Origin of the sequence: Streptomyces sp. NPDC086777 (assembly GCF_040702065.1) — a bacterium.
Lineage (GTDB): Bacteria > Actinomycetota > Actinomycetes > Streptomycetales > Streptomycetaceae > Streptomyces.
In genome coordinates, this window is the sequence record NZ_JBFBJI010000057.1 from 1 (window position 1) to 46,751 (window position 46,751).

At 70.0% G+C, this 46,751-nt stretch carries 41 protein-coding genes, 1 tRNA gene and 4 pseudogenes; 16 read left to right on the forward strand and 30 right to left on the reverse strand.

The genetic code is table 11. The features are described from left to right. Positions 1 to 56: 56 nt before the first annotated feature. A complete protein-coding gene (locus AB0472_RS42515; protein WP_366364781.1) occupies positions 57 to 803 on the reverse strand; it encodes a HEAT repeat domain-containing protein in 747 nt (248 codons plus the stop codon). A 465-nt stretch (positions 804 to 1,268) separates the two neighbouring features. Between AB0472_RS42515 and AB0472_RS42520 the strand changes: the two genes are divergently transcribed. From AB0472_RS42520 to AB0472_RS42530, 3 genes and pseudogenes are all read left to right on the forward strand, one after another. Beyond that, positions 1,269 to 1,994 (forward strand): dienelactone hydrolase family protein, encoded by a 726-nt coding sequence (locus AB0472_RS42520; RefSeq protein ID WP_366364745.1) that lies wholly within the window; start codon positions 1,269 to 1,271, stop codon positions 1,992 to 1,994. Between the two features lie 445 nt (positions 1,995 to 2,439). Then, positions 2,440 to 2,982, forward strand: a complete 543-nt coding sequence (gene mug, locus AB0472_RS42525; protein WP_366364782.1) for a G/U mismatch-specific DNA glycosylase — start codon at positions 2,440 to 2,442, stop codon at positions 2,980 to 2,982. A 1,104-nt stretch (positions 2,983 to 4,086) separates the two neighbouring features. Beyond that, positions 4,087 to 4,214, forward strand: a pseudogene (locus tag AB0472_RS42530) (IS481 family transposase); the annotation flags it as partial. Here AB0472_RS42530 and AB0472_RS42535 read toward each other — a convergent pair. From AB0472_RS42535 to AB0472_RS42545, 3 genes are all read right to left on the reverse strand, one after another. Then, positions 4,211 to 5,026, reverse strand: coding sequence for an SAM-dependent methyltransferase (locus AB0472_RS42535; RefSeq protein ID WP_366364746.1), 816 nt, complete (start codon positions 5,024 to 5,026; stop codon positions 4,211 to 4,213). The pseudogene AB0472_RS42530 and the gene AB0472_RS42535 sit on opposite strands and share 4 nt — an antisense overlap. Positions 5,027 to 5,877: 851 nt before the next feature. Continuing rightward, on the reverse strand, positions 5,878 to 6,033 hold the full coding sequence (locus AB0472_RS42540) for a hypothetical protein (RefSeq protein WP_366364747.1): 156 nt from the start codon (positions 6,031 to 6,033) through the stop codon (positions 5,878 to 5,880). Next, positions 6,002 to 6,535, reverse strand: a complete 534-nt coding sequence (locus AB0472_RS42545) for a GNAT family N-acetyltransferase (RefSeq protein ID WP_366364783.1) — start codon at positions 6,533 to 6,535, stop codon at positions 6,002 to 6,004. The genes AB0472_RS42540 and AB0472_RS42545 overlap by 32 nt, the downstream gene beginning before the upstream one ends. A gap of 261 nt (positions 6,536 to 6,796) precedes the next feature. On the opposite strand from AB0472_RS42545, the gene AB0472_RS42550 reads away from it, so the two are divergent. The 4 genes from AB0472_RS42550 to AB0472_RS42565 all read left to right on the forward strand — a co-directional run bounded on the left by AB0472_RS42550 (position 6,797) and on the right by AB0472_RS42565 (position 10,293). Then, on the forward strand, positions 6,797 to 7,513 hold the full coding sequence (locus AB0472_RS42550; protein WP_366364748.1) for a hypothetical protein: 717 nt from the start codon (positions 6,797 to 6,799) through the stop codon (positions 7,511 to 7,513). Positions 7,514 to 7,686: 173 nt separating this feature from the next. Further along, a complete protein-coding gene (locus AB0472_RS42555) occupies positions 7,687 to 9,594 on the forward strand; it encodes a DUF4157 domain-containing protein (protein ID WP_366364749.1) in 1,908 nt (635 codons plus the stop codon). A 373-nt stretch (positions 9,595 to 9,967) separates the two neighbouring features. Then, positions 9,968 to 10,171, forward strand: coding sequence for a cold-shock protein (locus AB0472_RS42560; RefSeq protein ID WP_046583865.1), 204 nt, complete (start codon positions 9,968 to 9,970; stop codon positions 10,169 to 10,171). Positions 10,172 to 10,216: 45 nt separating this feature from the next. Then, positions 10,217 to 10,293: transfer RNA gene (locus AB0472_RS42565), tRNA-Met, on the forward strand. 420 nt (positions 10,294 to 10,713) lie between these two features. Here the strand turns inward: AB0472_RS42565 and AB0472_RS42570 are convergent. Continuing rightward, the gene (locus AB0472_RS42570; RefSeq protein ID WP_366364750.1) at positions 10,714 to 11,124 is read right to left on the reverse strand and encodes a hypothetical protein; all 411 of its coding nucleotides are present in this window, start codon (positions 11,122 to 11,124) and stop codon (positions 10,714 to 10,716) included. 526 nt (positions 11,125 to 11,650) lie between these two features. On the opposite strand from AB0472_RS42570, the gene AB0472_RS42575 reads away from it, so the two are divergent. After that, positions 11,651 to 11,851 (forward strand): hypothetical protein, encoded by a 201-nt coding sequence (locus AB0472_RS42575; RefSeq protein WP_366364751.1) that lies wholly within the window; start codon positions 11,651 to 11,653, stop codon positions 11,849 to 11,851. A 96-nt stretch (positions 11,852 to 11,947) separates the two neighbouring features. Beyond that, on the forward strand, positions 11,948 to 12,415 hold the full coding sequence (locus tag AB0472_RS42580) for a hypothetical protein (RefSeq protein ID WP_366364752.1): 468 nt from the start codon (positions 11,948 to 11,950) through the stop codon (positions 12,413 to 12,415). A 27-nt stretch (positions 12,416 to 12,442) separates the two neighbouring features. On the opposite strand, the gene AB0472_RS42585 is transcribed toward AB0472_RS42580, so the two are convergent. From AB0472_RS42585 to AB0472_RS42600, 4 genes are all read right to left on the reverse strand, one after another. Continuing rightward, positions 12,443 to 12,592, reverse strand: a complete 150-nt coding sequence (locus AB0472_RS42585; RefSeq protein WP_366364753.1) for a hypothetical protein — start codon at positions 12,590 to 12,592, stop codon at positions 12,443 to 12,445. Positions 12,593 to 12,712: 120 nt separating this feature from the next. Next, positions 12,713 to 14,560: a stealth family protein gene (locus AB0472_RS42590; protein WP_366364754.1), complete on the reverse strand. Its 1,848-nt coding sequence runs from the start codon at positions 14,558 to 14,560 to the stop codon at positions 12,713 to 12,715. Between the two features lie 17 nt (positions 14,561 to 14,577). Further along, positions 14,578 to 16,275, reverse strand: coding sequence for a stealth family protein (locus AB0472_RS42595; RefSeq protein WP_366364755.1), 1,698 nt, complete (start codon positions 16,273 to 16,275; stop codon positions 14,578 to 14,580). Positions 16,276 to 16,358: 83 nt separating this feature from the next. Continuing rightward, the gene (locus tag AB0472_RS42600; protein ID WP_366364756.1) at positions 16,359 to 16,619 is read right to left on the reverse strand and encodes a hypothetical protein; all 261 of its coding nucleotides are present in this window, start codon (positions 16,617 to 16,619) and stop codon (positions 16,359 to 16,361) included. A gap of 43 nt (positions 16,620 to 16,662) precedes the next feature. Between AB0472_RS42600 and AB0472_RS42605 the strand changes: the two genes are divergently transcribed. Together AB0472_RS42605 and AB0472_RS42610 are read left to right on the forward strand one after the other, a co-directional pair. Continuing rightward, positions 16,663 to 16,869, forward strand: coding sequence for a hypothetical protein (locus tag AB0472_RS42605; RefSeq protein WP_366364757.1), 207 nt, complete (start codon positions 16,663 to 16,665; stop codon positions 16,867 to 16,869). Beyond that, positions 16,862 to 17,085, forward strand: a pseudogene (locus AB0472_RS42610) (Tn3 family transposase); the annotation flags it as partial. The gene AB0472_RS42605 and the pseudogene AB0472_RS42610, both read left to right, overlap by 8 nt. A gap of 119 nt (positions 17,086 to 17,204) precedes the next feature. Here AB0472_RS42610 and AB0472_RS42615 read toward each other — a convergent pair. The 4 genes and pseudogenes from AB0472_RS42615 to AB0472_RS42630 all read right to left on the reverse strand — a co-directional run. Beyond that, positions 17,205 to 18,494: a hypothetical protein gene (locus AB0472_RS42615; protein WP_366364758.1), complete on the reverse strand. Its 1,290-nt coding sequence runs from the start codon at positions 18,492 to 18,494 to the stop codon at positions 17,205 to 17,207. Further along, entirely contained in the window at positions 18,491 to 18,700 is a 210-nt protein-coding gene (locus tag AB0472_RS42620) for a hypothetical protein (protein ID WP_366364759.1), read from the reverse strand. Before AB0472_RS42620 ends, AB0472_RS42615 begins: the two co-directional genes overlap by 4 nt. A gap of 271 nt (positions 18,701 to 18,971) precedes the next feature. After that, a complete protein-coding gene (locus AB0472_RS42625) occupies positions 18,972 to 19,547 on the reverse strand; it encodes a hypothetical protein (protein WP_366364760.1) in 576 nt (191 codons plus the stop codon). Between the two features lie 449 nt (positions 19,548 to 19,996). Continuing rightward, a pseudogene (locus AB0472_RS42630) lies at positions 19,997 to 20,269 on the reverse strand (hypothetical protein); the annotation flags it as partial. 317 nt (positions 20,270 to 20,586) lie between these two features. Here AB0472_RS42630 and AB0472_RS42635 point away from each other — a divergent pair. Further along, a complete protein-coding gene (locus AB0472_RS42635) occupies positions 20,587 to 20,757 on the forward strand; it encodes a hypothetical protein (protein WP_366364761.1) in 171 nt (56 codons plus the stop codon). Between the two features lie 267 nt (positions 20,758 to 21,024). Here the strand turns inward: AB0472_RS42635 and AB0472_RS42640 are convergent, their stop codons facing one another. Continuing rightward, positions 21,025 to 21,351 (reverse strand): nucleoside triphosphate pyrophosphohydrolase, encoded by a 327-nt coding sequence (locus AB0472_RS42640; protein ID WP_366364762.1) that lies wholly within the window; start codon positions 21,349 to 21,351, stop codon positions 21,025 to 21,027. A gap of 538 nt (positions 21,352 to 21,889) precedes the next feature. Here AB0472_RS42640 and AB0472_RS42645 point away from each other — a divergent pair. After that, complete coding sequence (locus tag AB0472_RS42645; RefSeq protein WP_366364763.1) at positions 21,890 to 22,366, forward strand: hypothetical protein; 477 nt, start codon at positions 21,890 to 21,892, stop codon at positions 22,364 to 22,366. A 39-nt stretch (positions 22,367 to 22,405) separates the two neighbouring features. Here the strand turns inward: AB0472_RS42645 and AB0472_RS42650 are convergent. Beyond that, positions 22,406 to 23,009, reverse strand: a pseudogene (locus AB0472_RS42650) (ATP-binding protein). A gap of 208 nt (positions 23,010 to 23,217) precedes the next feature. Further along, positions 23,218 to 23,919: a FadR/GntR family transcriptional regulator gene (locus AB0472_RS42655; protein ID WP_366364764.1), complete on the reverse strand. Its 702-nt coding sequence runs from the start codon at positions 23,917 to 23,919 to the stop codon at positions 23,218 to 23,220. Between the two features lie 379 nt (positions 23,920 to 24,298). On the opposite strand from AB0472_RS42655, the gene AB0472_RS42660 reads away from it, so the two are divergent. Then, on the forward strand, positions 24,299 to 26,530 hold the full coding sequence (locus AB0472_RS42660) for an alpha-L-fucosidase (protein WP_366364765.1): 2,232 nt from the start codon (positions 24,299 to 24,301) through the stop codon (positions 26,528 to 26,530). A 96-nt stretch (positions 26,531 to 26,626) separates the two neighbouring features. Here the strand turns inward: AB0472_RS42660 and AB0472_RS42665 are convergent, their stop codons facing one another. The 13 genes from AB0472_RS42665 to AB0472_RS42725 form a co-directional block, all read right to left on the reverse strand. Then, entirely contained in the window at positions 26,627 to 27,346 is a 720-nt protein-coding gene (locus tag AB0472_RS42665; RefSeq protein ID WP_366364766.1) for a FadR/GntR family transcriptional regulator, read from the reverse strand. Continuing rightward, the gene (locus AB0472_RS42670) at positions 27,337 to 28,347 is read right to left on the reverse strand and encodes an aldo/keto reductase (RefSeq protein WP_366364767.1); all 1,011 of its coding nucleotides are present in this window, start codon (positions 28,345 to 28,347) and stop codon (positions 27,337 to 27,339) included. The genes AB0472_RS42665 and AB0472_RS42670 overlap by 10 nt, the downstream gene beginning before the upstream one ends. A gap of 23 nt (positions 28,348 to 28,370) precedes the next feature. Continuing rightward, complete coding sequence (locus AB0472_RS42675) at positions 28,371 to 29,408, reverse strand: sugar kinase (protein WP_366364768.1); 1,038 nt, start codon at positions 29,406 to 29,408, stop codon at positions 28,371 to 28,373. Then, positions 29,405 to 30,034: a bifunctional 4-hydroxy-2-oxoglutarate aldolase/2-dehydro-3-deoxy-phosphogluconate aldolase gene (eda, locus tag AB0472_RS42680; protein WP_366364769.1), complete on the reverse strand. Its 630-nt coding sequence runs from the start codon at positions 30,032 to 30,034 to the stop codon at positions 29,405 to 29,407. Before eda ends, AB0472_RS42675 begins: the two co-directional genes overlap by 4 nt. Then, positions 30,031 to 30,792 (reverse strand): 2-dehydro-3-deoxy-D-gluconate 5-dehydrogenase KduD, encoded by a 762-nt coding sequence (gene kduD, locus AB0472_RS42685; RefSeq protein WP_366364770.1) that lies wholly within the window; start codon positions 30,790 to 30,792, stop codon positions 30,031 to 30,033. Before kduD ends, eda begins: the two co-directional genes overlap by 4 nt. After that, complete coding sequence (locus AB0472_RS42690; protein WP_366364771.1) at positions 30,789 to 31,832, reverse strand: alcohol dehydrogenase catalytic domain-containing protein; 1,044 nt, start codon at positions 31,830 to 31,832, stop codon at positions 30,789 to 30,791. Before AB0472_RS42690 ends, kduD begins: the two co-directional genes overlap by 4 nt. Next, on the reverse strand, positions 31,829 to 32,266 hold the full coding sequence (locus AB0472_RS42695) for an RbsD/FucU family protein (protein WP_366364772.1): 438 nt from the start codon (positions 32,264 to 32,266) through the stop codon (positions 31,829 to 31,831). The genes AB0472_RS42690 and AB0472_RS42695 overlap by 4 nt, the downstream gene beginning before the upstream one ends. A 12-nt stretch (positions 32,267 to 32,278) precedes the next feature. Then, complete coding sequence (locus AB0472_RS42700) at positions 32,279 to 33,166, reverse strand: amidohydrolase family protein (protein ID WP_366364773.1); 888 nt, start codon at positions 33,164 to 33,166, stop codon at positions 32,279 to 32,281. Beyond that, the gene (locus AB0472_RS42705; RefSeq protein ID WP_366364774.1) at positions 33,159 to 34,484 is read right to left on the reverse strand and encodes an L-fuconate dehydratase; all 1,326 of its coding nucleotides are present in this window, start codon (positions 34,482 to 34,484) and stop codon (positions 33,159 to 33,161) included. Before AB0472_RS42705 ends, AB0472_RS42700 begins: the two co-directional genes overlap by 8 nt. 100 nt (positions 34,485 to 34,584) lie before the next feature. Beyond that, complete coding sequence (locus AB0472_RS42710; RefSeq protein ID WP_366364784.1) at positions 34,585 to 35,625, reverse strand: ABC transporter permease; 1,041 nt, start codon at positions 35,623 to 35,625, stop codon at positions 34,585 to 34,587. 4 nt (positions 35,626 to 35,629) lie between these two features. Next, positions 35,630 to 37,195 (reverse strand): sugar ABC transporter ATP-binding protein, encoded by a 1,566-nt coding sequence (locus AB0472_RS42715; protein WP_366364775.1) that lies wholly within the window; start codon positions 37,193 to 37,195, stop codon positions 35,630 to 35,632. A gap of 46 nt (positions 37,196 to 37,241) precedes the next feature. Further along, on the reverse strand, positions 37,242 to 38,306 hold the full coding sequence (locus tag AB0472_RS42720; RefSeq protein ID WP_366364776.1) for a sugar ABC transporter substrate-binding protein: 1,065 nt from the start codon (positions 38,304 to 38,306) through the stop codon (positions 37,242 to 37,244). A 1,350-nt stretch (positions 38,307 to 39,656) separates the two neighbouring features. After that, positions 39,657 to 40,256, reverse strand: a complete 600-nt coding sequence (locus AB0472_RS42725) for a cation transporter (RefSeq protein WP_366364777.1) — start codon at positions 40,254 to 40,256, stop codon at positions 39,657 to 39,659. 633 nt (positions 40,257 to 40,889) lie between these two features. Between AB0472_RS42725 and AB0472_RS42730 the strand changes: the two genes are divergently transcribed. Beyond that, complete coding sequence (locus AB0472_RS42730) at positions 40,890 to 41,960, forward strand: LuxR C-terminal-related transcriptional regulator (RefSeq protein ID WP_366364778.1); 1,071 nt, start codon at positions 40,890 to 40,892, stop codon at positions 41,958 to 41,960. A 62-nt stretch (positions 41,961 to 42,022) separates the two neighbouring features. On the opposite strand, the gene AB0472_RS42735 is transcribed toward AB0472_RS42730, so the two are convergent. Then, on the reverse strand, positions 42,023 to 44,614 hold the full coding sequence (locus tag AB0472_RS42735; protein WP_366364779.1) for a carboxypeptidase regulatory-like domain-containing protein: 2,592 nt from the start codon (positions 44,612 to 44,614) through the stop codon (positions 42,023 to 42,025). A gap of 1,039 nt (positions 44,615 to 45,653) precedes the next feature. Between AB0472_RS42735 and AB0472_RS42740 the strand changes: the two genes are divergently transcribed. Then, a complete protein-coding gene (locus tag AB0472_RS42740; protein WP_366364780.1) occupies positions 45,654 to 46,499 on the forward strand; it encodes a DUF3626 domain-containing protein in 846 nt (281 codons plus the stop codon). The last annotated feature ends 252 nt before the right edge of the window (positions 46,500 to 46,751 follow it).

Genomic DNA, 46,751 nt, shown 5'->3' on the forward strand with positions numbered 1-46,751 from the left:
GGGGCGCTGGGGGTAGGAACTGCGCGAGCCACCGAGAACCACGCGCACTCACGCACTCACGGCGTCCCCCCCCCCCGATGGGGGCAAACCCGCCGCCCGGGTTTTTCGCCCCCCCCCCGCGCGGCGCCCCCCCCCGCGCCCCCTGCCGGCCCCGGGCCGAGTGCGACCACGCGTTTCGCCTCGTCGAGGGCCACGTCGAAACCGGTCTCCGGATTATGCCGGAGCAGCTCAGTGGCACGGGCGTGCGCGGCCACCGCCGGGTTGGAACTCTCCGCGGCCCTCTCCAGCGCAGACTTGATCACGTCACCGAGGTCGACCAAGGCCCGGCTCAGACTCAGCTGCACAGTGCGATCGCCACGGCCCAGTTGCACAACCAGCTCGGCGGCCAGGTTCCTCTCCTCGTCCTCAGGCACCAGAACGACGGCAACGCGCCACGCGGTCCGCGCGACCTCGTCATCGGCGTCCCGCAGCATGTCCCGGGTGATCCAGTCCCACGTGCTCTTGTCGCCGATCTTGGAGAGTGTGTGCAGCGCCTGGCTGCGGGCCTGGGCACGTTCGGAGCCGAGCTCCTGGCGGATCCGGGGCAGACTGATCTTCGGCGGGAGGCGGGTCAGCGCCCACGACAGCATGTCTCGCACGAAGAAGTCCGGCTCGACCGCGCACCGCTCGACGAGCATCTCCAGGAACACAGGGTCGGGGTTCGAACCGACCGCCAGAGCCGTCTGAAGCCGGACCGACGCGTCCTCGGCGCCCAGGGCGTTGATCACGCGGGTGTCCAGCTGGGTATTGTCGTTCGTGTTGATCGGGACCACCTCCAGCGCCCAAGCGAAAACCTTGTCACCGTGTCAAGGTCAAGCTCGTGACCGGCGATGCGGCAAATCCGGTGGTCACAGAATCTGTCGCGCCCGCCAACGTGAGGCGGCGATCGGCGGGCCGAGGTACCCGCTCACGCTGCGCAGGGGCCGGTTGACAAGATGCCCGCCGACCCGGATGCCCGCGGACCCGGATGCCCGCCGACCCGGATCCCCGCCTCCCCCCGGAAATCGGTTCGCTGCCATGACACCGGATCAGCTCCAGACACTCAGCCGCCTCGCCGAGAAACGAACGGAACTCCAGCTGTCACCATCCCGCGAAGGTCAGCAGCCGTCGGCCCGCAACATCGCTACGGACTCGGGAGCCGTCGCCGCATTCCGAAGCACACCAGGGCTGTTCCGCCAGCGGCAGAACGCCCGACCGACCGGGCTCGACGGTCACTACAGTCCACTCTCATGGTGACGATTACCACGCGTACGGTCGAGTACCCAGCCGACGGCCTCACGATGATCGGGCACCTCGCGCTCCCCGCCACTGTCGACTGCCGGCCCGCGGTCCTGATCGGGCCCGAGGGGACGGGGCTCAGCGATGTCGAGCGCCGCCGGGCCGATGCGCTCGCCGAGCTGGGATACGTGGCGCTGGCCTTCGACCTCCACGGTGGGCGTTATCTGGGCGACCCCGAGGAGATGCTGGCCCGTTGCATGCCACTTCTCGCCGACCACGACCGGATGCGCGGCATCGGCCACGCGGCGCTCGAGGTGTTGCGGGCCGAACCGCGGGCGGACCCCGACCGGATCGCCGCCGTCGGCTACGGCACCGGGGGCGCAATCGTGCTGGAACTCGGGCGCCAGGGCGTCAGCCTACGCGCGATCGGGACGGTCAACGCCCTGACCACAGGCCGACCGGGCGAGGCGGCGCGCATTCGCTGCCCGGTGTGGGCCGGGGTGGGCTCGGAAGACCCGATCATGCCGCCCACACAACGCGAAGCGTTCACCGCCGAGATGCAGGCCGCGGGCGTCGACTGGCGCCTCGTGGTCTACGGCGGGGCCCTGCACGCCTTCCACCACCCACCGGTCGATCACACCGTGCTCCCCGGCGTCGGCCACCACCCACGGCACGCACAGCGGGCCTGGCGCGACATTGTCGATCTCCTCGCCGAGTGCCTGCCCGTGACGGAGTGACCGGGCCCACCCCACGAAGAGGTCACGGGCCCCTTGAACCGGCTTCACGTCGCACCACGAGGGCACGTTGCTCCTCCTCCCCAACCGACCCGGCACCGGCCGACCGTCCGGCTCGGAGAAGCGGCCTGCCGCCCCCGCTACGACGTGGGCGAAACGGCCAGGCGGCCCGGGACCATTGCCGAAGGTGACCAGGTCAGACCATGAAGGACAAGCCAGGAGTCATGGAACGCCCCGGTCGCGAGGGCAGTTTTATGATGTGCACTCACGCGACAGCGGTGCGCGGTGATCTCGACAGGGAGCACGTGGCCCCTTGGATGGACGACGCGCGGTCGGCCGCCCTGCGGCTGGTAGCCGTGGTGTGAGACGAAGATGCTGTCAGAGTATGGGCGGCATGTTCGCTTCGTAGCACTGTGAGGGAGTCATCATCACCGAGAGTCAGCCGACGCTGGAGGATGTCGTCGCCCCCCACTTGGACGTCGTCTTTGTGGGCATCAACCCGGGTCTCCCGTCGGCGCTTCGGGGCCACAACTTTGCCACCCCTGGCAACAGGATGTGGCCGGCCCTGCACCGCTCCGGTTTCACGGCGCATCTGTTCCGGCCCGAGCAGGAGCGTGACCTGCTGGCGCTGGGACTCGGCATCACGAGCATCGTGCGCAGGCCGACGGCCCGCGCGGCGGAGCTGACACGCAGTGAGTACGTGCGCGGGGGAGAGGACCTGCGCCGCCGGATGGAGGTCCTGCGGCCGAGGTGGCTCGCCTTGCTGGGCGTGACCGGGTACCGCGCGGCCTTCGGAGTCCGCGACGCCACCGTCGGCCCGCAGGCCGCCTCCATCGGCAAGGCCCAGGTGTGGATCCTGCCCAACCCGAGCGGTCTCAACGCCCATTTCCCGCCCGCGGCTCTGGCCGTGGAGTTCGCCAGGCTCCGGGTCGCGGCCGGTCTGCCCGACCGTTCCGGCCTGCTCGGCGACGGCCCCTTCGAGGACTCCTGACCCGCTCGTCGCGCGGCGACCTGACCGTTTCGCCATACGGACGCCGACTGCCGGTCTGGGCGGGGGAGTTGGCGTATGGCGCGGCCACGACGCCGATCGTCAGTGCACCACCCAGCCTGCCCAGGGCTGCAACGAGGCCGCTAGCCGAAGCTCCCGCGGGTCGGTGGCCCCCGGAACCGGGTGGTCCCGCGCCGTGAGCGGGGCCGGATCGGTCCGGCCCCGCCACCCTCATGGTCGCCGGCTCAGCGCCCGGTGGTACCCGGGTAGGGGGTGCCGTGCTCCTCGCCCGGCACCGGAACCACCGGGTCGCAGTGGCCGGACCCGTGCGTTCCCGGAGTGGAGGGCACTCCCGGCCCCAACACCCAGGCATCCACGAGCGGGTTCGACTTCTTCACGCGGGCATGCCGCACACGGACCGCTCCGAAGAGTTCACGAACAACGTCGGCGGGCCGGGCAGCGCCAGGACCGTCGACGTCGTCCCGGAAACCCCCCTTCAACCCACCGGACGTGCGGCCCCACCCGAGGTTGTCGCGACCCGCGAAGAAGTTCGGCGCTCGTCGCGGGGCCGGCGGGTGACCCGGGCCGGAGCTCGCCCCCACACCGCGCAGCTGCCCTGCCGATGCCCACCGCGCTCTCCGCCGCCACGCCCGTCGGCCGCACCCGGTCGCCTCGGGCTTCGGCAGCGATCCGCGCAGCTGACGCGGCCGCCGCTCCCAGGACCGCGCTTCGCGCCCTCGTTGCGGAATACGGTGACCGCCAAAGGGACGCACGCGACGTCGCACCGAAACGCGCCCGGACCGACAACGCTCGGCCACCGGAATAGCCGGACGGATCGAGAACCCCCAGGTCGCCGTGTCAGCTGAGCAGGGGCTGGAGGCCCTGGGTGGCCAGGGCCGGAAGCGGCGGATCACCGAACGGAACGCTCAAGACCCATCGGCCTGGTCAAACAGCCGCCCTCAGGCCGGCCGACCGCGCGGGCCGGCGGGCGAGCTGGCCGCGGCGGATGAGTCCGGGCGCCGGAGCGGACCCTCGACACGCCGGCCGCCGAGTCCGGATGGACAGGCATCGAGGCCGGTCGCAGCCAGGTCTGCCGGATCCTGCCGATCAGAAGCCGAGCGCCGGGAAACGTTCCCGCAGTGGCTGCACACCTACAGCCACCACCGTGGACACACCGAACTGAAAGGCCAACCACCCCCGGCCGCGTCCCCAACCTCACGGGTCAGTACACCTAGTGCTTGATGCCTACGCCCGCCAGCAGACTGATCTGGGCGTCCGTGGGCTCCGTACCGTCGGCCGGTCCGGCAGGCCGCCAGCGGTGGCAGCACACGATGCCGGGCTCGATGAGGTCGAGTCCGTCGAAGAAACGGCGTACGTCGCCGTGGGAACGGAATTGCACGGGTGCCCCGGACTTGGTGTAGACCTCCGCGACCTTGTTCCAGGTATCGGGATCGAAGTCAGGCGTGCAGTGGTTCATTGCGAGGGCGCTGCCGGCCGGAAGCGGGTCGAGAAGCCGGTGGATGATGGCGTACGGGTCGTGCGGGTCGGTGATGAAGTGCATGAGCGCGTTGAGGGAGAGCGCGATGGGCTGGTCGAAGTCCAGGACGTCCGCGTCCTGTACGGCGCTCATCAGCGCGTCGGGGTCTCTGACGTCGGCCTCGACATAGGCCGTACGCCCCTGCTTCGTGCTGCGCATGAGGCGTTCGGCGTACTTCAGGACGAGGGGGTCGTTGTCGGCGTACACGACGCGGGCGTCGGTCGCGACGGACTGGGCGACCTGGTGCAGGTTCGGTTCGGTCGGGATGCCCGTGCCGATGTCGAGCCACTGGCGGATGCCGTGCTCCTGCGCCAGGACACGGGTGGCGCGGTGCATGAACGCCCGGTTCTCGCGGGCCGTCACGTAGATGCCGGGGTGGGCGTCGGCGGCGACCAGGGCCGCTTCCTTGTCTATCTCGAAGTGGTCCTTCCCGCCCAGGAAGTAGTCGTACATCCGGGCCGAGTGCGCCTTGCTCGTGTCGAGTTCTCGGCCGGCCTGGCTGGTGGTCATGTTCTCCCCTTCGTGCGTGTATGTCTGTCAGCCCGCAGGCCAGGAATGGGACCCCGGTGCAGTCCCTGCCGTTCACCGCCCGTCATTTTGCGGCCACGGCGCAACGGTCGCCGACGAGCAGGCCCGTCACGGTGGACGGCCCGCAGTCCGGTCCGCCGCACAAGCACTTCGTATCCCGTGTCCCAGGCCGGACGACGCGAGCCGCACGCACTGCAGCCGACGCCCGCGCATCTCACGAACGGCCGCTGGTGCGTTGCTGCTGGAACGGGGATCAGTCACGCCCAACCTCCTGGGGAGCCGCCAACGACCCTACCTGCGGAACGACTTGGCGTCGTCATCAAGGTGATAACCGCGTTGCTGAAATTATCAGGGCGAAAGCGCGGCCTGTCACCGTCGCGGACGGGGGCGAGACCGGCCGCGCCGAGGGGAACGCCGATGGTCGCCTTCCGCCCAGCACCCCGCTCGTTCGGGTCCTGTCGTTCTGACCCGCCGCACCGCAGGACCGAGCACGCCTCAGCGGTGTCTGACGGTGGGGCGGAGGCCCAGATGCCGGGGTGCCGCGGTTGCCGCTTTCGCGGCCGCCTGGAGGACACAGTCGGCCGGCTCCGTACAAGCGCGCCGCTCCCGCTCGTCTCCGACCATCCGACGCCGTCCTCTCCCCGGTACGGCCTGCCGCGCTCCTCCTGGCAGGCGCAGTACCAGAACGCTACGGCAGGCAGACGGGCCGCGGTACGTCGTGGCACGGCAGCAATCCCTACGGGTGAACCGGGTTTGACGACAGCCTGGAGCCAGCCCGGAGGCCGCCGACGCGGGCGCCAACGGCTACCGGGGGTGGGAGAGCCGGGACGGCCTCAGGCGACGGGCGGCGGCCCCCGGATGACGAGGGACGGATCGCCGCCGAGGAGCCGGGCGCGGTTGCCCTCGTTGGACTCGTGCGGGACGCCGAGGGGGACGGCGGTCGACGGCTCGGCCGATTCACGCCTGGAACTCGGTGAGATCGATGGCATGAACGCGCAGCGGATAGCCGTACACCGGGTGCGCCGTCTCTCGCTCCGGCACCATGCCGAGCTTGTGGATGATGTTCTCGGAGGCGTCGTCCCCCACCCGGTTGATGCTGACGATGCGGTCGAGGCCGCGGTCCTGGAGCGCGAACTCCAGCGTGGCATGGGCGGCTTCGGATGCGTATCCCTGCCCCCAGAACTGTGAGCCGAGCCGCCAGCTGATCGCCACGGCGGGCAGTACCTCCGGCAGGAAATCGGGCACGGACAGACCCGTGAAGCCGGCGAGCTCACCCGAAGCCAGCAACTCCACGGCAAAAAGCCCGAACCCCTCCTCGTCCCACTCCTCCTCCCACTGCTCGATGGCTTGTGCCGTGCGGTCCAGGTCGTGCACTGAGCCGTCGTCGATCCAGCGCATGACCCGTGGGTCCGCGTTGATGTCCGCCATGGGCGCGAGGTCGTCGTCGTGCCAGCGGCGGAGGAGGAGGCGGGGAGTGATGATCTCGGTCATGGCGCTCATCCTGCCGAAGGCGACGTCCTCATCTGTAATCGGGCCGGCCTGTGCTGCCGGGCCCGTGGTGCGCGCCTTCGGCGTCGCTTCCGCGATGCGCTGTGCGCGCCCTGGACCAGCCACCAGGGCCATGGTGGTGCATCGAGGCAATGCGGTGGTCAAGATGACGGGATTGTCGACGCTGGTGGCGTAGCGGGTGGACTGGCGATACCTGCCGAAGGGCTCGGCACGGCTCTCGTCGGCGTCGCGTACCGTTCTGGCGTGTCCATGTCTCCGGCGCCGCAGTCGCCGTATCAGACGTCCCTCCACCCTTGGGGCGCCCCGTCCCCGGCCGCGCCGGAGAAGAGCGGGGTCGGCCTCATGGCCTTGATCATCGGTGGGGTCTTCCTCCTGATCGTCGCACTCCTGGCGACCCTGGTACTGGTCGGAAAGAAGGTCGAGAGCGGCTATCCGAAGGCCGAGTACGCCCTGACCGTGCCCGGGGCACTGGTCGACGGCCGCTACCGGCTGGCCAGGGACGACTCTCCCACCCTGGGCCGGGCGCTGGAGCGGAGCTGGCGGCACAGCTGGGACGCCGAGTCCGTCCACGGCGTCGTCGCGGTCTACCACGCCGACCCTGGCGACGGCGACCGGGGAGATCTCACCGTGACCGCCATGTACGGTCGGATCAGGAACACCGCCGAGGTGCGCGCCCGCGTGCTGGCGGACAACAACGCCCGTACCACCCGGGTGAAGTTACTGGTACGGCCGAAGGAGGTCACCACGCCCGGCTCCCGCATCAGGGTCGACTGCGAGGTTCTGACACGCACCTGGGCCGACCGGTCGACGCTCACCTACCCGGTCTGCGTCTGGGCGGACGGCAACACCTGGGCCCGGGTGGCGGACATGACCTTCGCCACCACGATGAACATCGACCTGAGGACCGCCGCCGAGACCGCTCTGCGGATCCGCTCCGAGATGGTGAAGCCGATCAGGTGACCTTTTCCGCCGCGCGGGCGTCCCCTCCTCCCGTGCGGCGCCCGTCCGCAGGCCCGTTTCGGGGCTCGTCGGCGGCGGAGCGGGTCATACCGCGCCGAGCGACTTTAGGCTGACCGCCCATGAGGAGACGCGCCACGGCGGAGCGACTCCGTGGGCAAAAAAAGGGGGGAACGATGACGGGATTCGCGTTACCGGCTGGTTTACGGGCGGAACTGGAAGCCGCGTTCGGGACCGGGCTGGCATGTGTGCGGGTGCATGTGCACGCAACGGCTCCCCAAGGCGGGCCGGTGGCCTGGGCCGTCGGGGACGACATTCACCTGACACCCGGTGCCTGGCAGCCCGGCTCCTCCTGGAGCCGACAGGTGCTGGGGCACGAGGTGGCACACGTGGTACAGCAACGAGCAGGCCGGGTCGCGCCCGGAAGCGACCGCGCGGCACTGGAGGCAGAGGCCCACACGGCGGGATGGCGTTTCGCCGGCGGACTGCCCGTACGACTGCCCGACGGTCCCGACGGTCCCGACGGCCCCGACGGTCCCGACGGTCCACGGGCACTGCCGACGCCCGCAGTCCAGGCGTGGAACCAGGTGACGCCGGGCCAGCGGGCTGCCGCGGGCGTGGTCGTGGGCGCCTCCGTATGGTCGTCCCCGACGGCCGCGCAGGACGCCTTCATCGGCCAGAACAACGTCTCCTACGCCGCGGTCCCCGCCCCCGCCGACCCACCGGCGTCGTTCCTCAACCCGGCCGGACAGCTCCATCTGGTCTCGGCCGACCCGGCAGGCGTCACCTTGCGGGTGTCGGCGAACGGCCGACTGGCCATCGAGGACTGCCGGCTCACAGCCCGACAGCCGAAAGTCTTCTACGCCACCCAGGCACTCATCGACGACAGCAACGCCTGGCGACGTGCGCTGGGGGATGCCGTCGAACTGGTGCCGGACTCAGCGGTCGAGAACCAGACCATCACCGTGAACGGACAAGTCCTGCGCAGGGTGACCGCCCGCCTCAACAGCTGGGGCGGGCGCGGAATCGCCGCGATAGGTTCCCAGAACTGCAACGACATCGTCAATGGCGCCCTGGGCTCCGGCGAGATCCAGATCGCCGCGCCCGACGGCATCGGCGCGCTGCCCCCACAGCTGCCGGAATTCGAGATCGCCCGCTTCCTCGTCCACCCGGCCCCACCGGGGGTCACCGGAGCCCCGCACAGCATCCAACAGGCCGACTCCGCGCGGGTCATCGCCACGGCATACGGCACCGCGCTGCGCACCGACACCTGGCGGGTGATCGGGGGCCTACCGGCGAACCGCCACTTCGGAGTGAACCAGTACGTACAGCCGGACGTCGGCGAGGCGTTCATGACCATCTCTCTGCAGGACGTACCGGCCGGAGATGATCTGGCGCACGCAGTGCTCAGCACCGACCACAGCCGGCCCGGAGCCCCCGTCCTGGACCTGACCTCCTTCTGGAGCGCCCACTACGCCGGCGTGGTGATACGGGACGGCAACGACGTGATCACGCTGGAGAACTACGCCCGCAACAGGGAGGGTGCGCCCAGCGACGGCGCCCGCGCCCGGATCGGTCACTACTTCCAGATGTACGACACCGATGCCGCGGCTCCACTCGGCCACACCTTCCACGGCGCCTGGACCTCGGCCGCGGTCCGCCCCGTCGTCCCCGCCCTCGCGGGCGACGCGGAAAAGGCGGCGGGCACCACGCACAGGCCGGTGCCCAACGGCGTCAAGTCCTTCACCAACCCGCTGACCGTACGCACGAACCTGACCGGCATGGGCTACTACGTCCAACTGCCGGGCCTCCTCGCGAACCTGACCAACGACCAGCTGCGCACCGCGTACACGGCGGCGGGCGGCGGAGCGGTCAGCCCGCTCACCCAGCTCAGGACACTGGGCCGGGGCAGCCTCTACGCCCACCGGCTGCAAGCGCTGAACAAGCGGGTACCGGTGGGTGACATCGACCCCTGGATGAAGCTGCTCAGCATGATGAACGATCCGAACTCCGGCACGGACCGCCGACTGCGCGGCTTCGTCAGCCACACCCTGGCCGCGTTCACGGCTCTGCCCACCAAGTAGCCGGGGTGCCGTGACCGGAGTACGTCCTGTCGCCCCGGACCTGGTCCGGCCCGCGGCGCCGGACGCGTAGGCGAGGGGAGGCGGGCCACCGTGCACGGCGGCTGTCGGCACGGCCGTGCACGTCCAGGCCCATCGCACTGCGCCGCCATTTCGCCCATCACGCGCCGCCGCGCCCCGGCATCACGCACCCCCCCGCTCGGCCTCCCGGGCGGAGCCCCCTTCACTGCCGGACCGGCGCGCGTCCACCTCGGGGGCGGATGATCGAATAATCCGGTCCTGAGCGGGGTAGGACGGACGCCAGGCGTCTTTCGTCAGCGGAAGACCCTGCTACTCATCCAGCCGGTACCCCGGCAAGACCGAAGGACGACGCAGTATGGCCAGCGGCACCGTGAAGTGGTTCAACTCCGAGAAGGGCTTCGGTTTCATCGCCCAGGACGGCGGTGGCCCCGACGTCTTCGCCCACTACTCGAACATTTCGGGCAACGGGTACCGCGAGCTGATCGAGGGAGAGCCGGTCACGTTCGACGTAACCCAGGGCCAGAAGGGCCCGCAGGCCGAGAACATCGTCCGCGGCTGACCTACCCGATGGCCTGCGGAGCTCCGTGTGAGGTGGCACCACCGACGCGGGGTGGAGCAGCTCGGTAGCTCGCCGGGCTCATAACCCAGAGGTGGCAGGTCCACATCCTGTCCCCGTTGCCAAAGCCAGGGGCCCGGCACCAGCCGGGCCCCTGCGCGTTCCTCAACCGCTGTCCCGTACCCCGCCCGGGGCGGTCCCGCTTCGGGCGAGCCGTGCCGTGCTCTGCCCAGGCGGCCGACGCGAGAGCGACGTGGAACGGGGTCCCAGGAGAGTCGTCGTGGCTGTGTCGGACGGAGTTGAGGCGCCAACCGGCGAGCATCACGCTCCGCCTGCGGACGAGGTGTCTGGCCCGTCGCGCGTCCGGGACGGTTCGGAACAACACGATCGACATCACCGAGGTCGGCAACGCGCGGCCGATTGCGCGCGGGATCGTCAACCGGCTCGCGATGGCCGGGGACCTGTAAAGATGGAGCGCCGGCCTTCGAACCGGGTGTCGTCGGAAGTTGTCGGGCCCGGAGTGCAGGTCTACTTCCGCGCCCCGCTCATCCGCGAAAGCGGCGGAGGTTTTTCCCAGCACCTGTGCGCGACTTCAGAAAGTCGTTCTCCGTGACCAACTCCGCTACCTGCACCAGCAGTTGACCAGCCATAGACGTCAGCTTGCTGTTCTCGGCGGCCAGCCCGTCAACCGTTGACTTCAGTGCGCTGTTCTCTGCGGCCAGTTCATCCTTCTCGACCGCCAGTGCTTTGTACTTCCAGGCGAAGCCCCCCAATGCGCCGACGGCCAGAACGCCGACGGTGACCCCAGCCGCTGCCCTGGCTTTGGTGAACCTGCCTCCTGTTGACCCGGCAGCGTCCTTGCCGATGCAGACGTGGCCCGTCCGGCGCGAGTGCTCTTGTGCCTCATCGAGATCGTCACTTTCGTACGAGCACGAAACGCATCGGTAATTGATCATCGGTCGTTTCCCTCCCCCAGAGGGATGACCTTGCCACAGGTCACGTCCCTTCGGACACCACTTGGTCGTCTTCGCGGAGACCGCCCACAGTCCGTGTGCAGCCCCTGTCGGTCGGACTTCGCAAGGAAGCCGTCCGTGGGAGACGACCGCCCGGGACGAGGACGGCAGGCCGGGACCACCTTCCTGCGCGGCGGTGCGTCGGCGCAGGTGCCCGTCGGCGCCACGGTGGTGGTTCCGCACCATGATCTGGTTCAGGGCCTGGCGTCTCACCGAAGAGGTCACTCCTTGGAGTGACACCGGCCCCGGATGCCGTCGTCCGGGGGAGTGACGGCGGTGCGGAAATCGCCCGCCAACGAGTGACGATCTTGTGCGGCCGTCCTGGCTCAACGGCTTCCGCGCGGCCCCCGGGCCGCAAGGGAAATCAACCCCAGGAGGAAACAATGGGTCACCGGCCCTCGCCGACAAGCGCAGACGACCGTCTGGCCACGCCGGTAGACCTCGCTCCACCAGGCTCCAAGGACGGATCATGAAGGCCATCATCTACCGCGACAACGGCACTCCCGACGTTCTGCAGTTCGTCGACCGTGACCTGCCGACGCCCGGCCCCGGTGAGGTTCGCGTCCGGGGCGCCGTGTCCGGGGTCAACCCGACCGGCTGGCAGGCGCGCTCCGGCGCCGGCCATGGCCACGATCCCGCGGAGCGACGAAGATCAGGCAGCAGTCGATGACGGCCGCGTCGCGTCTCGCTGCCAGTGCTTCGGCGGCCGCCGGACCCGGGGCCTTCTGTGATCAAATGAACGTTCGGCTACGGGGAGGATGACGGCGTGAGCGACGAGTGCCTTGCGTGCGATCTCATGGAGGGCAGGACCCCGCTACCGGGCGGGAACCTGTTGCGGACGCAGCTCTGGGTTGTCGAGCACTGCGTCGGCCCCCTGGGCCTTGGTGCCGTCGTGGTCAAGCCGGTCCGACATGTGGTGCACGTGGCCGACCTGACGGCCCAAGAGTCCATGGAGCTCGGACCTCTGCTGCAGAAGGTGAGCGCTGCAGTCACTGACGTGACGGCACCTGAGCAGGTGTATGTATGCCTGTGGTCCCATGCCGGCGGCGTTCCCGGACACATCCATTTCGTCGTGCAACCCGCCGGTGCGGAAGACATGGCACGCTTCGACGCCTTCGGTCCCGCGCTGCAGGTGGCCATGGGGGAGGCGCGGTGCTTCCCGCCGGCGGTGGAGGTGGAGCGGGTCTGTCACCGGCTGAGGGAAGCCCTGAGCTCCAGTTCAGCCGGCGGTTGATCGTCTGGGCACGGTTGCGACGCGCGGTCACGGATCCGGCGTGCGCGTGGATGGTTGTTTCGCCAACAGTTCGCCGGTGACCAGGAAGGTCACGCGGCGGGCGATGGACATGGCATGATCCGCGAACTCGTCCTCCATGACGCGGCCCTCGTCATCGCCCACCCGCTCGGCTACCACGACAAGAGCACCCCCCGCTCGGGCGCTGTCGGTCGTCCTCGCGCGCGAGGGCACGAGGAACACACCTGCGTGCGCACGGCGCCCCGGTGCCGCCTCGCTGCACGGTCCGGCCCGGGCCGTCTACGCCTCGCGGCGCTCTGCTTCCTCCCGTGTGGGCTGGGACGGGACTCTCGTCGTGAGCGGTGCGATGGGGCGGGTGCTGGTGCGGGGGGCTCCTTCGTAGCGGCTCGGAAAGGGGTACTTGCGGTCCAGGAACCTGCGGATGGCGGCCTCGGCAGCCGATCTGGCATCCGGGGGCGTGTCCACGTCGTTGAGGCAGAAGAAGTCGATGTCCTCGCCGGCCGCGAGGCGGGCCAGACGGCGGTGCATGTCCGGTGTGCCCAGCTGGACGTAGCGGAAGCGGTAGCCGGCGGGGACGGCACGGGCCGTTGCCATCGCCCAGTGGTGATGGAGCGTGGATGCCGGAGCGACGTCGGAGGTGGCGCGGAAACGGGAAAAGGACGTCCGTTCGAGTTCCTCGATTCCCAGGCTCTCCATCTCGCGCATCACGGAGAGCAGTTGGGGGTGCGGGGTGTGCAGCGACTTGTGCGTGATGTGTCTGCCGTGGAAACGCCTGATCACCTCGCGGGCGTTCTTGCCGGCGGAGTTCGGGGCGGGTTCGAGCGGGTGCGGGGCACCTACGCCGAGTTTCAGGGGAGACAGGGGGATGCGGGCGATGCCGTTGCCGTGGAAGAAGTGCTCGGGCTGTACCGGGCGGTTGATGAAGACGTCGTCGTTGAAGTAGAGGTAGTGCTCCGACAGGCCCGGGATGTGGTGCAGGCGGCTCTCTATCGCGTGCGAGTTGAAGACCGGGAGCGCGTCCGGCGGGAGGATCTCCCGGTGGTCGATCACCGTCAGGCCTTCCGCCCCCGGGTCCAGCCAGCACGGGATCTGGGAGTCGGTGACCAGGTAGACGTGCCGGACGAATCCGGCGTACATCTCCAGCGAGCGCAGCGCGTACTTCAGTTCGTCATGGCTGGTGTAGCGGGAGGCGCCGGTCTCGCGCGGAGCGATGCGGTTGGCGGAGAGCTCCTGATGTGCCCGGCGCTTCGCGGCCATCGCCGGATCGTCCCCGTCCACCCAGGTGTACACGGCGTCGACGGGGAACAGCACCTCGTCGATGCCGGCCTCGGCGAACGGGACGAACGTCGGGACGGTGCGGCCGCGAACCGCCACCGCCGCCGGTTGCCGCGCCGCCAACGGGAGCACTTCCGCCACGGGGTTGCGGCGCGGGGCGACGAGCGCGGCTCCGAAGACGTCCGGCAGCCGACTGCCGGGCACGGTGAGCCAGGCGGGATCGGTGCCGCCGGCGCTGCCCCCGGCTGAATCCGAAGGGGCGCCCAGGTCCCGGCCGTGCCGCCAGAACTCGATGTCGCACCCCGTCTCCAGGCCGCTGAGCACCTGCCCTAACGGGCCGAGGCGCACCACGCCGGTGCGGAGTACGGCGGCCCGCCGCAGCGTCCGTGGCAACCTGCCGTCGGCCCACAGCACCGCGGTCGTCACGGCGCCGCCCGGTCCGACGGTGCCGACGTACCCGGCGGTGCACGCGAAGCGCTGGGCGGCCCGGGCGAGGATCGCGTCGCGGTACGTCTCCTCGACACCGACGACCTGCCGCGGCGCCCCGTGTCCGTGGTCGGAGGGGACCAGGAAGTACGGCACGTGCAGCCCTTCCATCAGGGTGCAGACCCGTCCGAGATCGGCTTCTGTGGCGTCCGCGGCCGTGTAGGCGTCGACCGTACACCCGTACAGTCGCGTCGATCCGAAGGCGATCCGGTGCCCGGGGACGGCGGCGCGCAGGCGTCGTCGGGCCCGCGTCGCACGCAGCGCCCAGAGCCTGGCCGACAGCCACGCGCACGGGCGCGCCAGCAGGTCGCGGGCGGCGCGCAGGCCCGCGAGCGCCATGAACCTGAACCGGTGACGGATGCCCATGTCCCCTTCAGCCCCCGTCAGTTCTGCTTCTCGAAGGGGCTCGCGAAGGGGAAGTAGTCCTCCAGGAACTCGTGCATCCGGAGGCCGACCCGCTCCCGCTCCTCCGGCGGCACGTCGACGTCGTTGAGGCAGAAGAAGTCGAAGCGGCGGGTGCGGCGCAGGTCGGCCAGGCGGGCCTCGGCGTCCGGACGGCTGATGTTGACGTACCGGAAGCCGAACTGGCCCGGCACACCGCGGCCGGTCATCAGCGCGTACTGGTAGAGCAGTGGGGCCGTCACAGCGATGTCCTGCGGCGAGCGGAAACGGGACGCCGTGGTGCGGCCGATGTCCTCCGGGAAGAGGCCCTCCAGGTCCCGCAGGGTCTCGCGCTGCTGCGGCAGCGGGGTGTGCATGAAGTTGTTCGTGGTCATCCGGCCGAACCTCTCCAGCAGAAGCCGGCGGACGTTCTTGCTCGCGGAGTTGGTGGCGGTCTCCTCGGCGTGCGGCTTGCCGACCCCGATCTTGAGCGGGGACACCGGGATCTTCATCAGACCGCTGCCGTGGAAGAAGTGTTCCGCGGTGACCCGGCGGCCGACGAACACGTCGTCGTTGAAGTAGAGGTAGTGGTCCGACAGGCCGGGAATGTGGTGCAACCGGGTCTCGATCGCGTGCGAGTTGAACACCGGCAGGACGTCCGCCGGGAAGATGTCGCGGTGGTCGACGACCGTGATCCCCGGGGCCGTGTCGTCGAGCCAGTGCGGCTTCTGGCCGTCGGTCACGAGGTAGATGTGCCGGACGAAGTCGGCGTACATGGCGAGCGAGCGCAGTGAGTACTTCAGCTCGTCGTGGCTGGTGTAGCGGGAGGCATTGGTCTCCTTGTCCAGGATCTCGGCGGTGCCGCGCTCCTGGTAGCGAGCGCGCTTGGCCCGCATCTCCGGCTCTTCTCCGTCCACCCAGGTGTAGACGACGTCGACGGGGAACGTCACGTCGTTCACGGTCGGCAGAGTGAGCGCGGCGAAGCTCGGCAGCTCGCGGTCGCCGATCCGGACCACGGCCGGTGTCTGCTCGGACCCCGGCAGTACGTCCGTGATGCCGTTGTTCCGGGGTGCGACGAGGGACTCGGCGAAGACGTCCTCGGAGGCCTGCGGCTGGACCGAGGCCAGGCGCTGGGGACCTGCGGCGGAGGCGAGGAGCTCTGCCCCGTCCTCCCAGAACTCGACGTCGCAGGCGAGTTCCGGTCCGGCGAGCAGCTGGCCGGCGGGGCCCAGGTGGTTCTCCCCGATCCGCAGGACCGGGGCCGTACGCAGCGCGGCCGGCAGGACACCGTCCATGAACAGGGCGGGGTGCCTGAGCTTTCCGCCGGGCAGCGGTCTGCCGATGAACACCGCCTTCCCCGCGTACTGCGCCTCCAGGGCGGTGAGGAGACGCTCCCGGTCCACGGCATTCACACCGACCGTGTGGCGCGTGCGGGAGGCCGGCACCAGGAAGTAGGGGATGCCCTCCTGCTCCAGTGCGGCAAGGACCAGTTCGAGGTTGGCGGCGGCCGCCTCGGCAGCGCCGAACCGGGTCACGACCCGTCCGTAGAGCCGCTGGCCGTGCACCGCCACCGGACGGAGCACCGGGTCCGTGACCGCCGCCATGCGGCGCCGCCGCATGGTGCGCAGCTGCCACACCTTCTCGGCGGCCTTCCGCTCGACTCGCGGTCGCATCCGCCGGGCAAAGGAACGCACGGTCACGTTCTTGGCTCCTCTACATCAACCCCTGCACATCCTTGTGTTAACCAGACGGACATCTGGGCCGGATGGTTGTAAGAAATTTCTCAGAAAATTAAGGAAACATTGAACACATACGCGCCGATGTCAAACCTGGGTGTGATAAAGGCCTGGCAGTACGCGGTGATGGTGATGGCTACCATCGGCAGGATCGCGAGGGTCAGGACGCCGCCGGTGGAGGTGAGGACGGGGTGGCCGGCCGCGGTGACGACGAGGCCGGAGTGCGGGCCGCCCGTGGTACCGCGTCCCCGCCGAAGGCCACCACGAACACGGCGTCCGCTGCCGTAGCGCCATCCGTCGACTGACACCAGGCAACTCTCCCTGTCGCGCGGTTGCTTCACCCTGCGGCCCATGACCGACGGGGAGTTGCCCCTGGGGGCACTGCTGGTGCGGCCGGAGGAGCGGCAGCGGGCGATCGCCGTGCAGGCCGAAGCAGCCCGGGAGAAGTTCACGGAGCAGACAGCACTGTTGGACGGGCTCGGCAGCCGCTGGCTCGACATCAACCACCGAGTCACGAATAGCGCAGCTCCCGAATACTGCCTCGTCACCAGTAAATGACCAGGCCGCCGGGCTCGGCGGAAGGTCGTGGCCGGCACCCCGCGGGACTCCCTGTACGTGCTCGACGTTTTTTACCACCGCGACGGCGGCCGCCGTCGGGAGATGATCGTCACCGACATCGCGAGCTGCAGCGACATCGTGTTCGGGCTGCTGACTCTGGCCGGCTCCGCCTACGCCCCGCAGCGCGGCGACCTGCCTGACCAGAGGATGCAGCGCATCGACCGCACGGCCGCCTACGGCACGCTCCAGGGTGCGGCCCGCGGTCGGATCGGCTCTCGCGTGCACGGCGCCGCCGCGCCACCCCGGTCCGACGCGCAGGCCGCCGCTGATGTCCTTCAGCCGGTGTGCAGGGCGTGGCCTGCCACGGCGCGCTCGAACTGCGTATGGACGGCGGCGTGCACCATGGCCGGCTCTTCCTCGAACGCTGCGAGGTCCTCGGGCCAGAAGCGGTCGCGGTAGTAGATCTCGGCCTGGCTCTGGTAGACGGCTGCCTGGTCGAGCGCGGACTGTATGGCTCGCAGTTGAGTATCCGGCTCTGTCGCGAGGACGTCGTCGCAGATGGTCCGCGCCCTCCTCAGCACGGCGCCCTCGGTCGGTTCCGCGTTCTGCGCATCCGGTGCCCGATGGAGCGGAAACTCCGAGGACTTCGCGGCCGGCGTGTGCTGCAGTTCTCGGAGGCCGGAGCCCCCGCGCCGGATTTCCTCCTGCACCACAGCCTCGACCAGTTGGTGCAGCAGTGCCCGCAGCTCCAGCGGCTGCCGGATACGCTCACGCAGGTCGTAGAGCTCGGTGCGCCGCGGCGCACCGAGCCGGCCCCACCGGGCGATCTGACGGTTGAGCGCCAGGTAGGCGGCCAACTGCTGTGCGCGCTGCCGTTGGGTCCTCAGTTCTTCGGGTCCGCGGCGGTCCTGTACCTTCAGGCCGAAGAGCTCCTCGAGTTCGGCTGTGAACATCAGGTCCGCCGACGACGTGCCGCCCACCCGCACGTAGCGCTTGAAGTACTCGAAGACCGAGACCGTCGCTGTGATCCACTGGGTGTCGCTGACGGGCACGCCTTCCTTCGTCTCGATGGCCTGGAGCAGCCCTCCGCGCAGCCGCACCGCGGAAGGCAGGGTGCCCGAGGCCAGAGGCACCACGGCACGGTCGGCGAGGTCGTAGTCCCGGCCCTGGACGTAACAGCCCGGTGCCGCGACCGCCTCCGTCAGGCGCTTCTCCAGCAGCGGAGTCTCCATACCGGACGGGTCGGTCGCGCCAAAGGCGTCGTGCAGCCGGTGGCGGCCCTCCACGGTCAGCCGTACGACGCCGCGGTCCGCATCGACGGTGTAGTCCTGCCCAGACCGCAAAGTCGCTGCCGGCTGTGCCGTCCTGCGCAACTCGTCCACTGGGGAGACATCGTCCTCCAGCAACGTCAGCGGTTCGGCGATCGGAGCGATCAGCACGTGCCCCGGATCCTTCACCACCACTGCCGGCACATCCCGACGCGCCCGGTCGTGCGGCGCCAGAGCCTGCCGGTCATGGAGCAGGTCCGGGCCGAACCGGCGAGAGGACCCCACCGAGACATCCGCGTCGCAGGCCGCGCGGTACTCGTCCGCGTCCCCGCCCTCCCGCAGGATGCCCACGCTCACGCCCAGTGGGCCGAACACCGCCCCGGCCGCGCCTGCCGTTCATCGGGCGTGACCAGATGGACCCCGCCGTGGGCCGGCGTGTGCAGACAGCCGGCCAGGAGCCGGGCCCCGCGCAGACGTTCCTCCCCGGCCACCCGGCCGCCGTGGACCATGGTGCCGCCCGCCACGTGTACGGCCATCTGCCGGACGTCCTCGTCGAAGGACACCCCGCTGATCGCGGCGGCCGCTCGCCCAAGGAGAGCGAGTGCCGGCTGTGAGAGGACCTCCGGCGCCTGTCCGCTTCCGGCCCGACGCTTCAAATCCTGCACGGCGGCACGCGCCTCCATCTCACCCCCCACCTCTCCTAACTCAGCCGGAAACCGGGGAGTGCCCGGGCAGGTGCAGGTCGGGCAGCTTGTCAACGAAGCCCGAGCCTGCGGCGGTGGCGTGGTGGTGGAGCAGGCGATCTTCCTGTGCCGTGGCAGTTTCGGGCTGCGCCTAGCTGGTAGAACCTGCCTCTTGCCCCGATGCATTGGCGGCCGTGTAGAACACCGAGGAGCCCTCCTTGGTGCGGTGAACACGGCTCTTGGCCACCAGGTTTTCGAGTGTGGTGCGCACCACCTTCGTGTCGATGGCGCGCCCGGTGTGCGCCTGCCGGAGCGCCTCCGCGATCTCCACGGCGGAGCTGGGCTCACCTTGCTTGACCACATATTGATGGATGAGGTCCACCAGCTTGGGCTGAGCTGATTTCGCGGCCGTCTTCTTGCCCCGGGGTTCTTGTGCTGGCGTCTTCTTCGCCGGCCGGCGTGCGCCGGATGCGGGCTTCTGCCTGGGGGAGGGCACTACGGCGCTTTCGGTGGGGGACGGTTCGGGAGCTGTGGTCGGGGCGCCGAGGGCCTGCTGCATGTTGACCAGCACAGTGTGGTCCGCCCTCAGGGTGGCCAACTGCTCTTGTAGTGCGGCGAGTTCCTCGGCAACGCGTTCCTGCTCCTTGACGTTGCGGTCGAGGTCGTTGGCCACTTGGCTGATGTACTGCGAAGTCAACTCGCTGGTGGGAGCTGTGCTTTCGGGCATGTCCGTCTCCTCGGGGCGTGGCCGGATCAAAGTCTGCGGACACACTGCAGCAGGTGCGGAAAGAAACATCGTCCACTGTGTGCCCCCGCGTAGAGATATTACGGGTGGGAAACCCTGTGATTCCTGTGCGGTCGACACGTACTGCCCTGGTGTGAGCATCGGGCGGCAGAGAGTTCCGCTGACAAGTGGCTGGTCATGTGTGCTGCGGACCGGCCCCGGCCGTCGTCTGGGACGCGATGAGTTCCCAGAGCACATCCTCGTTCCCGGTGTTGACGCCATGCCGTCAGCACCCGTAAGGCGACCAGCCGGTCGGGCAGCTCGGCGATCACGACTGCCGAGAGTGGCCGCTCAGACGGGTGAGCACATCCATGTCGACGGTGCGTGGGGCAGGGCCGGTGATGTGGGCGGCGAGGATCAGAGCGGTCAGCCGCAGCGCAGGCGGTGAGGACGTGGGCAGCTGCAATGGCGCAGGCCGCGCAGGCGTTGCCCAGCCGCCAGGCGCGGCCGCCGCGCCCCTGGACGAGGGCGAGCAGAACCGGGCCGGCACAGCCGCGGTGGCGCGGGTGCCAGCGGCAGCCCTGGGCCCGGCACTGGCAGGTGCACAGGTGTCCGGGCAGCGCGTCGGCGCGCGCGTGGCAGGCCAGCTGAGCCAGGGCGGCGGACGGCGCGCAGGCGGCCTCGTACGAGGGCGGGCGGTGCACTGCCCGCGGGTGGAGTTCCACCGTTCAGATGCGCCCCACCGCGGCACCGCCGAGCCTCATCGGCTGACCGTCCTCCTGCCTGTCCGTGCCGTATGGCCGGAACGCCCTGCGGTCAGGCGTACCGCGGTGACCCGCCAGGCGCCCTCCCCGGCCCCCGACGGTGACCGAGCACCCGACCGGCCCGCTCGGTATCCGGAGCATCCCGGACCACGGAAGCGGCCGTCGCGCCGACGTCGGCCCACTACCGCTCGACGGGCCTGGACGCAGAGGGCTCCGACCCGCACGACGACTTCAGCCGACCCCGGCCCCAGCCGAGTGGGTCCGACCTGTTCACTTCGATGTTCGTCCTCAACGTACTGCCCGACCCCGGGCAGCGGATCCAGGCCCTCAAGGACGCGGCGACCTTCGCCCGCCCCGGCGGGCATGTCGTCGCAGTCACATACTCACCCGAGGAAATCACCCGGGCCGCTGCGGACGGCGGCTGGAGCATCCACCACGACGGATTCTGATCCAGCCAGTCCAGGGGGGACCTTCCAGCGCGGGATCGCCGGCGGCGAGGTCACCCCCCCCGCCAGGCCAGGCTCCACCCAGTTGAGGGCGCCCGGTGCTGTCGTTGCCCGGGGCCTGCTACGCCGTCCTGACCAAGCCGACGACGACGGACGCACCAGCGAACATCCTCGGTTGCCTGCATCCTGGTGCACGACGTCGCGTACCAGCGAACGCACGCAGGCCCACACGACATTGCGTACCGAACGACGGCCGAACAAGCCGCGCGGTCAGCGGTTGCCGGTCCAGACGATCCGGTCCGCGAAGCCTCCGCGCTCACTCGCCTTGACCTCGCGGATCTTCTCCAACTGCCCCGCACTGAACCCCAGAACCGCGGCGAGCGCGTACAGGACCTCCAGTACGTCCGCAAGTTCCTCCGGCGCCTCGGTGTCGTCAGCCGCCAGGAACTCGGCGACCTCCTCGCCGAGCTTGTCCCGCAGACGGTTGCGGTACTCCTCCGGACCCGCGACGTAGGTGACCGGCTCGGCCCCCTCCTGGCGGATGATCTGCGGAATCCGGTCCCGCACCAACTTGCCGTACCCGCCTCTGCGGTTCACCGGTAGTTCTCCCTCACCCATCACCGCGAGGCGAGCCCCGATGACCGCCCCCTCATGCCGAGGCAGCCTAGGCAAATCGCGTCATCACTTGCCATGTAAACCGCCATTCCCACCCGTTCGGCTCCAGGACGGCTCCAGAACCGGCGCCACCCGCGCGGAAGCGTGCGTCGAGCCGTCTGAAGGGTCCGTAGTCGGCGCAGATCATGCAGAGGCAGCTGGTGGTTTGCTGTAAGTTGTCGGCTTCATGGCCGTTCGCGTCGCTCTCGGGCCGGTCAGGGGAGTGGTGTTGCTGGAGGGCGTTGTGGACGTTGCCGATGAGGTTGATGGTGGTGACGCGGAGGCGTGAGCCAAGACTATGGAGAGCGGTGACGGAGGCGTGGCTTCGTTCACCTCTCAGGACAGCGTTTGTCGACGAGTTTGAGCAGCACTTGGTGATCAAGCCGCCGACCGATGTTCACGAGTTTTGACAGCACCGTCCTCTGTGGAGGTCTGCCAGGCCCGCAGAGTGCTGTCAGCGGCTGGGGTTAGGGTCCCTGAGGTGAGTGACTACCACGATCTGTTCCTGGCGGTGGACCTGCCACCGGATCTGCCCGAGCCGGTGCTTCTGGAACTGAGATGGCTCCTGGGGCAGGCAGACATGCCGACAGAGTTGAAGTCGACCGACTGGGAGTCATGGGGCGGTCCCTGGCAGGCCTTTGCCGGCGGCTCGGCGAGCCACTCGTTCGACGGGGCCGATGTCTCCCTGCTCGTCCGTGCCACGGACAGGCCCAACCTGGACGGCAGCGAACCGTGGGCCCTGACCATCCGGACGTGCGTCCACGAGGACGACTTCGGGGTGACGATGGACGTCGTCGGGTGGCTTCTTCGACACGCGACCACGCAAGGGTGGGTCGGGTTCGTCCGTGACTCCGGTCCGGGCCAGGTCCAACATCTCGTGCGCCACAAGGATGGCTTCGATCTTGTCGATGTCCGCCCGACCGGCCAGCAGAAGCGTGTTTCCTGGTCATCGCGGTAGCCCGTCTCCAGGCGGGGCATGCGGAACACCTGGGCAAGGTCAGTTGGCGTAGTTCTCGGCTCGGGCTCGCGTGGTGGCGAGGCGGTAGGAGTCGGTGCCGGTCTCGATGATGGTTCCGTTGAAGGTGCGGCGGTCGACGGTGGCTGCGCAGGGGCGGGGGTCGGTGAAGGCCCTGGTCCAGCTGCCGAAGGACCCGTGGGTGCTGCTTCTCGTCCGCAGCCTCGACCAGCTCGTTCACCAGTGTGGTGACGAGGGCGTTGCGGACGCGGTACGCCTTCATCGCGACCTCGGTTCACAGAGCGATGAGCATGTAGGACTTGCCCGCGCCGGAGTCGCCGATCAGACAGAGCGGCTGCCCGTTCTTGATCCACTCGCAGCTGGCGAGCGTGTTGGCGGTGGCCGCGTCAATGTTCGGGTTGGCGTCGAAGTCGACGGTCCGCAGCGACTTCTCGCGAGGGAAGCCGGCTGCTTTGAACCGACGTTCGGACCGGGGACGGGCCCGGTCGTCACACTCCGCCATCGGCAGCTCGGCGGGGAAGCCGCGGTAGGTGATCTGGTCCTTGGCCGCCGGGTCGGCGATATCGGCAAACTCGTTGCCTGACCGCAGGAGGCGGAGACGCGGCGGACGGCCTTGCCCGAACACGACAGGCGGAAAGAGAGCAAGTAGCAGGTGACCAGCTCGTCGGCGGGGCGCACGGTGACGTCGCCGAAGTCGACCTCGGCTTCCATGCCGGGCCGGTGTGTCTGCGGCACCAGTGCCCCCAGCGGGGCCTTGCGGCACGGGCGCCTGATGAACCGACGGACGCGGCCAGACACGGCGCCGAGCCCGGCCGGGAATTGGCCCCCGTTCGCTATTCCTGTGCGGTGTTCGATCGCAGGTGCTCGCTGAGCCAGTGCTCGGTGTTGCTGACGTGCAGCAGGGCCGCGGCCTGGCTCACCGCGGCGTCGCGGTTGCGGAGGGCGTTGTAGATCGCCTCGTGCTCGGCGAGAGTCCGCCCGGCGGACTGGTCGTCCAACTGGCCCCGCCAGATCCGGGCGCGCAGGGTACGGCCCGAGATGCCCTCGAGCAGGGTGAGCAGGCTCTCGTTGCCGGTGGCCGCCACGACCGAGTGGTGGAAGGCCGCGTCATGGACGTTGAGCCGCTCCACGTCGTCGCTCGCCTCCCGCATCGCGTCCAAGTGGCCCTTGACCTCGGCCAGCTGGTCGTCGGTGATCCTGGTGGCGGCCAGTCCGGTGGCGAGCGGTTCGAGCAGCCGGCGGACCTCCATGAGATCCAGCAGGGCGCCCGTGTCGCTCTGGAGAAGCTCCACGGCCCCACCGAGCCCCTCCAGCAGCAGGCTGGGCTGGAGACTGGTCACGTAGGTGCCGTCGCCTCGCCGAACCTCGAGCACCCGGGCCACGGCCAGTGCCTTGACCGCTTCGCGGGCGAGGTTGCGGGAAAGGCCCAGCTGCGCGGCGAGCTCCGGCTCCGGGGGCAGCTTCGCGCCCGGCGGCAGTGCCCCGGAGCGGATGAGCTCACGGATCTGCCCGATGGCCCTGTCTGTCAGGGACAACGTGAGCTCCTTCCGTGAGCGCGCGGTGTGGTCCGGTGCGCGAGTGACCGGGGCGGCGCGTCGAGTGTGGCGCCGATGATACCGGGAGGCCACGGAGGGTCCGCCGTCGGTGCGTGCCGCCTCCACATGGTGCGTGGCGGGACGCCGGTGGTGCCCTTTCCGGTCTCGAAACATTGTATGTTTACTGGTGAATGAATACCCGCAGATGGCTTATATCGGCACAAAAATCAAGGCGAGAGACCGCTTTCATCCCTGCACGCCAGTTGACATGGCAAGGACATGTGGCGGACCTTCTTCCGTAACGGCCGGCGCAACGGATGGTGGCCGTCGCGCCGGTCCCACCTCTCCCGTCTGCCTTCGTCCGTCACAGGGATGGCCCATGCCCAGTTCGATCAACAGACGACAGTTCCTGGCCGGTGCCACCTGCGTGGCCGCCGCAGCCGTCACGGGGGGAGTGTTCGGCGCCGGTACCGCGCAGGCCGCCCCCAGCACCTACACACCCGCATGGAGTTCGGTGAACCAGCACCCGCCCGCCCCGGAGTGGTTCCAGGACGCCAAGTTCGGCATCTACTTCCACTGGGGCGTCTTCAGCGTCCCCGCCTACGACAGCGAGTGGTACCCCCGCAACATGTACATCAGCGGGAGCAACGCCAACACGCACCACGTCGCGACCTACGGCGACCCCACCGTGTGGCCGTACCACAACTTCATCAACGGGGCGAACGACAAGGCGGGCCACTTCGACCAGTTCGCGCCCGGACTCAAGTCCGCCGGAGGGAACTTCGACCCCGACGAGTGGGCCCAGCTGTTCGTCGACGCCGGAGCGAGGTTCGCCGGACCGGTCGCGGAGCACCACGACGGGTACTCCATGTGGGACTCCCAGGTCAACGAGTGGAACTCGGTCGCCAAGGGCCCCGAGCTCGACCTGCTGAGGCTGTTCACCACGGCGATCCGCGCCAAGAACCTCAAGCTGCTGGTGGCGATGCACCACGCCTACCACTTCAACGGCTACTACGACCACGTGCCCGCCCAGACCGACCCCAGCCTGAAGAAGCTCTACGGGCAGCTGGGTTCCACCGCCGAGAACCAGCTCTGGTACGACAAGCTCAAGGAGGTCGTCGACCGCGCCCGGCCGGACATCCTCTGGCAGGACTTCGACCTGGACAAGGTCGACGAGACACAGCGGCTGAACTTCCTGGCGTACTACTACAACCAGGCCAATTCCTGGGGCAAAGAGGTCGTCGCCACCTACAAGGACGGCTTCAACGGCCACGGCGAGGTCTTCGACTACGAGCGCGGCGGCCCGGCCGACCGGACCGCGCCCTACTGGCTCACCGACGACAGCATCTCCAGCTCCAGCTGGTGCTACACCCAGGGCATCGGCTACTACAGCATCCAGCAGATGCTGCACTCCCTGATCGACCGGGTCAGCAAGAACGGCAACATGCTGCTGAACATCGCGCCGATGGCCGACGGCACGATCCCCCAGGGCCAGAAGGACGTGCTGCTCGGCATAGGCGACTACCTGAAGCGCTTCGGTGAGTCGGTGTACGAGACCCGCGCCTGGACGCAGTACGGCGAGGGCCCCACCCGCATGGGCGGCGGCGCGTTCACCGCCCCGCTCGTCGGCACCGCCCAGGACATCCGCTTCACCCGCAGCAAGGGCAACACGGTGCTGTACGCCACCGTGCTGGCCTGGCCAGGCAGTTCACTGAAGATCAAGACGCTCGGCTCGGACCGCATCAGCCTCTCCTCGCTCACGTCGGTGAAGCTGCTCGACGCGACCGCCGGCACCTACATCAACCTCGCCGCTCCGACGCAGGACTCCTCCGGGCTGACCGTGACGCTGCCCTCCTCGGCGCCGTACACCGCGGGCGCCTACGTCCTCAAGCTCGGCTTCTCCGGCCAGATCCCCGCGCTGCGGCCGGCGATCGGTGCCGTGGTCCACGAGGACGTCAACTACTCCGCGAACTACGCGGTGCTCGATCCCGGCACCTACACGGCCGAGCAGTTGCAGCTGGCCGGGCTCGACGCCCGGAGCATCTCCTCCCTGAGGCCGGCGGCCGGGAACCAGATCGTCGCCTACAGCGGTGACAACTTCACCGGCACGTCCTGGACCTTCACCGCCGACAACCCCGACCTCAGGGTCACCGGCCAGAACGACCAGATCACATCCCTGAAGGTGCAGTTCAACCCGGCCGCCTACGTCCGCATCACCAACGTCACCGACGGTCTGGCCCTGGACAGCGGGGGAAACGTCGCGTCGGGATCCAACCTCAAGCAGTACACCTGGGACGGCAGCCCCAACCTCCAGTGGCAGCTCGTGGAGGTCGGCGGCGGCTACTACAAGCTGGTCAACCGCACCAACGGCATGGTCGCCGACGGCTGGGGCGCCACGTCCAACGGCTCCCCGGCCCAGCAGGCGGCGTGGAACGGCAGCAACAACCAGCAGTGGACGATCACCCACCGCGGCGAGGGTATGTGCACCATCGCCAACCGGGCCACCGGCCTCGTCCTGGACGGCGGCGGGAACGTGGCCTCCGGGTCCGTCACCAAGCAGTGGGGCTACGACAGCAGCACCAATCTGCTGTGGACCTTCACCGCCCAGTGACACGGGCGTGGAGGCGGCGAACCGAGGAACTGCCCGCGCGCAGAACCGTCCGGGCAGTCCCTCTCTCACCGTTGCGGCGGCGCGAACGCCTCGGCCTCACTCAGGGGTTCCCGCCACCGGCAAGGCCTCCGTGGCCTCCAGGTGCTCCCGCAGCCACTGCTCGGTGCTGTTGACGTGCACCAGGGCCGCGGCATGGCCCAGCACGGCGTCACGTGCGGCCAGTGCGGCGTAGATCGCCTCGTGTTCCGCCAGCGTGCGGGCCGCCGCCCGGGTGTCCACCAGACCACGCCAGATCCGGGCCCGCAGGGTGCGGCCCGAGATGCCCTCCAGCAGGGTGATCAGCGTTTCGTTGCCGGTGACGTCCGCGATGGCGCGGTGGAACGCCACGTCGTGCGCGTTGAGCCGCTCCACGTCGTCGCGGGCCTCCCGCATGGCGTCCAGATGCCGCTTCACCTCCGCCAGGTTTTCGTCCGAAAGCCGGACGACGGCCAGGGCGGTGGCGGCGGGTTCGAGCAGACGCCGCACCTCCATGAGGTCCAGTACGGCACCGGGATCGCCCTGGAGCAGTTCCACCGCGCCACCGAGGCCCTCGAGCAGCAGGCTCGGCTGCAGGCTGGTGACATACGTGCCGTCGCCCCGTCTGATCTCCAGCACGCGCGCCACGGACAGCGCCTTCACGGCCTCGCGTGCGAGGTTGCGGGAGAGCCCGAGCTGGGCGGCCAGCTCGGGCTCGGGAGGCAGTTTCGCGCCCGGAGGCAGAACCCCGGAGGCGATGAGCTGGCGGATCTGGGTGATCGCCTTGTCGGTCAGGGACACGGCTCGCTCCGCTCGTCGGGCGCGAAGGGGGTCTCGGCGCGCAGCAGCCCTTGGTCCCGCAGGTCGTGCCAGAGTTCCTCGGGGAGGAACTGCTGGTGCAGCCGCGCGTTGCGCCGGACCTGTCCGGGGTCGCGCATGCCGAGCGTGACGTTGATGACGCCGGGATGAGTGAGGGGGAAGGCGATGGCGGCGGCGGGCAGCGTGGTGCCGTGGGCCCGGCAGACGTCGGCGATGGCACGGGCGCGCTCCACGAGTGCGGGTGGAGCGGCCCGGTAGTCGTACTTCATGCCTTCCGCGGGCCGGTCCTCGGCGAGCAGGCCGGAGTTGAAGACGCCGACGGCGACGACGGCCTTGCCGTGTTCCTGTGCGGCGGGCAGGACGTCGTCCAGGGCCGACTGGTCCAGGAGGGTGTAGCGGCCGGCGAGCATCACCACGTCGGCGGCGGTCTCGCGCAGGAAGCGGGCGAGCAGGGCGGACCGGTTCATGCCGGCGCCGATGGCTCGGACGACGCCTTGGTCGCGCAGTTCGGCGAGGGTGGGCATGGCCTGGTCGGCGGCTTGTCGCCAGTGGTCGTCGGGGTCGTGGAGGTAGACGATGTCCAGGCGGTCCAGGCCGGTGCGCTCCAGGGTCTCCTCGATGGAGCGCAGCACGCCGTCGCGGCTGAAGTCCCACTGCCGGCGCAGGTCGTCACGGACGACGAAACCTTCGGTGTCGACGCCTCTCGGGTGGTCGTTGGGGACGAGGAGACGGCCGACCTTGGAGGAGACGACGTACTGATCGCGGGGCCGGTCGCGCAGGGCGGCGCCCAGGCGGTGCTCGGAGAGGCCCAGGCCGTAGTGGGGAGCGGTGTCGAAGTAGCGGATGCCCGCGTCCCAGGCGGTGTCGACGGCGGCCGCCGCGTCCTCGGCGCTGGTGGTCCGGTAGAGGTTGCCGATGACGGAGGCGCCGAAGCCGAGCTCGGTGACCCGGACGGCGGTGGTAGGGATCGTACGACTGTGCAAGGGGCACTCCCGGGAGGGGTGGTTCAGCGTCGGACATGTGCCGTGGCGCCCGCGAGGAGCGCCTCGACCTCGGCGAGGGTGGCCATGGAGACGTCACCGGGCGTGGTCATGGTGAGGGCGCCGTGCGCGGTGCCGTAGGCGAGGGCGCGCTCCAGGCCGGCACCGGTGAGCAGGCCGTAGACGAGTCCCGCGGCGAAGCCGTCGCCGGAGCCGATGCGGTCCAGGACGTGCAGACCGGGCATGCGGGGGCCGCTCACCAGCCCGGTCTCGCGTGACCAGGCCAGCGAGGTCCAGTCGTTGACCCCGGCCGAACACACCGTGCGCAGGGGCGTCGCCAGTACCGCCGCCTGCGGCAACCGGGACGCGACCGCCGTGAGCGCGTCGGGTACCTCGTCGTCGGTCAGCCGCACGGCGCCCGGGTGCGGGCCCGCGAGACCGAGCGCACCCACGACGACGTCGGCGTGCCGGGCCAGCCGCCAGTCGGTCTCGCGGGCCCGGTCGGCCCCGCCCCGGCCGTCCCACAGGCTGGGCCGGTAGTTGGGGTCGTAGGAGACGGTGACCCCGTGGCGGCGTGCCGCCGCCATGGCCTCGTCGGCCACGTCGGCGGTGGTGTCGGACAGTCCGGCGAAGATGCCGCCGGTGTGGAACCAGCGCACTCCGGCCGAGAACACCGTGTCCCAGTCGACGTCCCCCTTGCGCAGCTGGGAGACGGCCGTGTTCGCGCGGTCGCTCACGCCCAGCGCGCCGCGGATGCCGAAGCCACGCTCGACGAAGTTCAGGCCGTTGCGGGCCGTGCGCCCCGTGCCGTCCGCCGCGACCCAGCGGATGTACGACGTGTCGACGCCGCCCTGGAGGATCAGGTCCTCCACGAGCCGGCCGACCGCGTTGTCGGCGAGGGCGGTGACGACGGCGGTGCGCAGGCCGAAGCACCGGCGCAGCCCACGTACGACGTTGTACTCGCCGCCGCCCTCCCACACCTGGAAGGTGCGGGCGGTGCGGATTCTGCCCTCGCCGGGGTCGAAGCGCAGCATGACCTCGCCCAGGGCGATCACCTCGGTCACGGTGCCGTCCTCTCCACCGCCTCGGCGGTCAGCCGGCGGATCTCGTCGTACTGGCCGCGCTCAAGGTGTCCAGGGGTGGCGATCCAGCTTCCGCCCACGGCGAGGACCGACGGATGGGCGAGATAGGCGGGCAGCCGGCCGGGGCCGATGCCGCCGGTCGGGACGAAGCGGGCCTGCGGGAACGGCGCCGCGAGTGCGCGGAGCATGCCGGTGCCGCCGAGCGGTTCGGCGGGGAACAGCTTGACCGTGTCGAGGCCCGCCTTCAACGCGCGCATCAACTCGCTCGCCGTCGCCACGCCCGGCACCACCGGCACTCCCAACCTGCGCGCGGTGTCGATGACGTCGTCGTCGAAGCCGGGCGAGACGAGGAAGCGGGCCCCTGCCGCCACGGCCCGTTCCGCCTGCTCGGCCGTGAGCACGGTGCCGGCTCCGACGGTCAGAGCGCCGTGCGCCGTCATCGCCTTCACCACCCGCTCGGCGTCCGGCGTGCGGAAGGTGACCTCCGCGCAGCGGGCGCCGCCCGCCGCGAGTGCGTCGGCCAGCGGGCCGGCACTCGCGACGGACGCCACGGTGAGCACGGGCAGGAGCCGCGACCCCGCCAGTACGCAGGCCAGGTCGGCGGTCATCGGCCGAGCCATCCGCCGTCGACGGGCAGGGTGGTGCCGTGTACGTAGTCGGAGGCGGGGGAGGCGAGGAAGACCACGGCGCCGCCGAGGTCGTCGGCGGTGCCCCAGCGTCCGGCGGGGATGCGCTCCAGGATCGCCTTGCTGCGGGCCGGATCGTCCTGGAGGGCCTGGGTGTTGTCGGTGGCGATGTAGCCGGGGGCGATGGCGTTGACGTTGACGCCGTGCGGCGCCCACTCGTTGGCCAGTGCCTTGGTCAGTCCGGCGATGCCGTGCTTGGCGGCGGTGTAGCCGGGGACGGTGATGCCGCCCTGGTAGCTGAGCAGGGACGCGGTGAAGACGACCTTGCCGTGTCCGCGGGCCACCATGGTGGCGCCCACGGCCCGGGTGAGCGCGAACTGCGCGGTGAGGTTGACCTGCAGCACCAACTCCCAGTCCGCGTCGCTGTGCTGGGCGGCCGGCGTGCGGCGGATGGTGCCCGCGTTGTTGATGAGGATGTCCACCGGACGCTCGCGCCCGGCGAGGTCGTCGCCCAGGGCGCGTACGGCGGCCGGGTCGGCGAAGTCGGTGCGGATCGCCTCGAACGAGCGCCCGGCGGCCAGCACCTCCTTCTCCACCTCGCTGCCGGACTCCTCCAGGTGGGCGCTGACACCGATGATGTCGGCGCCGGCCTGGGCGAGCGCCCGGGCCATCGCCTGGCCGATGCCGCGTCGGGCGCCGGTGACGACGGCGAGCTTCCCGGTGAGGTCGAAGGCGGTCATACGGCGGCTCCCCGGCTGTCGTCGGTGCAGTCCACGAGGATCTTCATCACGTCTCCGCCGCTCTCCAGCGCCTCGAAGGCGGCCGGTGCCTCGGTCAGCGGCACGACCTTGGTGATCAGACGCTGGGCGGGGATCGTGCCGTCGGCGACCAGGGCGACGGCCCGCTCGAAGTCGCCGCGGTCGTACAACCGGGCCCCGACGAGGGTGAGTTCACGCCAGAAGAAGCGGTGCAGGTTGATCTCGCGGGGTCGTGGGTGGATGGCGACCAGGCACAGCCGGCCGCGCACGCCGAGGACGTCGACCGCGGTGTCCACACCGCCCGCCGCGCCGGAGACCTCGAAGGCGACGTCCGCTCCCGCCTCGCCCGTCCACCGTCGGACGAGCTCGGTGATGTCGCCGACGGCCGGGTCCCACGTGCTCAGGCCCAACTCCTCGGCCAGCAGCCTGCGGTGGGCGTTGAGTTCGACCACGCGCACGTCGGCGCCGACGTCGCGCGCGACCAGGGCGATCAGCATGCCGACGGGGCCGCCACCGACCACGACGACCTTCTCGCCGTCCTTCACCGCCGCCCGGCCCACGTCGTGCACCGCGACCGCGGTCGGTTCGACGAGTGCGGCCTGGTCCAGGGGCAGGGTGTCGGGCAGCCGGACGAGGGTGGCGGCGGGCACGGTCCAGCGCTGCTGCATCGCACCGGGGGAGTCGATGCCGATGAAGTCCAGGTGCTGACAGATGTGCCGGTGACCGCCGCGGCAGGCGGGACAGGTGTCGTCCCAGCGCAAGGGCATCACGGTGACCGCCTCTCCGGGCCGCCAGCCCTCGACGCCGGGCCCGACGCGGACGATCCGGCCCGCCATCTCGTGTCCCAGGACGGCGGGTGCGGCGACCCGGGCATCCATGTCGCCGTGGAAGATGTGCAGGTCGGTTCCGCAGATGCCGACGTAGGCGGGGGCGAGCTCCACTTCGCCGGGGCCGGGCTCGGAGGAGGCGGTCGGCGCGGTGTCCAGGGTGCGGGCCGAGGTGTATCGGACGGCTAGGGTCATCGTGGGGTCAGGGTCCCTTCCGCGCGGACGCCGATGGTCAGCAGCAGGTTGGCGTAGGTACGGGTGTCGCCGGTGACGACGGCGAGGGCCAGGTCGGGGGAGCGGGCGGCGTCGTAGAACGCGAAGCGGCCGAGCGCGTCGACGGGCACCGGTGTCAGTCGGGAGCGGTACTCGGCGATGGCCGCCGGCTCCGGCTCGCCCTCGGGGGGCACCATCACCTGCGCCGACTCCACGGGCAGGGCGCGCAGCAGCACGTCCAGGACGGTGGTGACGTCGAGAGTGCCGGGTGCCAGGTTGAGGTGGACGGTTCTGGCTCGTGCGGCGACGGCGGTGCTGGCGGGGTAGTGGCCGTCGGCGAGCAGGACACGGGCACCGTGCCCGGCTCCGGCCAGTGCTTGGAGGATGCCGGGGTGCAGCAGTTCGGTCAGCAGCACGCAGTCCTCTCCTTACTTCTCGTTCTCGTGGGCGGACAGCCGGTAGAAGGCGGTCGCCGTCTCGCAGAGCACCGCGTGCCGCTCGTGCGGTGAGCAGTCGTCCAGCAGGTGCTCGACGGTGGCCGCCCAGCGGGACCAGCCTCCGGCGAGCACGCAGACGGGCCAGTCGGAGCCGAACATCAGCCGCCCGGGACCGAAGGCGGTCAGCAGGACGTCCCAGACGGGGCGGATGTCGTCGGTCGTCCAGGTGCGGTGGTCCGCCTCGGTGATCAGTCCGGAGAGCTTGCACCGCACCTGCGGGTGGCCCGCCAGCACGCGCACCTTGCGCACCCAGTCGGAGAACCCGGGCCGTCCGATGGGCGGTTTGCCCGCGTGGTCCAGCACGAGCGGGAGGTCCGGGAAGCGCTGGGCGAGACGGATCGCCTGGTCGAACTGGTGGCTGCGGATGAGCACGTCGTAGCCGAGGCCCCGGTGCTGTACGGCGCGCACGCCCCGCTCGACGGACGGCTGTTGCAGCCACTCCGGGTCCAACTCGCCCTGCACCAGGTGGCGCAGGGCCCGCAGATACCCGCCGCCGGACCCGCAGCGCAGTGAGTCGAGTACGTCGCCGACCGCGGGGGAGGTCAGGTCCGCCCAGCCGACCACCGCGCCGACCAGCGGGTCCCGGGCGGCGAGGTCGAGCAGCTCCGCCGTCTCCGCCGTGGAGGTGACGCACTGCACGACCACCGTGCTCGTCAGGCGGCGTCCCGCCAGGGGCCGGTCGGCGGCCCGTCGCAGGTCCTCGATGCCGTGGCTGCGGCGGATCGGCTCGTGGCCCGGTTCGTCGAGCCAGGCCTGGGGCCGGCGGTCCAGGTCCCACACGTGGTGGTGGGCGTCGACCAGGGGCAGCGGTTCAGACACGGGCGGACCAGACCGGGCCGTCGGGGTAGCCGTACTCCTTGAGGGAGGCGGGGTGCATCTGTGCGCTCAGTCCGGGCCGCGTCGGCGCGAGGTAGTGGCCGTCGACGATGCGGACCGGGTCGACGAAGTGCTCGTGCAGGTGGTCGACGTACTCGATGACCCGATCCTCGGTGGTGCCGGAGACGGCGACGTAGTCGAACATCGACAGGTGCTGCACCATCTCGCACAGGCCGACGCCGCCGGCGTGCGGGCAGACGGGCACGCCGAACTTGGCGGCCAGCAGCAGGATGGCGATGTTCTCGTTGACGCCGCCGACGCGGGCGGAGTCGATCTGGACGATGTCGACCGCGCCGGCCTGCAGCAACTGCTTGAACACGACACGGTTGGCGACGTGTTCGCCAGTGGCGACCTTGATGGGGCTGAGCGCCCGGCGGACGGCGGCGTGGCCGAGGATGTCGTCGGGGGAGGTGGGCTCCTCGATCCAGTACGGGTCGTAGGGGGCCAGGGCCCGCATCCAGTCGATGGCGGGCTGGACGTCCCATCGCTGGTTGGCGTCGACGGCGATGCGGATGTCCGGGCCGACGGTCTCGCGGGCGGTGCGCAGGCGCCGTATGTCGTCCTGCAGGTCGGCGCCCACCTTCAGCTTGATCTGGGTGAAGCCGTCCGCGACGGCCTCGCGGGCGAGGCGGGCCAGCTTCTCGTCGGAGTAGCCGAGCCAGCCGGGGGTGGTGGTGTAGGCCGGGTAGCCCTGGTCGAGGAGGTGGGCGATGCGCCGCTCACGGCCGGGCTCGGCCCGGCGCAGGATCTCGAGCGCCTCCTCGGGCGTGAGGGCGTCGGACAGCCAGCGGAAGTCGACCTGGGCGACCAGCTCCTGCGGCGACATGTCGCCCAGGAGGCGCCACACCGGTTTGCCCGCCCGCTTGGCGGCCAGGTCCCAGGCGGCGTTGACGACCGCGCCGGTCGCCATGTGGATGGCGCCCTTCTCCGGCCCCAGCCAGCGCAGTTGGGGGTCGTGGACCAGGGAGCGGGAGAAGGCGCCGAGGTCGGAGCAGACCTGTTCCACGGACAGGCCGACCACGTGCGGGGCGAGGGTGGCGATGGCGGCGGCCTGGGCGTCGTTGCCGCGCCCGGTGGTGAAGGCCAGGGCGTGGCCCTCCAGCCCGTCGCCCGCGTCGGTGCGCAGGACCACGTAGGCGGCGGAGTAGTCGGGCTCGGGGTTCATGGCGTCCGAGCCGTCGAGGTGTTCGGAGGTCGGGAACCGCACGTCCAGGACGTCCAGGGCGATGATGCGGGCCGACGGGGGCACGGGGGAGGACATGGCGGCAACTCCTGTGAGGGGCAGGGGAGGCGGCGAGGCGGCTCCCCCTGCGACGAGACGTGAACGCGGTGGAGGCAGGGCGGACGGTGGGCCGCCCGGGTCACTCCTGGACCTTGCCGCCGGTGATACGGGAGATGGCGAGGGCGACCAGGATGATCAGGCCGTTGAGGGCGCCGATCCACTGGGCGGGGACACCGGCCAGCGTCAGCACGTTCTGGATCATGAAGAGCAACAGGATGCCGCAGAACGCGCCGAACATGGTGCCCCTGCCGCCGTTGAGGCTGATGCCTCCGATGACGGCGGCGGCGAAGACGGTGAAGATGTAGCCGTTGCCCTGCGCGGAGGCGACCGAGGCCAGGCGTCCGGAGAGCATCAGCCCGGCAAGGGCGGCGAGCACGCTGCCGGTGACGATGACGATCCACAGCACCCGGTCGGTGCGGATGCCGGCCGCCTTCGCCGCGTCGACGTTGCCGCCGATGGCGTACAGGGAGCGTCCGAAGCTGGTCCAGCCGAGTACCACGATCGCGACGGCGAACAGGCCCAGGCAGATCCAGATCGAGGCGGGCATGCCGAACCATTCGGCCGTGCCGGTGTAGAGCATCGACTGCGGCAGCTGGAAGAAGGTCTGACCGCCGGAGATGCCGGTGAGGATGCCACGCAGCACGATCAGCATGCCGAGCGTGACGATGAAGCCGTTGAGGCCGAAGCGGATGATGAGCAGAGAGTTGATCACACCGACGAGCGCGCCCACGGCGAGGGTGAGGGGGACCGCCCAGGCGCCCGGGAGCAGACCGAGTCCGTGTCCGGCCCCGGCCGGGACGACCAGCCAGGCCGCGACGCCCGGCGCGAGGCCCATGGTGGACTCCAGGGAGAGGTCCATCTTCTTGACGATCAGGATCATCGTCTGGGCGAGGACCAGCAGCGCCATCTCGGACATGGTCTGCAGGACGTTGATGAGGTTGTCGGCCTGCAGGAAGACCGGGTTGACGATCTGGCCGACGACCGCGATGACGACGATCGCGGGAACGAGCGCCAGATCGCGCAGCCGGGCCAGGGGGATCCGGCCGCCGAGCAGCGCGGTGCGCTTGTGCCCGGGGTCGGCGGACCGGGCGGCGGCGTCCGCGAGGACGGTTTCAGGCATTGCTTCAGGCATGCAGGTCCACTCCTTCCATCGCGGCCACGAGGTCGTGGTCGTGCCAACCGCGTGGTATCTCCGTCGTGACCCGGCCCTGGAACATCACCAGGATCCGGTCGCACATGCGCAGGTCGTCCAGCTCGTCGGAGGCGATGAGCACGCCGGTGCCGGACTCGGCTGTCTCCTCGACCTTGCCGAGGAGGAACTCCTTGGAGCGCACGTCCACGCCGGCGGTCGGGTTGATCAGGACCAGCAGCCGGGGGGCGTCGGCCAGGGCGCGCGCCATGACGACCTTCTGCTGGTTGCCGCCGGACAGGGCGGAGACGGGCAGCTCCGGTCCGGGGGTCTTGATGGCCAGGTTCTCGATCATGCCCTCGGCCAGCCGGTCGCGCCGTCCGCGGCTGAGGAAGCCGTTCCTGCCGACCCGCCTGGGCACGGACAGGGTCGCGTTGTCGGCGATCGACATGTCCGGCACGAAGCCCTGGTGGTGCCGGTCCTGCGGCACGAACCCGACGCCGGCCGCGAGCGCGTCGGGCACGCTGCCGGGCCGGGGCCGGCGCCCGGCGATCTCCAGCTCCCCGGTCGCCGCGGCCCGCAGTCCTACGACGGTCTCGGCGACCTCTGTGCGTCCGCTGGCGGCGGCACCCGCCAGGCCGACGATCTCCCCGGTGCCCACCTGGAAAGTGACGTCGGTGTAGGTGTCGTCGCTGCCCAGGCCCCGCACGGTCAGCGCGGGCACGGTGCTCTCGTCCGGGCGGCCGGTGCGCTCCTGGCGCCGGTCTGCCGCGGCCTCACCGGTCATGGCGGCGACCAGCTCGGTGCGGGGCAGTTCCGCGACCGGCGCGGTCACGATGTGCGCCGCGTCACGGAACACCGTCACCATGTCGCAGATCTCGTAGACCTCCTGCAGGTGATGACTGATGAACAGGAAGGTCACGCCCTGGCGTTGCAGGTCGCGGATGCGGTCGAAGAGCCGGTTGATCGCCGCCGCGTCGAGCTGCGCGGTGGGCTCGTCGAGGATGATGAACCGGGCCCCGAAGGACAGCGCCCGGGCGATCTCGACGAACTGCCTCTGCTCGACGCCGAGATCACCGGCCGGGGACTGCGGGTCGACGTCCACCGACCAGGCCGACAGCAGCTCCTGGGCCCGACGGCGTACGCCGGTCCAGCTGATGAGCCGGTGGGGGCCGTGGTGGTGCCGGTTCAGGAAGAGGTTCTCGGCGACGGTCAGCGTGGGGATGATCGTCGACTTCTGGTAGACGCAGGCGACGCGCCGGCGCCAGGCGTCGCGGTCACTGAGCCGCGGTGCGGGGGCGCCGCCGAAGGTGACCGTCCCCTCGTCGGGAGCGTGCAGGCCCGTCAGGACGGACACGAGGGTCGACTTGCCGGCTCCGTTGCGGCCGACGAGTGCGTGGGTCTCGCCCGGCCGGATGGTGATCCGGGCACCGTTCAGGGCCACCGTCGGGCCGAATCGTTTGACTATGCCCGTCGCCTCGACGACGGGCGGGGCCGCGGGGGCCCGCCCGTCGTCCGCCGGGGCGGGCGCGGGGGTGGCAGTACGCTCCCCGTCGCTCATCTCAACCGCCTTGTCCTGGATAGCCGTTGGGTCCTGACCGGGCAGGTCAGCCGAGGTGGTTGCCCCACAGCGACGTGTCGTCGCTCTTGACGCTGGGAACGCCGCCGTAGGTCCCACCGTCGGCGGTGACCAGGGGAGCGGAGAGCTGGTCCTCCATCAGACCGTCACGGACCTGGATGATCGTGCTGTCGTGGTCGGTCGGGCCCGGCTTGAACGTCTTCCCGTCGATCGCGGCCTTGAGGTAGTACAGGGCGTACTTGGCGTACAGGTCGGCGGGCTGGGAGACGGTGGCGTCGATCTTGCCCGCGGCGATGTCCTTGAGCTCCTCGGGGATGCCGTCGTTGGACACGACGAAGACGTGCTTCTTGTCCTTCGGATCCACCAGCAGGCCCTTCTGCTTGAGCACCTGCAGCGTGCCGGACAGGCCGAAGCTGGACTGCATGTAGACGCCCTTGATGTCCGGGTTGGCGGTGAGGTCCGTCTGCAGTTTCTGCGCGGCGACCGCGCCGTCCCAGTTCGTGGCCTCGCCGAACACCTTGATGCCGGGGTAGTTCTTCTTCATGCAGTCGTTGAACGCCTCGGTGCGGTCACGGCCGTTGATCGAGTCGAGGCCGCCCTCGAGCATGACGACCTTGCCCTTGCCGCCGAGCTTCGTGCCGAGGAACTGGCAGGCCTTCTCGCCGTACGCGCGGTTGTCGGCCCGTACCACCATGAACACCTTGCCGGTGTCGGGGCGGGTGTCGACGGTGACGACGGGGATCTTCTTCGCCTCCAGCTGAGCGAGCGTCGGCGCGATGGCGGCGGTGTCCTGCGGCGCCATCGCGATGCCCTTGACGCCCTGACTGATGAACGTCTGCGCGTTGGCGGTGAGTTTGGCCACGTCGTTCTGGGAGTTCGTGGTCTTCAGGGACAGGCCGAGCTGCTCGGCGAAGTCGGGCGTGTACTTGATGTAGGAGTTCCAGAAGTCGGTGTCGGACCGTGGATAGTCGACGCCCACGAGCGGTTTGCCGCTCGACGAGGCGGAGGTGCCGGAGCCGCTGCTGCACGCGCTGAGCAGCGCCAGCGCACAGACGACGGACGCGGTGGAGCCGAGTGCGGTTCTGATTCTCATGGGTACTTCCTCGCGCTGGTCCCGGAGCGGGGTTGTCACACCGATGCGACGGTTGGGTGTCGCTAGCAGAGAGATGGGATGTTTATAGGGTGGGCCGGAAGGGGTTGTCTAGAGGTCGGAAGAAGAACCCAGAGGATTGCGCCAGAACGCGGGGCCAGGGGTCCACGTCATGGGATGTCGACAGCGCATCCATCCCATCAATGTTGCGAACCTGTGATGGGATGTCTCTTGCGCCCGGATCGCTCGACGGCCGCGCCGGTGCGCACCGGCGGTGTTTGTCTGCCACCCCGTCAGCGCGCGTCCGTGGGCCCCGGGCCGACCGGCGGATGCCCGCTCGCGACCTCACCAGCCCGAGCGTCGAGGTCGTCCATGGCCTCGACGAGGTCGCCGGACTGACCCTGCACATGTGAGGGCCTTCGACCACGACGACGAACTGCTGCCATGCGCACCACTCCCGCTCGTGCCCGCACGTCCAGGGCCGTGACCGGACCCGACCAACGAGAGTGCCCGACAATCGGCTTGCACCAGGAGACGACCGCGGCCTCCGTCCACGACCCCGAGCCGCCACCGCGACGTGTCTGGGACACCGTCCGCCTGGCACTCTGCCCAAGACGCCCCGTCCCGCTCGGTGGTCCCGCGGCCGACATGTGGACCACGGACGTGGACGCGGTGCACGCAGCGGCCGATACCTTCCACGGCGTGTGGGCCCGGCTCCTGCCTGACACCGCCACCCGCGCGTGAACGCGCCCGGACCGTGAACCCGGCACGGCCGTAGCGGTCGTGGACATTCGTGTCATCGACGTCGCGCCACCCGGACGACGATGCGCAGGCCGGCCGTCCGCGTCCGGCGCGGCCGGTACGCCGACGATCTCGTCGCAGGCCCGGACGGCGCGGGCCGCCCCGAGCTCCGACACGCCGACGACGATGGAGGCAAACCACCGGTTCGTCGGCCGCAGTCCAGTGAGACCAAGATCTTCGGCCGGCTCACCGCCTGGCAGCACCGGACCTCCGTCCGTCCCGTGAATGCCTCGCGACGCTCCTCCACCTCGCCGAGTTCCCGGGCCCGGGCCGTCCCATGACGGCCTCGCGGCCCACGCCGCCGTACGAGGCGGTGAACGACATTGCACCGTCGGCGAGGCCGAGTTCCTCCAGGGCGTCGAGCGCCTCGGCCTCCCGGCCCACGTGCGGGTTGATCCACACGGAAAGGAAGCCAGAGCCCCGGATTCGACATCCGCGTCCGCTGGTCGCGAGGGGCGACACCGCCTGGCCCCGGGGGTGGTGAATCGCTCCTTCGTGGCAGCCGGTCCGGACACCGTCGGAGAAGAGCGTGCTGCCGGCCGGCGCAGTCCGTCAGTGCTCGCTGAAGAAGATCTCCTTGGCCTCGCGCAGTGCGTAGTAGACCAGCACGTAGCCGGTGGCCGGGTCGGCCCACCAGAGGCCGGCCAGGGAATTCAGCAGGAGGCCGAACAGCACAGCGCAGGCCAGCAGGCCGTCGATCAGGGTCACCCGCCCCTCGGTCTTCAGCACCGGACTGTCCAGCGCGGTGCCGGTACGCGCCTTGCCGGCGGCGAGCGCGAACATCACCGCAGCCGTCACCGCGGTCCAGCCGATGCCCAGAGGCGAGTGGTGGGGCCGGAAGCCGGAGGCCAGCACCCACGTGGACTGCACCAGCAGGTACACCGCCAGGAGCGCGAAGCCGACGCCGATCAGCTTCAGCGCACGGCGCCGACGGTCCTCGCCGGTGCCGGACAGCTCCCAGATCACCACGGTGGAGGCGCCGATCTCGATCAGGGAGTCGAGCCCGAACCCGGCCAGCGCCACGGACCTGGCCGAGAGCGCGGCGACGGCGAGCACCACGATGCCGATCACGTTCCACGCCAGGGTGACGTACTCCAGGGCCAAGCCGCGGCGAACAAGCGCCCGGCGGCCGGCGTCATCAGTGCTGTCCACCGCGAGATCCTCCCAGACCTGCCCACCGGACGCGAAGACGCCTCAGCCGTCTACGACCACTTCACCGCCGTTCTCGGCCGCAGCATGCGAACGGACCGCCCTCCGCAACCGGGCAATCCCCGCACTCAGCCGCGCAGCCATCCCACCCGCGTCCCGCAGGGCCGCCACGACCGTGAAGCGGTTCGCGGCGTTGCAGGTCTGGACGGTGTTGTCGAGGCGCGCGGCCACCACCGGAGCCGACCGGAGCGTTCAGATCGTCGGTGGACGGGCTCTGCGCACGGGCCGGGATTGCGGCGTCACATTCCAGGGAGCCGCCCACGGATCGGGCGCCACGCACGCCTTCGTCACCGAACCACGCCCGCTTCCGGGAGCACCCGGGGCGGCCTCACCTGCTGCCGGAGTCCCGATGTACTCCAGGACGCCTTGAGGTGCTGGTCCGGCATCAGCACGGACTACCGACAGCCGCTGCCGGGCAGCGCACACAGGACGCAGGGCAAGCAGTGGGGGTGGCGGTCTCGCCCTGCCCGTACCTCCGATGCCGAGCCCGCCATGATCAACGTAGCATCAGGGTGGTACCCCGTCGGTCGGGCTCGGGTTCGCCCGGTCCTGCAGCGCACAGGAGTGGCAAAACCCATGGACGCACCCGCGGACAGCCCATGGTCCGGAGCCGGTCTGGACCCGCTGGCCGGTCGCGTTCTGGAGCATCTGGTGTCTGTGCCCTCGGCTGACGCGGACGAAGTCGCGGCAGCGGTCGGAGTGTCAACAGCGGACGCGGTGCGGGCTCTGCGTGACCTCGCGGACGCCTCGCTCGCCCTGCGCACCGACGCTGCCGTGCCACGCTGGGCGGCCGGCCCCCCACGCACCTCCCTGAGTGCCCTGCTGGCCCGTCGGCGGGCTGAACTGGCGCGCACCGAAGGGCTCGTGGAGCGTCTGCACGAGATGTACGAGACGGTGACCGGACCGCGCTCGGCCCACCTGGTGGAGCTGTTGGAGCGCGAGGACGAGGTGTCGGCGCGCTACGCCCAGCTGCTCAAGGGATGTGCGACCGAAGTGCTGCACCTGGCGAAACCGCCCTACGTCACCGGTTTCGGGGTGGCCGCGGAGACAGCAGGGGTGGCGGACGGGGTGCGGATGCGTTCCGTGTACGAGACCGAAGGCTTCTCCGACGAGGTGTCCCTGGCCACGGCGGTGCGCGGCACCGGACGGGGAGGGGAACTTCGGCTGGCTCCACGGCTGCCGGTGAAACTCGTGGTGTTCGACCGGACCGCGGCCCTGCTGCCGGTGCGGGGGGACCGGCCGTCCGCCGGGTCACTGGTGGTTCACTCGCCCGCGCTCGTCGAGGCGCTGGCGGACCTGTTCGAGAGCGTGTGGCGAGATGCCGAACCGATGTCCCTCTCCAGCCGGATCGATGCGCCGTCGTCGGCGCAGGCCCGCGGTCGGCACAGCACGCCGCTGCCGGACACCGGGACGACGGGGACACCCGACCCGCGCACCCGGGAGATCCTGCACCTGATGGCCGCGGGGATGAAGGACGACACGATCGCCCGCGTGCTCAAGGTGAGCCGCCGCACGGTTCAGAAACATGTCAGCGACGCGGGCACACGGCTCGGCGCCCGCACCCGCTTCCAGATTGCCCTGCTGGCGGCCGAACGGGGGTGGCTGGGGGAGGACCAGGGCTCGGACGATGCCGTGGCCGGTCGGTGACCGGCGGCCCGCCATCACCGCGCACGGTGCCGTACCCGTGGGTACGGCACCGTGATCGAGACTTACGTGGTGGGCTTCAACGCGAAGTCCTTGTGGGTGATCCGGTCCCGGTGCACCACGGTCCGGCGGGTGAGGAGCCGGTGGCCGTCCGCGGTGGCCTGCAGGGTGTGTACGCCGGGGGCTCGCGAGAACAGGGTGTAGAGACCGTCGCCCACGGCCGGGTCCTCCGGCGTGGCCACGGTGAGTACGGCGGTGTCCGGCGCCGAGGTGTCGGCGACCTTCGCGCCGATGATCGCCCTACCGGTGCGGGCGTCCTGGACGGTTCCCACCGTCAGCCCGCCAGGCACCGGCTCCAGCGTCCGGCTCTGCACGCTCACGTCGTCGACTTCCCAGAAGTAGGCCCAGTTGGCGACGAAGTGGAAGCGCAGCCGCACCGATGACTGCCCGGCGAACTGCCGCAGCGGGACGCTCACCGTGAGGTGGTCGGCCTCACCGTTCGACTTGGGACCGGCCCACACGTTCTGCCAGGTGGCGCCGTCGTCGGTGCTGGCGTCCACGGTCATGTGCTGCTGACTGAGGTTGGTGATGTAGTGCGTCTTGAAGGTGAGACTGGCCGACTGCGCCGTCGACAGGTCGTAGGCGGGGCTGACCAGCGAGGTGTCCTGGTGCGGTCCGAAGGGCGCGTTGTCGCTCTCGACGGTCGCGAAGGAGCCGCTGCCGCCGGTGGCGTTGCCGCGCTGGGTGGGGTCGTCGAACTGCCAGCCGTTGTCGCTGTCCGCCGCGCTCGCCACCGTCCAGCCCTGTGGTGCCGCGGTGGGTGTGTCGAATCCCTCGGAGTGCTCGGCGGTGTGCAGCGCGTAGCCGACGGCGGTGGCCGCGTCCGGGTCGGCGGCCAGGGCGCTGTCGGCGGTCACGGCCTTCCTGCCCACCGTCACCTCGCGGGAGACCGCATCGTAACCGGGTAGGGCCGCGGTGATGTCCAGGGTGTAACCGCTCTGCTCCGGAAGGGAGATGTCGTACCGGCCGGTGACCGGGTCGGTCCACACCGGCGCCTCCGGCGAACCCTCGACGGCGATCCGGGCGTACAGCGGCCAGCCGTGCCCCGAGCCGTCCCGGACCGTGCCGCGCACATGGGCGCGGGGCAGGGCCTTCAGGCCGAAGTCGCGTGTCACGGTCTGACCGTCCGTGATCTGCAGGGAGACCGGTGCCGTGGACGCGTAGCCGAAGGCCGTGACGGTGAGCCCGTCGACCTCACCTGCGGGCAGGTTCAGGGTGTACGTGCCGTCGGCGCTCGTGGTGGCCACGTCGAGGCCGGAGGCCACGGTGGCGTAGGCGACGGGTTTGCCGGTCCTGCTGTCCGTCACCTTGCCGGTCAGGGTCCCGCTCGGGCCGCTGCGGAAGGCCGCCAGTCCGGCCGGGGTGCCCAGGCCGGTGGGGCCGTCGTAGCCGGTGCCCGCGGTGCACAGGTAGGCGGCGGCGCAGGTGCCGTTGGACCCGGAGGTGATGTCGTTCAGGCCGGTGCCGCCTGCCGTGTACGGATACGCGTTGGGGTAGGTGCCCGGGCGTGGCGAGCCGGCCAGCGCGTAGACGCCGGCGATCACCGGGGTGGCCGCGCTGGTGCCGCCGTAGGTCTGCCAGCCGGTGCCGTGGCCGCCGAACGTCGAATAGACGGCAACGTTGTCAGCTACCGCGGAGACGTCGGCGACAGTGCGTCCCTGGCATCCGGTGTCCTGCTGGAAGGAGGGCTTGACCTGGAACGAAGCGCAGCCCGAGCCGGGCCCGTAGGAGCCGCGCTTCCACACGGTCTCGTCCCACCCGCGGGCAGTGTCCGGGTCGGCGACCAGATTGGTGCCGCCGACCGCCGTCACCGTGGGAAGGGTGGCCGGGAAGGCGACACCGTAACCGTTGTCCCCGCTCGCAGCGACGACCGCGACGCCGGGATGGTCGTAGGAGGCGCCGTACGTCGGGACGTCGGAGGCGGAGTCGCCGGAGCGGCCGTAGGAGTTGGACACGTACTTCGCGCCCAGCTCGACCGCCTTGTCGACCCCGGCCGCGAGCCGGTCGAGTCCGTCGTTGTCGGTCTCCACGAGCAGGATGTGCGCCTGCGGGGCGACCGCGGAGACCATGTCGAGGTCGAGGGCGATCTCACCGGCCCAGTCGTCGTTCGACAGCGGGTAGTCGGTGCCGCCGCGCTGGTCCACCTTGCTGAAGCAGCCGTTGGCCGTGGTGCACGGAGGCAGCCCGTACTGGGCGCGGTAGACCGCCAGGTCCGCTTCGGCGTCGGGGTTGTCGTAGGCGTCCACGATGGCGATGGTCTGCCCCGCGCCGCCGTCGGCCGGCAGGCTGTAGGCGCTCTGCAGGTCCTGCGGTCCGAGCCCCGGCGGGGTCTGAGCAGCGGCCAGCCGCAGCAGCGGGGACTCACTGGTGTGGCGCATGGCGAAGCACGACGCGTGTCCCTTGGCGGGCGTGCCGCACACGGGAGTCAGGTCGGTGGCCGCGCCGGCCTCGGTGTCCGGAGAGGTGTCGAGGCGGGCCGGAGGGGCGGCGGCACCTGAGGGTGTGGCCGGCATGGCGTGCGCGGGCGCCTCGATGCCGAGCAGAGCAAGGGCGGCGAGCCCCAGGGCGGTGACACCCGAACGGAGCCGCGGGGCCACGGATATTCGCTCTCTTCGGAACGCGGATTGCTTCACTTCGTACCCATCGTGACGGGCCCTCGGAATCGGGCCGGGAACAGGGGAAACCTGCGTGCAGGAAGACGTCCCGACAATTAGCCGGTCAGACATGACGGGATGTCAATAGGCCCTTCGTTACACGTTCGTTTCCCGGAGGCCGCCGACTCCCGCAGAGGGTTCTCACTTGTGCAGAATCACGAAGTGGCATACCAAGTCCCATATGAAGCAGCCGAGTTCGGAGTCACAATGGAAGGGTGCGCCGACATCTCCGCCTCATTACCGCATGCATCGCACCCCTTTCCTCCGGTAATAGCCGCGCAATGAGGCGACTAGGCCGCTATGGCCGTTCCTGAAGACGACCCCTGAATCATTTTCCAGCGGATAAGGGCAGGCTCGGCTGCCGTACGAAGGTGTCTGGTGTGGGCGACGTCGTACGGTCGCGCGATGCCGCGCGCGGCGAGGTGGAGGCCGCTGTCACCCTCGACGCCCGCTCCGCGCGCCCGCGCCTGGCTGCCCTGGAGGCCAGGACAGGCGGTGCGGCTCAGCCTTGTCGGATGGCACGTGGGGGCGGAGTCGGAAGACCGGGACCGAAAGGCGTTGCTGGTCCTCATCGGCCCGCAACGCGTCCAGGCGGTTCTCAGCCCGCTGTGTCACGCAGAAGCAGCTGGTGGTTGCGTGCCGTCGGCTTCGTGGCCGTTCGTGTCGCTATCGGGCGAGTCTGTGGAATGGTGCTTCAGGAGGGCACCGTGGACGTCGCCGATGACGATGATGGTGATGACGCGAGGGCGTGAGCCGAGCCGCCGAGCGCGATGACGGAGGCGGTTCCCCAGACGAGGGCGGTCAGCCGGGTGGTTGCGGGGCGTGTGGAGGCGGGGATGCCGTACCGGTGAAGAGACGGTGTCCAGACCCTGCGCTATTCGGTGCGTGTGGTTGGTGCTGAGACCCATGCACTGCAGGCAGGGCCGCAGGTGACTCATAAACTGAGGTGCGTTGCACAGTGCCGTCCGTGCACACTCCACGCATGGGTACTGACATCGTCGTATCGCTTCAGGAGAAGGCTCTGCAGCATGTCGCGGCTTCATCTGAAGGACAGCCGCTCGCTGGAGACCTCCGGGTGACGATGCACTTTCATCCCGATCGTCCCGCAGGGAATCGTCTGACCCTGGCCCAGATGGCGGAAGACGGCGTTTACCAGTCGCAGTTCGTGACAGGCACGAGCAACGGTGGTCTGACCGCTCATCCTGGCGGAGACCGGTGGCGTTGGGAGAGCCGTATGTTCGACGGTGCGTACGATGAGGCCCCGGCTGACCAGCGCCCCGCATACGGTGCGCTGAACTACCGCCGTGATCCGGTCGGTGGTGCACCGCGGTTCGGCTCGTCGTACTTCAGACTCAGCACCGAGACCTTGAGACGCACCACCTTCTGCTACCCCGACAGTTCGACCGAGCCTTCCGACGTCGGCACAGCCGACCGCTGCTCGCTCATCGAGCTGGCTGAGGCGGGCGGGTTGGACGCCCTGGACTGTCACATCGAGGCACAGATTCACGGACGGGTCAGGTTCGACTGTGATGTCGAGGCGCTGGTGCTGGACCCCAGCTATCGCGGCACGGAGGTTGAATCCGCAGCTCATCGCCTGTCGTGCCCAATCGAATGGCATCCAGGTTTCCGCCTCGGTGTGGTTGAACTACGGCGTCACTCAAGCTATCGGGGACAGGAATACGTTGACCTGGGCGCTGAGATCGCTGTTGATGGTCTGCTCGATCCGAAGGTCATCGGGGATGCCGCTCGCACCGGCCGGTACGGCCTTCAGGACCTCAAGAAGGTCTGGCACTGCCTGGCACGCTTCGGAGTGCGCACCGCCTGCTGACCAGCAAGGTTCGCGCGCCCTCCAGATGGGAGAGTTTTTGTAGACCAGTGTCTATGAGGCCTTCACGTGTGAAGGCCGGGCGGCTCGTTGACGTGGCGGTCCATCTCCGTGCCCGTGGGGGTGGGCCGCCACTGCATTTCCCACGGCTTTGTGAGTCGCCTCATGGAGTCCTTGTGTCGGCTGTGGCTGGGTTGAGGAGTTGTCACTGAAGGGATTGTCAACCGGGTTTCCGGTCGGTGCGGCGTCAGCTGG

Bases quoted from the DNA above. Each gene is read 5' to 3' on its own strand.
- AB0472_RS42520 (WP_366364745.1), top strand. From the start codon at position 1,269: ATGGTGACGATTACCACGCGTACGGTCGAGTACCCAGCCGACGGCCTC.
- AB0472_RS42690 (WP_366364771.1), bottom strand. From the start codon at position 31,832: ATGACCCTAGCCGTCCGATACACCTCGGCCCGCACCCTGGACACCGCG.
- AB0472_RS42635 (WP_366364761.1), top strand. From the start codon at position 20,587: ATGTTCGTCCTCAACGTACTGCCCGACCCCGGGCAGCGGATCCAGGCC.
- AB0472_RS42570 (WP_366364750.1), bottom strand. From the start codon at position 11,124: ATGATCAATTACCGATGCGTTTCGTGCTCGTACGAAAGTGACGATCTC.
- AB0472_RS42535 (WP_366364746.1), bottom strand. From the start codon at position 5,026: ATGACCACCAGCCAGGCCGGCCGAGAACTCGACACGAGCAAGGCGCAC.
- AB0472_RS42740 (WP_366364780.1), top strand. From the start codon at position 45,654: ATGGGTACTGACATCGTCGTATCGCTTCAGGAGAAGGCTCTGCAGCAT.
- AB0472_RS42705 (WP_366364774.1), bottom strand. From the start codon at position 34,484: ATGTCCTCCCCCGTGCCCCCGTCGGCCCGCATCATCGCCCTGGACGTC.
- AB0472_RS42590 (WP_366364754.1), bottom strand. From the start codon at position 14,560: ATGGGCATCCGTCACCGGTTCAGGTTCATGGCGCTCGCGGGCCTGCGC.
- AB0472_RS42730 (WP_366364778.1), top strand. From the start codon at position 40,890: ATGGACGCACCCGCGGACAGCCCATGGTCCGGAGCCGGTCTGGACCCG.
- AB0472_RS42720 (WP_366364776.1), bottom strand. From the start codon at position 38,306: ATGAGAATCAGAACCGCACTCGGCTCCACCGCGTCCGTCGTCTGTGCG.
- AB0472_RS42555 (WP_366364749.1), top strand. From the start codon at position 7,687: ATGACGGGATTCGCGTTACCGGCTGGTTTACGGGCGGAACTGGAAGCC.
- AB0472_RS42710 (WP_366364784.1), bottom strand. From the start codon at position 35,625: ATGCCTGAAACCGTCCTCGCGGACGCCGCCGCCCGGTCCGCCGACCCC.
- AB0472_RS42575 (WP_366364751.1), top strand. From the start codon at position 11,651: ATGAAGGCCATCATCTACCGCGACAACGGCACTCCCGACGTTCTGCAG.
- AB0472_RS42625 (WP_366364760.1), bottom strand. From the start codon at position 19,547: ATGCCCGAAAGCACAGCTCCCACCAGCGAGTTGACTTCGCAGTACATC.
- AB0472_RS42560 (WP_046583865.1), top strand. From the start codon at position 9,968: ATGGCCAGCGGCACCGTGAAGTGGTTCAACTCCGAGAAGGGCTTCGGT.
- AB0472_RS42715 (WP_366364775.1), bottom strand. From the start codon at position 37,195: ATGAGCGACGGGGAGCGTACTGCCACCCCCGCGCCCGCCCCGGCGGAC.
- AB0472_RS42605 (WP_366364757.1), top strand. From the start codon at position 16,663: ATGACCGACGGGGAGTTGCCCCTGGGGGCACTGCTGGTGCGGCCGGAG.
- kduD (WP_366364770.1), bottom strand. From the start codon at position 30,792: ATGACCGCCTTCGACCTCACCGGGAAGCTCGCCGTCGTCACCGGCGCC.
- eda (WP_366364769.1), bottom strand. From the start codon at position 30,034: ATGACCGCCGACCTGGCCTGCGTACTGGCGGGGTCGCGGCTCCTGCCC.
- AB0472_RS42545 (WP_366364783.1), bottom strand. From the start codon at position 6,535: ATGACCGAGATCATCACTCCCCGCCTCCTCCTCCGCCGCTGGCACGAC.
- AB0472_RS42540 (WP_366364747.1), bottom strand. From the start codon at position 6,033: ATGCCATCGATCTCACCGAGTTCCAGGCGTGAATCGGCCGAGCCGTCG.
- AB0472_RS42660 (WP_366364765.1), top strand. From the start codon at position 24,299: ATGCCCAGTTCGATCAACAGACGACAGTTCCTGGCCGGTGCCACCTGC.